The following is a 57671-nucleotide window of genomic DNA, read 5'->3' as shown; positions in this document are numbered from 1 at the left end:
CATGGTCGGAGTCAATTCACCGGTCTCCATCGTGAAGGCCTGCGGCAACAGAGTAAAACGCTTAACTTGTTCAAACTTTGCCAACTCTTTTTGCATATCTTTCAGCCGTTGCTCAAACAAACTGACAATATGGCTATGGCGCAACAGTTCTAATCTGTCATGGTATTTCAGGTTTATCGAATGAGCATATTCTTCCAGTGATTCGAAACACGGAACAATCAGCGCCGAAACAAATTTGCGGGTATCGGCAATAATAGCAATCTGCTCGATAAATCGATCCTGGCCCAAGGTGCCTTCAATCATCTGCGGCGCAATATATTTTCCACCGGAAGTTTTCATCAAATCTTTCAGCCGTTCAGTGATGAATAAATTCCCCTGAGGATCTAATGCGCCGGCATCACCTGTTTTGAGCCATCCATCTTCCGTAAAAGACTCCGCCGTCTCTTGGGGTTTATTGAAATAGCCGCGCATCACAATCGGACCGCGCACCTGAATTTCATTTTCAGCGCCCAGACGCACCTCGATCCCCGGTAATGGCTTACCGATAGAGCCAAAACGGAAATCTTTTTCTTCCCAACAAGAAACGGTGGCGCAGGTCTCTGTCATGCCATAGCCGTATTTGATATTGATACCAATTGCCTGGAAAAACAGAATGATATTATCATCCAGTCGAGCACCTGCGGCCGGTAAAAAGCGAACTTTCCCACCCAGAACACCGCGCAATTTACTCAAGACTAAACGATCTGCCAGCTTATACATCTGCTCAGAGAACCACGATGAGGTTTGCCCACTTTGCAAATTTTGGAATTTGCGCTCGCCACATCCTACCGCCCAGCGGAATAACATCCGGCGATGCCATTTCGCCAGAGCAACTTTGTCATTAATGGCACTAAACACTTTCTCGTAGAAACGGGGAACCGCACACATGACGGTCGGTTTTACTGCCTGCATCGCTGCGCGTACCCAATTAGTGTCACTGATATACACATTTTGCGCGCCAGTATGCATGACATAAAAACTCCAGGCCCGCTCAAACACATGGGACAGCGGCAAGAAGCTAAGAGAAGTATCGTCAGATGTCAGAGTCAAACGTTGGTCATGTAAGTAGAGCTGAGCCGCCATATTTCGGTACTCCAGCATCACACCTTTCGGTTCCCCCGTGGTACCTGAGGTATAGATCAAGGTGAATAAGTCACTTAAATCGCAACCGTCTATACGCGCGCTTAATAGATGCTGTTGTACGGCATCTGGTTGTTGTTCAAAATCAGCCAAATGTTGAGCATATTCGCAACCACGTAAATCAACACCAGGATCTAATACAACAATATGGCTAAGCTGCGGACACAGCGGCTTGAGTGTGATCGCAACGTCAAATTGTGCTTGTCCACCGACAAACAAAATACGCACATCAGCATCATTCACTACATAAGCCGCTTGAGCCGTTGTATTGGTGGCATACAACGGCACACTCACGCCACGAATCTGTAAAATAGCTAAATCCGCCAATGACCATGCCATGCTGTTATTAGCAAAAATCCCAATACGCTCTTGGATGGCAGCGCCCAAGGACAACAAAGCCGCAGAGATCCGCGTTACGTGCGCATCAATCTGCCGCCAGGTCAGCTGATTTTCGCCTTCTGGCGACCATTCACGAAAGGCGACTTTGTCGGTTCTCTGGCTTATTTGTTGGCGCAAACGGCGCACAAGGTGGTATTGATCTAATATTTGGGTCATAAACGTCGCAGCTCGCTGGGAAATCATTCGTTAAAGTGTACCGCCACTTTTTGCCTGTTAGCTTTCAGCTTACATGCGTTCACTTTTTTTCGCGCAGTCTACTCACTCTATAGGCTATGGCAAATAAAATTCGGCACAGAAGTGTGAGCTGAAATCGATTTTGACGAAAAATACAGCAGTCAGAGTCATGGAGAGGGAATTAAAGCGGATAAAAGTATTTGGCTGGATTAGATCATAATTAAACACCAGAAATAATGATGTTAAAGGTAACTGCGGTCCTTGCCTGCCACTGAGAATAAGACAACTCCAGCAGCAGGACTTAACGATAATAATTAAGAAGGAATACTAAGCTGGCTGAGTAGTTCTTTCATCCACTGATGTCCTTTATCTCTATCCGTTGATTCATGCCAGGTGAGGTAACATGGGCGACATGTTTCTTCCCAAGGTAAGGAAATCAGTTTCAGATTAAGCGCTTCACTGTATGTTTGAACCAACCAGCGAGGAGCAATGGCGACAAAACTAGTTTGAGATACAATATTCAGCACACTGTTCATATCAGTACTTTCATAAGCAATAGTTTTAGTGCTAATAGCTGATTCATAATAAAGTTGGCTGAAAGAACCCACTTTATCCAATGAGACAATCGCATGTAATTCAGAAAGGAGTTGTTCTTGCGTAATTGAATTATCAATACGTGGGTGATTTTTAGATACAGCTAAAACTAATTCATCATTGGATAATGAGACATGGTGAAAATCGGAACGTTCGAATTTGGTATAACCTATCACAAACTCTGTTTCTTGATAACGTAATTGATGCTCAATATTCTCATTAAGGTAAGATCTAACAATGAGCTGAACATTAGGTGCTAATTGATTAACTCGTTGTATAATTGGCGCTATCAACCTGATATCCAGAGGGCTACAAATAGATAGATTAAATAATCTCCCACTGTTTTTAGCTTCAAACCCCGCACCTGGCAACTCATTTTGTACTAATTGCAATGCTTGCCTAACAGGGCCAAAAAGCTGTCGCGCTCTGGCCGTTGGCTGAATACCTCGACCATAACGCACGAACAATTCATCATTAAACATCACTTTAAGACGAGCAACAGCATTACTTACCGCAGGCTGGGACATTCCCAGTGACTGTGCTGCGCGTGTGACATTATGCATTTGCATCACAGCATCGAAAACAGTTAATAGATTAAGGTCAACACTGCGTAAATGAACATCGTTACCTTCCTTTTTAGTGACTTGACTGTCGATTACTAAGTTGTGTTCAAACATGCTTAACTCCACTAAGCTTTATGCAGATGGCATGATTAATAAATAACCTCATAGATATTTGTCTCTCTTTCAAAATATCTTTGAACACTTATCATTAATGATACCAATATTCTCTTTAATACCTCAACGAGGTAGAATCGAGTCTCATCCTTGTATAAGTGCGAAAACATAAATCACACCTAATGCATTTGGTGATCAGTAAATATCCATAGGCATACATATAAACAATGAACACATGCAAAATATTTTGCATGGTGAATAAAACTAATCTACATTATCAATAACAAGACAACATCTTGTCAGCATTAAAATATAACCTTGACATGATCACATCACAAAATGAGAACATTAACAACTATGGCATTAATGAATAATAAATTCTCCACTTATAACTTATTAATCCTTAATTGATCTTAAAAAGACAATAATAGCGAGGAGTTTTGACATTGATCTAGTTATAATTAATATAAATAGTCATAAAATATAAGAGGCATGAACCAATTCAGATTATAAGATAAAATATAATACATATAAATATCTTACCTATATAAATAAAAAATAAGATCCCCTGCTGTTGGATTATTTGATTATTAACTTATTACGTTTAACACTTCTCTGCGCAGCTATTCCTTAACGCGGTTTTTAACATTCCATAGTCTGAGAGTAAATAGCCCATCCGTTCATAAAATCGTAAAGAGAACAATAATCCATAATCTTGGCGTTATACCAAACAAAGTAAAAAAAATATCTTGGATTTTTAGATGATAAAACTTAAAAGTTTAACTTTTAGGTTTTATATGTCGTTATAAGGAATTTAGAGTCCGTGTAACCAGTTGAACACGCCATTTTAAACAAATGTTGACACAACCATAGAATTCACGTATCAATTTATGCAACGCAATATTTTAACTAATGAGAAACTGAAAAATTATGTTCTACTCAACCCGTCTACTAAGCCTACTACTTAACGCATCTCCCTTGCGCGGTATGTTGGTGGACGGAAATCAGAACTGATTCAGTCATCAAGATTAACAAGCCCGCGCAAATGCGCGGGTTTTTTTTTACCCGCTAAGCGCAAAAGTAAACACGACAAGGAATAACCCATGAGCCAACAAGTCATTATTTTCGATACAACCTTGCGCGACGGTGAACAAGCATTGCAAGCCAGCCTGAGTGTAAAAGAGAAGCTGCAAATCGCGTTAGCACTGGAAAGGATGGGTGTTGATGTCATGGAAGTTGGGTTCCCGGTTTCCTCACCTGGCGATTTTGAATCCGTTCGTACTATCGCGCAGCAAGTAAAAAATAGCCGGGTTTGTGCTTTGGCCCGCTGTGTAGATAAAGATATAGATGTTGCCGCAGAAGCTTTGCGTATTGCCGAGGCATTCCGTATCCACGTGTTTTTGGCGACCTCTACCTTACATATTGAATCCAAGTTAAAGCGCTCGTTTGATGATGTGTTGGCGATGGCGGTACATTCAGTGAAACGCGCCCGCAACTATACCGATGACGTAGAATTCTCTTGCGAAGATGCAGGCCGTACCCCAATTGACAACTTGTGCCGTATCGTAGAAGCCGCAATCAATGCCGGTGCTACTACCATCAATATTCCTGATACCGTTGGCTACACCACACCATATCAATTCGGTGGCATCATCACTGACTTGTATCAGCGTGTACCGAATATTGATAAAGCCATTATCTCGGTCCATTGCCATGACGATTTGGGTATGTCGGTTGCTAACTCCATTACCGCAGTGCAAGCCGGGGCACGTCAGGTCGAAGGGACTATTAATGGTTTGGGTGAACGCGCAGGTAACTGTTCACTGGAAGAAGTGATCATGGCCATTAAAGTGCGCGAAAACATGTTGGGCGTACATACCAATATTAATCATCAAGAAATTTACCGTACCAGCCAATTGGTCAGTAAATTATGCAATATGCCAATACCTGCAAACAAAGCTATTGTCGGTAGCAATGCATTCGCTCACTCCTCCGGTATTCATCAGGATGGCGTGCTGAAAAATCGCGAAAACTACGAAATCATGACCCCACAATCCATCGGTTTGAAAGAAGTGCAGTTAAACCTGACTTCCCGCTCTGGTCGTGCCGCAGTGAAGCACCGGATGGAAGAAATGGGTTATCAGGACAAAGATTACAATCTGGATTCCTTGTATGACGCGTTCCTGAAGCTGGCGGATAAGAAAGGCCAAGTTTTTGATTACGATTTGGAAGCCCTGGCATTCATCAATAAGCAGCAGGAAGAGCCAGAGCATTACCGTTTGGACTATTTCAGTGTGCAGTCTGGTTCGAGTGTGATGGCGACCGCATCAGTGAAATTGGTTTGTGGTGAAGAAATCAAATCAGAAGCCGCCACCGGTAATGGCCCGGTTGACGCAGTGTATCAAGCCATCAACCGCATTACCGACTACCCCATTGAACTGGTGAAATATCAACTGTCTGCCAATGGTCAGGGTAAAGACGCATTAGGTCAGGTTGATATCGTGGTTGACCATAAAGGTCGCCGCTTCCACGGTGTGGGGCTGGCCACAGATATTGTCGAGTCATCTGCTAAGGCGTTGGTTCACGTATTAAATAACATCTGGCGCGCTCATCAGGTAGAAATCGAGAAGCAGCGTCTGCAACAAAATAATCAGGAAATGGTGTGAACATGACTAAGACTTATCATCTTGCCGTTTTACCCGGAGACGGTATTGGCCCTGAAGTAATGGCTCAGGCGAATAAAGTATTGGATGCTGTGCGCCAGCGTTTCGGTATCAAGATTTCAACCAGCGCTTATGATGTCGGCGGCGCAGCTATCGACCGTCATGGCAGCCCGTTACCGCCAGCAACAGTGAGTGGATGCGAACAAGCTGATGCCATCTTATTCGGCTCAGTGGGCGGCCCTAAATGGGAACATTTACCACCGGCGGAGCAACCGGAACGCGGTGCACTGTTACCGTTACGCAAACACTTTAAATTATTCAGTAACTTGCGCCCTGCACGTTTGTATCAGGGATTAGAAGATTTCTGCCCATTGCGCAGTGATATCGCGGCGAAAGGCTTCGATATTCTGTGTGTGCGCGAATTAACCGGCGGCATCTATTTCGGTCAACCCAAAGGTCGTGAAGGCCAGGGGATGCATGAACGAGCCTTTGATACCGAAGTTTATCATCGCTTTGAAATTGAACGTATTGCTCGTATTGCGTTTGAATCCGCTCGCAAACGCGGTGGCAAAGTTACTTCTATTGATAAAGCCAATGTGTTGCAGAGTTCCATCCTGTGGCGTGAAGTCGTTACCGCCATTGCGGCAGACTACCCGGATGTTGCGTTGTCCCATATGTATATTGATAACGCCACCATGCAGTTAATTAAAGATCCATCCCAGTTTGACGTCTTGCTGTGTTCTAACTTGTTTGGCGACATTTTGTCAGATGAGTGCGCCATGATTACCGGCTCTATGGGCATGTTGCCCTCGGCCAGTCTGAACGAACAAGGGTTTGGCTTATACGAACCCGCTGGCGGTTCTGCACCGGATATCGCGGGCAAAAACATTGCCAACCCCATCGCGCAAATTCTCTCTTTAGCCCTGTTGTTGCGCTTTAGTTTAGGTAAAGACGATGCGGCGGCGGCTATCGAAAACGCCATCAATCAAGCATTGGAACAAGGCTATCGCACCGCTGATTTGGCTGGTGATGGCAAAGCTATCGGCACCAACGAAATGGGCGATATCATCGCTAAGTTCGTGGCTGAGGGGGTTTAATATGAGCAAAACGTTATATCAAAACAAGACCTTATATCAAAAATTGTATGATGCACATATCGTTTACGAAGCGCCGAATGAAACCCCGCTGTTGTATATCGATCGCCACTTAGTGCATGAAGTCACATCGCCGCAGGCCTTTGATGGCTTGCGCGCCATGGGTCGCCCGGTGCGTCAACCGGGTAAAACCTTTGCCACCATGGATCACAACGTTTCGACACAAACCAAAGATATCAATGCTAGTGGTGAAATGGCCCGCATTCAGATGCAGGAGTTGATCAAGAACTGTGCTGAATTCGGCGTGTCTTTGTATGACTTGAATCACCCATTCCAAGGCATTGTCCATGTTATTGGCCCAGAGCAAGGAATGACATTGCCGGGAATGACGATTGTTTGTGGTGACTCCCATACCGCGACCCACGGTGCATTTGGCTCATTAGCATTTGGTATCGGTACCTCAGAAGTTGAACATGTGTTGGCCACTCAGACGCTGAAACAAGGTCGGGCCAAAACCATGAAAATCGAAGTCAATGGTGAGGTGGGCCCAGGCATTACCGCCAAAGATATCGTGTTAGCAATTATCGGCAAAACCGGCAGCGCCGGTGGTACTGGTCATGTAGTGGAATTCTGTGGCAGCGCGATTGAAGCGCTGAGCATGGAAGGCCGCATGACATTGTGCAATATGGCAATTGAAATGGGCGCCAAAGCCGGTTTAGTCGCACCGGACGACACCACTTTTAACTATCTGAAAGGCCGTCAATTCGCCCCGACGGGTAAGCAATGGGAACAAGGCGTGGCCTACTGGCGCACCTTGAAATCTGATGCTGACGCTAAATTTGATACTGTGGTGACCTTAGATGCCGCTGATATCGCGCCACAAGTGACCTGGGGTACCAATCCGGGTCAGGTGATTGCGGTTAATCAAATTATTCCGGCACCCGAGTCCTTTAGTGATCCTGTTGAGCGCGCTTCAGCCGAAAAAGCCTTGGCTTATATGGATTTACGCCCCGGTATCAAATTGACCGAAGTCGCGATTGATAAAGTCTTTATCGGTTCTTGCACTAACTCGCGTATTGAAGATTTACGTGCCGCAGCCGCAGTGGCGCAAGGGCGTAAAGTGGCTAGCGGTGTACAGGCGATTGTGGTGCCCGGCTCCGGCCCGGTGAAAGCACAAGCCGAAGCGGAAGGTTTGGATAAAATCTTTATCGAAGCCGGTTTTGAGTGGCGTTTACCCGGCTGCTCCATGTGTTTGGCGATGAATAACGACCGTCTGGAACCCGGCGAGCGCTGTGCATCCACCAGCAACCGTAACTTTGAAGGGCGTCAGGGCCGTGGGGGTCGCACCCATTTGGTTAGCCCGGCAATGGCAGCCGCAGCTGCGGTCAGCGGTCACTTTGCTGACGTCCGCGACTTATCTGCTGCCACCCACTAATCGGAGATACCACCATGACAAAATTGACTCAACACACTGGTTTTGCTCAACATAGGGGCCTGGTCGCTCCGTTGGATGCGGCGAATGTCGATACCGACGCAATTATCCCGAAACAGTTTCTGCAAAAAGTAACGCGCACTGGTTTTGGTCAGCACCTGTTTAACGACTGGCGTTTTCTGGACGATGCTGGCAAAGTCCCTAACCCGGAATTTGTACTGAATCAACCTCGCTATCAGGGTGCGACCATTTTATTAGCGCGCGAAAATTTCGGCTGCGGTTCATCACGTGAACATGCACCTTGGGCACTGACAGATTTCGGTTTTAAAGTGGTTATTGCTCCAAGCTTTGCTGATATTTTTTACGGCAATTCATTTAATAACCAATTATTACCGGTAACATTAAGTGAAGGTGATATTGATACTTTATTCCAGCTGGTTAAAGAGAATGAAGGTATCGAGTTTATTGTCGATTTAGAACACCAAACGGTGAATGCCGGTGGAAAAAGTTATTCTTTCGAAATTGATAGTTTCCGTCGTCATTGTATGATTAACGGTTTAGACAGTATTGGCCTGACATTGCAGCACGAAAACAATATTTCGGCCTACGAAAAACAACAGCCAGAATTCCTACGTTAATTATTTTTAGTTCATTTTGTGAGTATATTGTTGGTGTCAGGATGCCCCTGACCCAACAATTAAAATCGATAAAAATCCTAATCAAAAAAAATCATTCACCTTCACTTGCCATTGACAGTAAAACCCAAACCCCATATCAATCAGATTGTTATATAACAGCACTGTAACCCATTAGATTACATAAATATTAATGACTCTAATATAGTTTTAATTGATTGTAATTTGTGCTGAATATCACTTTTTATTTTTTAAACAACGCTATGCTGTTACTCACTATCCACACCTAGAGGCGCCTTATGACACGCATTGCATTGCGTTACCAAGCACGCATCTCCGGCGACAGCCGAGCCTGGTTTAATATTGATTACCGCCTTGCCAACGATTTCCCGCGTTAATTCCCCCATTGCTTATTCAGCTTAGGCTGAAAAAACTCATTTCTTTATTTTGTTGCCGTCATAGGTAATACGGATTGCTATTTTTAATTTTAGCCAATCCTATTAGCCACGGTATATCTATATCCAAAAAAAATGATATTTGGAGTAATAAGCCATGAAACGCATCCCTGAGCCCTTCCGCATTAAAATGGTCGAAAATATTCGGATGACCAATCGGGAAGATCGTGAGAAAGCACTGATTGAAGCGGGCTATAATCCATTCTTATTACCAAGTGAAGATGTATATATTGATTTACTGACTGACTCCGGCACCGGGGCAATGAGTGATCGTCAGTGGGCTGGCTTAATGATGGGTGATGAGGCCTACGCCGGTTCACGTAACTATTATCACCTGTGTGATCAGGTTAAAAAACTGATTGGCTACCCATTTACTATCCCAACACATCAGGGCCGTGGCGCTGAACAAATCCTGTTCCCTTGCCTGATTGCGAAAAAACAAAAAGCCGGTGGCGCCAAGAACCCGGTCTTTATTTCCAACTTCCATTTTGATACCACCGCCGCTCACGTTGAGATGAATGGCGCTAAAGCTATCAACGTCGTCACCCCGAAAGCCTTTGATACTGTGGCTTATTATGACTGGAAAGGTGACTTCGATTTAGACCAATTGAAAGCAACAATTGCCGAATATGGCGCTGACAACGTGGTGTCAATTATTACCACCGTCACTTGTAACAGCTCCGGTGGGCAGCCAATTTCAATGAGCAATATGCGCGAAGTGTATCGAATTGCTCAACAGCATGATATTCCGGTGGTCATCGACTCCGCCCGCTTCTGTGAAAATGCCTGGTTTATCAAACAACGCGAGCCAGGTTATGGCAACAAGTCGATCAAAGAGATCATTCTGGAAATGTATCAATACGGCGACATGCTCACCATGTCAGCCAAAAAAGACCCGATGGTGAATATTGGCGGTTTGTGCTGTTTCCGCACCGATGAAGACCTATTCAACGATGTTCGTATCCGTTGCGTGCCGATGGAAGGTTTTGTCACTTACGGTGGGTTGGCCGGCCGCGACATGGAAGCGCTGGCCATTGGGCTGGAGGAAGGGATGAATGAAGACTTCCTGACATACCGTATTGGGCAGGTAGAGTATCTTGGCGAGCGGCTGCGTGCTGGCGGTATTCCGATTCAATATCCTACCGGCGGTCATGCGGTATTTGTCGATGCCAAAATCCTGCTGCCTCATATTCCAGCCGAACAATTCCCGGCACAGGCTCTAAATAATGCGTTGTATCTGGAAGCAGGTATTCGCAGTGTGGAAATTGGATCATTGCTGCTAGGCCGTGATCCACAAACCGGTAAACAAAAACCATCGCCATTGGAATTGCTGCGCCTGACCATCCCGCGCCGAGTCTATACCAATGACCATATGGATTACATTGCCGATGCCCTGATTTCACTCAAATCACGTGCTGAAGAAATCAAAGGCTTAACCTTCACCTACGAACCCTCTGTTCTGCGCCACTTTGTTGCCCGATTAAAACCTATCGAATAAGCGGCAACCACCATACCAAGACCACGCCCCCTGCTGCTCTGGCAGGGGGAAAACAGCTACAAAATCGCTACCTCTATAAGTGGTAAAACCACACGAGGACACCCTACTATGGCCCAAACTACACTAGAAGATCAGGTCACAGCAGCAAAAATTAAAAACCCTTCCCTCCTCGGCGGTGCCATGATTATTGCAGGCACTATCGTCGGCGCAGGGATGTTTTCATTACCCGTTGTCATGTCAGGGATCTGGTTTTATTGGTCTATTGCAGTTCTGGTTTTTACCTGGTTTTGCATGCTTCACTCAGGATTAATGATCCTCGAAGCCAACCTCAACTATCATACCGGTGCCAGTTTTGACACCATCACCAAAGACTTACTGGGTAACGGCTGGAATGTGATAAATGGCCTGACCGTCACCTTTGTTCTCTACATTCTGGCCTACGCCTATATCTCTGCCAGTGGCTCGGTTATTCAGCATACGCTACGCGGAATGGGAATAGACTTCCCAGCCCGATTGGGCGGCCTGTTCTTTGCTTTATTCGTCGCTTTTATTGTTTGGCTCAGTACCACTGCGGTGAGCCGAATGACCACTATCGTGCTGGGTGCCAAGATACTCACTTTCTTTATGACATTCGGCGGGTTGTTAGGCCATGTCGAACCGGTGAAATTGTTTAATCTGAGTGACGCCAACCCAAGCTACCTGCCCTATCTGTTGATGACACTGCCATTTTGCCTGGCGTCATTCGGTTATCACGGTAATGTCCCCAGTTTGATGAAGTATTACGGTAAAAACCCACACCGTATCCGCAACTGCTTGCTATTTGGCACCTTGCTGGCACTGGCGCTATATATCATCTGGTTGGTCGGTACTATGGGGAATATTCCACGACCACAATTTCGCGAAATAGCTAGTCAGGGGGGCAATATTGATGTGCTGGTCAGTGCGTTAGGCGGGATATTAAAAAGCTCGTCAATGGACCTGCTGCTGACAGTATTCTCAAACTTCGCCGTCGCCAGTTCATTCCTGGGCGTCACTTTGGGCTTATTCGATTATCTAGCTGATTTATTTAAATTTAACGACAGTCGTTTGGGTCGGGCAAAAACAGCTGCCATCACCTTCCTGCCACCAATATTGGGTGGGTTGATTTATCCCGATGGTTTCATTTACGCCATCGGTTATGCCGGACTAGCCGCTACCGTCTGGGCCGCCATTGTTCCTGCGCTGCTGGCACGGGCCTCACGCAAACGCTTTGGTAGCCCGCTGTATCGCGTCTGGGGCGGTACCCCGATGATTGTATTGATTTTACTATTCGGGGCGATTAATGCCATCGCCCATATCCTGTCGAGTCTGAACTTGCTGCCCGTCTACTAAAACTCCACACAGCGCCCTGCGGGGCGCTAAGCTTCCCTCACTCGCGCACAAATAATAAGCGATAGAATGGCGAGGATCATCGCCATGACATACACCGAATTATGGCCCCAGGTTTCAGTTAATACTCCTTGCAATACCCCCGCCAGAATCACCCCAGTTGAAATACTGTTGGTAAATAGTGTGGTGGCAGCTCCCGCTCTGCCCGGCATTAAATCCTGAAAATAAAGCATCCCAATTCCGGCAACAATACCGATGAAAATGGCATTAAAAATCTGCAATAACATCAATGCTGTTTTAAATTTAAATAACACCAGCCCGGTATAAAACAGCACGCCAGCCAGCACGGCGAACAGCATAATTTTACGCTTACCAAAACGCCTGACCGAATAACCCGCCAGCAGCATAATAGGAATTTCCAGCCCAGCCGCCGTTCCCATCAATAAGCCGGCCAGCCGCTCCGGCAGCCCCAGATTAGCAGTGATATATAACGGCATATCAATGATGTACATGGTGTTGCATGTCCACATCAACATTGAGGCAATAAACAGCAGCAGGACATCTTTATCGGCAAACAGGCTACCCTGCGCAACCACAGGCGCATCCACCACCGGCTCGGCTCGCTTCACCGACGGCAAAATAAACCACACCACCAGCGCACTCAGCACAAAGATACCCGCTGCAATGCTGAACATCAGAGTAAAGCCATAATTCAGCGCCAGCATAAATGATAATGGCGGCCCGATAACCCACGCCAATGAAAGCTGCGCACGCATAATTGAGCTAAACATCACCACTTCGCGGGCTGAGCTATCGGCATATTCACGCGCCAGAGCGAAAATCTGTGGCATGGCGGTGTTAGCCACCGAGGCCAATAGCACACCGGCGGTGATCAAGGTGAGATAATCACGATTAAAAGCAAACAGCAGGCAGTTCCCCACCGCCATCAGATAGCAAACCATAATCAGCTTGCGGCGATCTCCCCGAGCATCCGAGCGCTTGGCCAATACAAAGCTGACGGTAATCCCCGCGATAGCATTCACGGTATAAAATAGCCCAACCCACAGCGGGCGCACTTTCACTTCGGTGCTTAAAAATAGACTTAAGGTGGGAGCCTGCAAAGCGCCTGCAATACCAGAAAGAAAAGCCACCACAAAGAACGCAAGAAAAACCGGGTTGATACGACGGGAAAAGGTTAATGCAGATTTCATTCCAGGCTCCAGCGCCAGAAACAGCGAGTGAACGCTATGCTACAGAAGCGCGCAGATTTATATAGAGAAAAATAGATAAGCCGCATAAATTTACCTCCAGATAATTGATGCCGTGAATATTGTTTCAGCACCAAAGACGCAAGATAAAAAAAGCCAGTGGCATAAACCACTGGCTGGTGAAAGACACCATTACTCAGAAATTTTTTGGAACTCAGGACTACAGCAAGACTCATTACTCAAAAAATAAGTTAAAACAGTCGATTACAAAGTGTGCTCAGTGCGGGCGATAATATCGTCCTGCGCATCCGGTGACAGTGCGGTGAAGAATGCCGAGTAACCCGCCACCCTAACCACTAAGTCGCGGTAACGATCCGGATGTTGCTTGGCCTCCAATAAAGTCTCCCGCGACACGATGTTATATTGCACATGCCACCCCAGATACTCCTCAAAGAAGGTGCGCAACATCATCATCAACTTTTCACGGTCACGCGGGTTATCTAATGTAGATGGATTCAATTTTTGATTGAGCAATACCCCGCCAAGAATAGAGGCGGTCGGTAATTTCGATAGCGAGTTAAACACCGCCGTTGGCCCCAGATGGTCGGTGCCAGAAGCCGGGCTTGCCCCTTCCGCCAATGGGCTGTGTGCTTTACGGCCATCCGGTGTTGCCATGGTCGCCGCGCCAAAGGGCACATTGGCAGAAATAGATGACGTGCCCGCATAATAAGTACCGCCAATTGGGCCGCGACCAAAGCGAGTATTGTGATATTGCTTCAGCTCATCAATGTAGGTCTGATAAGCGCGAACTAACAGTTGATCTACATCATCAACATCATTGCCATATTTCGGCGCTGAATTTATCAGGTGCTGACGCAGTTGCTCGCCATTCAAACCGGTAAAATCATTGGCTAATGCTGTAGCCAGCTGCTGTTGGCTGATAAGTTGTTGTTCAAATACTAATTTTCTCACCGCCGCCAGACTATTTCCCAAGTTGGCAATCCCGACTTGCAAACCAGAAACCCAGTCATAGCGCGCCCCGCCTTGCTTGATGCTTTTGCCACGCTCAATGCAATCATCTACCAGCGCAGAACAGACAATATCGTGGGCGTTCTCTTCCAATACCGTATCCACTACACACTCTATCTCGATAGATTTGCGGGTGTAGTAACGAATCTGCGCATCCCATTGCGTCATCACTTGAGAGAAATCGCTAAAGTTGCCCTTCGACAAACCTTGCTCTTGCGGCAAAAATACCTGCCCGGATGTTGCATCTCGGCCCTGCTCCAGCGCCGCCAACATCACTCTGGCAAAGTTAATGAAACTCATGCCAGTGCAGCGGTAACCCCACTTGCCGCCAACCGCCGTTTCAATACAACCAATTGCCGCGTAATCATAAGCATCCTGCGGCTCGACACCCAGTTTGATAAATTCGGGAATAACAATTTCGTCATTGTTAAACGCTGGCATACCAAAACCGCAGCGAATAACTTGCACGCAGGCATCCAGAAAATCATCACTGATACCGGCATGGTAACGAACACTCAAGTTTGGCTGAGTGGAGCGCAAGCGCCCGCATGACTCCAGTACCGCATAAGAAAGTGGATTCACGGCATCAATAGCTTTGCCCTGTACCAGCTTTTGCCCGCCGATAGTGACGTTTTGATAAAGTGGGCTGCCCGCTGAAGCTTTGGAGTGCGATCCGGAGCGGATTTTATTCACCTCCAGCAATTTCAGCCAACAGCTATGCAGCATTTCAATGGCTTGTTCGCGGCTAAGGGTGTTTTCCAGTTCAACATCGCGGCGATACCAGGGGTACAAATATTGGTCCAGGCGACCAAAGGAAACCGAGTGACCATTAGATTCAATCTGCAAAATCAACTGAATGAAATAGCACAATTGCAGCGCTTGCCAGAAAGTCTGCGGTGGCTGATGGGCAATCAACTCACAGTTTTCGGCGATAGTCTGTAGCTCTATCCGACGCCATTCGCGAGTTTCATCCAGTGCCATTTGCCGTGCTACTGCGGCGTAGCGCTCAATATGTTCGCTTAGAGCCGCCAGCGAAATATCAATCGCTTTCAGGAATTGTTCTTTATGCAGGTCACTCCAGTCCGTCAGTTGCAGCCGTTCACGGCGGCTGGCCACTTTACTGCGCAGGCCATCCATCCCTTTTCCCAGCAATAACGGGAAGTTAACCGCCAAATGTGCATCACCGGAAGTCATATTCCCCTCGGCTTTTATAATGCCGGTTGCCAGCAAGGCTTTTTGTTCGTCGGTGAACATACCATAGCAGCGATCCTGCACAGTTTGACCGCGCCACCACGGGCACAACCGGTGCAATACCGCTTTGTCTTCTTCACTGACGGAGAAACCTGCACCAGGGCGATCGGCCAGCTCGTCAATTTCACTCTCAATCCAGCTCACCGTGTATTCTGGAAAAATCGGCGCGGCCCGCAGTTGACTGGCCTGATTACCAATGATCAGCTCATCATTCTTAATCCAGATGGTGCGTTGCTGTAGGTGATGGGCCAGCGCTAACGCACGTCGAACAGGCAGCGGTTTGTCCTGATGCTGTTGATAAACCTCGGTATAGTGCACAGCCCGCTCAGTACAGACCGGCGGTTTTACAATATGAATCAGCGCGTTTTTATGCTGTTTTGTCCGTTCGCTTAAGGTTACCAAATCGAGAGTGGTCATTGCGTCATCCTCTTAAAATTGCGGTAAGACCCTTGTCACGGGCATAACTTTCCGCAAAGGCCAGCAGGTCAGGAGAATCTAAAGGTGTCTTGGCTGCCAGATACTCTTCCCCCAGCAGTGAATATTTGTTGATGCCCAGCGTGTGATAAGGCAAAAAGTGAATCTCTTTCACGCCAATCTCATCCGCAGCAAAATCGACAATGCCTTGTACCGAGCGGCGGTCAGCGTTGAAATCTGGGATTAAGGGCACCCTTACGGTGATATTGGTGCCTGCCGCTGCTAATTTACGAAAGTTATCCATCACCCTACTGACTGACCCGCCCGTCCACTGTTGAAAACGTTGCTCATCGGTGTGTTTCAAATCCGCCAGCATCAAATCAAGCCAAGGCAAAGAGGGGGCGATATAGCGCCAGGGCGTATGCAGGCAAGACTCAACTGCGGTATGGATTCCTTGCTGGTGACAGCGCTGCAATAATTCAGCCGCCACCGCTGGTTGCATAAAAGGCTCCCCACCAGACAACGTCACCCCGCCGCCACTGCGCCGATAAAAGGGTAAGTCGCGTAATAATGTCTCCATAGTGGCATCAATATCAATCGGGCTGCCGCACACCGTCAGGGCACCGCTCGGGCAGCGAACCGTCAACGCCTGAATATCGTTTTCTGCTAATTGCTGACGATGAATAACAATTTTATTATCAATACGTTGGATTGCTTGCGGACAAGTTTGCTGACACAAATCACAACCTGATAAACACAGGCGCGAATCAAATAACACCTCTGGCTGACGTGAGCGACTTTCTGGGTTTTGGCACCAGCGGCAGCTCAGTGAGCAGCCTTTGAGAAATACCACACTACGAATGCCAGGGCCGTCATGGGTGGAATAACGTTGTAAATTAAAAATCATCTTATCCCTCCCATTGGCTGTGATTGCACCGACATTGCCGCGTTAAGCTACTTTCATTGGCAACCAGTATCTGCGTAATATAGGGAAAGAAAAATTGATGAAATTTGTCGAGGAGTTCCTCTTTTATGTCTACCTCTCGCCTGCAACAACAGTTCATTCGCCTCTGGCAACGTTTTAGCGGTTTACCAACAGAAACCACCTTGCAGGAGCTGGCTGAAGTGCTGTGCTGTTCGCGTCGCCACGTACGTTCTTTGCTGGGCAGCATGCAACAAGAGGGGTGGCTTAGCTGGCAGGCGGAAGCGGGCCGAGGTAAGCGCTCACAATTGACCTTCCTCTATTCCGGTTTAGCCTTACAACAACAGCGGGCCGAGGAGTTACTGGAGCAAGAGAGTATTGATCAGTTGGTGCAGTTGGTCGGGGATAAAAAAGCGGTACGCCAAATGCTGCTATCCCAGTTAGGGCGCAGCTTTCGGCAAGGTAAACATATTCTGCGCGTGCTCTATTACCGCCCATTACAGAACCTACTGCCGGGCACAGCGCTACGCCGATCAGAAACCCATATGGTTCGGCAGATTTTTAATGGCCTGACGCGGATAAATGAGGAAAATGGGGAACTAGAACCAGACTTATCTCATCACTGGCAAGCCATAAGCCCATTGCATTGGCGCTTTTATTTGCGCCCAGCGATACATTTTCACCACGGCCGTGAGCTGGAAATGAATGATGTGATTACCAGCCTGACCCGATTAATCCCGCAACCCCTGTTTTCACATATCACGGCGGTGCGTTCACCCACGCCGTATGTCATTGATGTGCATCTTAGTGCCCCAGATAACTGGCTGCCGTGGCTGTTAGGCAGTGTGCACGCCATGATCTTGCCGCAAGAGTGGGAAAATCAACCCGACTTCCGTCGGCATCCTATCGGGACTGGCCCTTATTCTGTGATTCGGAATCACCAGAGCCAATTGAAAATTCAGGCTTTTGATAACTATTTCGGTTTTCGTGCACTGATTGATGAGGTCAATATCTGGGTACTACCAGAGCTGTCTGAAGAATTGGTTTATTCCGGCGTACAATTGCAGGCCGACGATACCAGCAAAAATGAACTGGAAAGTCGACTGGAAGAAGGCTGCTATTTTTTACTGTTTGACCAGCGCTCTCCCCTGACCCGCAATCCTGATATTCGCCGCTGGCTTTGTGAACTGATTACGCCCGTCGCTCTGCTCAGTCATGCTGATCCCTTTTATCAGCGCTATTGGTCACCGGCCTACGGCATGTTGCCGCGCTGGCATCATAACCGATTAAGAGTATTGGAAACGAAACCAGAAGGTTTGACCGAACTGACTCTCACCTTTTACAGTCACCATTCAGAGTTTGATGCCATCAGTCAGACACTAACAAAATTGCTAGCAGATCAAGGTGTTAATTTAAAAATATACGTGGTGGACTACACACAGTGGTATCAAGGGGATGCCCAGAGCGACATGTGGCTTGGCAGCGCTAACTTCTACCTGCCACTGGAATTTTCTCTGTTTGCCACTTTATATGAGCTGCCGCTACTGCAATATTGTCTGGATGAAGAATTACACCAAGACGTTGAATTATGGCGCAATAATACCTTACAGATGGCGGATTGGAGCCAACGACTGGTCAGCCACAATCAATTCCATCCCTTGTTCCATCACTGGCTAGAATTATACGGCCAACACAGTATGCGCGGTGTGCGTATGAATACACTCGGCTGGTTTGATTTCAAATCGGCCTGGTTTACACCGCCTGAGGCTTAAAACTTTATTCACTTTCCCTGTGGAGAATAATACCCTGCGGGGATGTTGATAATAACAACTTCAATTAATACATTGGACGGCACCATCTCCTTAACGATATAATACCAACTGACGCAGAATAAGGAGATAGCGCGGTGACAAATATCGAAATGGAGAAAGAACTGTTAGCTAACGGTTTTACGGAAAAAGAAGTCAATAGATTAAAGAAATTTCTGACCGCTGAGTATCCCAATGAAGGTGATACATTGGAATCACTCATTCTTGATTTAAAGAAAAGATTTATTCCTAGCTGCTTTTGCATTTTTTTAGTTTTACTACTATATCCACTCATCGTTACCAAGCCAGTTTTAATTGAACTATCCGTTTATCTGGTTATTGCGATATTTTCCTTTTTCTGTATAAACTTGATTACCCCAATGAAATTATCTTTTAAAGCATACAGATTTTTAAAAAATAAGAATAAAGGGGAGTAACTCCCCTTGAACTTCATTAGAAATGGCTTGCATCTTCACGATAATTTATATCTGAGATAATGCGTATTTTATTTCCTGCCCCAGCAAATTTTAGTAACAAAGCCCCCTGACTCATTTTGGTAATATTTCTATAATAATCGCTAGGGATATATCTAAACAATCGCAAAACATCAGGCTTTAAACTCAGGGCAACCACACCATACAGTGATGATGCCATATCCACAGCATGATAAGCCATCGAGCCTACTTTTGGCTCAAATCCCATAAACTTAGCGGTCGCTCTGTACCCTTTCTCCATCACGCCAGTGTATTCATCGTCGCCCAGCAGACGGAGAAAATTTTCAGCCCCTGTACTGGCACCACTTACGACTAAATGTGCCCCTGCTAATTTACCCAGCATAAAGCCAGATTTTACTATAAGCCCAAGACCTGTGCTCATCTGGAGGCCACTAGTGACAACACCAATGGCATTTATGGTATAACCAATTTCATTATTATATTTTTCCATATTAATTGTCATATAGACTTTTGCTCTATCCAGAGAAAGCATAGTGCCTTGCCTTTCTATATTGGCACACTCCTCTTTTATATTACTGATCGCAGCACGACACTCTGAATCGGTTTTTGCATTACGAATAATGTTTAGGTTGCCATCTGACAGTTGTTTTACTTCACTTTCAAATCTCGCTTTAAGGAAGAAATCCTTAATATGGCGGGAAGAAACAATTTTTGCTGTTTTCATTAAGTCGTTAGCCGCCGAATGAGCCAATGCAAGAAAGTAATTATTATCCCTTTCCCTTCTATTTAAGTAAATATCCATCAATATCATCCATAATTAAATTATCAAAAAGAGATAATATCTTATCTTTCAACCGGTATCACTGGACTGCCTACTCATAGAGGTCTATTTCAGCCTTTGCGTGGGTTTATCTCTCTATTTTAAGAATATACCCCGAGCGTTAATCTGATTTATTAATATCTTATGGGTATTTAATATTGGATAATTATTGACTGCATCTACTGACTCACAAATATCTTCTCGACCAACAATACCCTTTCCCCTACTCAAATTAATCTCTACAATAGCGACGTCTCAACGGGGTGCTAAATTGCGGAAAACGGCAAGTTAGCTGAGAGCAAACCCGTCGAACCTGATCCGGTTAACACCGGCGGAGGGATTTGAGAAAGATAACACCTGTACTCCCTATGGATACCGATGTTAGCTACCGCCTCAGATACCTTTGCCACCTTTATCCTTAAGGAGTGCAAAGTGTTTAAACGCCTTATTCCCTGCTTATTTTTACTGTCTGCGGCCGCTGTGGCTGCTGATAAGCCCACATTGACAGTGTATACCTATGACTCTTTTGCTGCCGATTGGGGGCCAGGGCCTGCCATTAAAAAAGCCTTTGAAGCCGAGTGCAATTGCCAACTTAAATTTGTCGCGCTGGAAGATGGCGTTTCACTACTAAACCGCTTGCGCATGGAAGGTAAAAACAGTCAGGCCGATGTCATTTTAGGTTTGGATAACAATTTAGTACAAGCGGCGGAACAAACCGGATTATTCGTGCCAAGTCAGGTAGATACCAGCAAACTGACTTTGCCGGAAAAATGGCAGAATAAGACCTTCGTCCCATACGACTATGGCTATTTTGCTTTTGTGTATGACAAAAACAAATTAAAAAACCCGCCTAAGAGTCTGCAAGAATTAGTCGACAGTAAAGAGCCGTGGAAGGTCATTTATCAAGACCCACGCACCAGCACACCTGGCCTCGGCTTAATGTTGTGGATGCAAAAAGTGTATGGCGATAAAGCCCCGCAAGCATGGCAGCAACTGGCGAAGAAAACCGTCACCGTGACCAAAGGCTGGAGCGAAGCCTACGGTTTGTTCCTGAAAGGTGAAGGGGATTTAGTGCTGAGTTACACCACCTCTCCGGCTTATCATCTGATTGAAGAGAAGAAAAGTCACTATGCCGCTGCCGATTTTAGCGAAGGCCACTATCTGCAAGTGGAAGTCGCCGGTGTAGTGGCATCCAGCAAACAACCAGAACTGGCGCAGCGCTTTATGCAATTTATGGTCACACCTGCATTCCAGAATCATATTCCGACCGGCAACTGGATGTATCCAGTGATCAAAATGGATTTACCTGCCGGATTTGACACCCTGACCGTGCCACAAAAAGCATTACAATTTGATGCTAAAGACGTGGCTGATAATCGTGGCAAATGGATCCAGGCATGGCAATCCGCCGTCAGCCGCTGATCCCCGCGTGGTTATGGCCGGGGCTACTGGCCGCTTTGCTGATAGTCGGTGTCGCTTTGCTGGCGTTCACGGCTATCTGGCGGCACGCCCCTGACACGGATTGGCAAAGCATCTGGCATGACAGCTATCTGTGGCATGTGATTCGCTTCACTTTCTGGCAGGCGTTTCTCTCCGCATTACTGTCAGTTATTCCGGCGATTTTTTTAGCGCGCGCCTTATACCGCCGCCGCTTTCCCGGCCGCCAACTGCTGTTGCGCTTATGCGCCATGACACTAGTGCTGCCGGTGTTGGTCGCCATCTTTGGTATTCTGACCGTTTATGGTCGCCAAGGTTGGTTGGCGGCGCTATTTGGCTGGTTGGGGATGGATTACCACTTCTCGCCTTATGGTCTACAGGGGATCTTGCTGGCGCATATTTTCTTTAATATGCCGCTGGCGACCCGTTTGCTATTGCAGTCATTGGAAAGCATTGCCGTTGAACAGCGCCAGTTAGCCGCACAACTGGGCATGAATGGCTGGCAGCATTTTCGCTGGGTTGAGTGGCCCTATCTACGCCGCCAGATCCTACCCACTGCCGCACTGATTTTTATGCTGTGTTTTGCCAGCTTCGCCACGGTGCTCTCGCTCGGCGGCGGGCCGCAAGCCACCACTATCGAACTGGCTATTTATCAAGCACTCAGTTATGACTATGATTTAGGGCGCGCGGCATTATTGGCACTGATCCAACTGGGCTGCTGCCTCGGATTGGTGGTACTGAGCCAGCGGCTAAGTTCAGTATTGGCAGTGGGCAATACTCATGGGCAAATCTGGCGCAGTCAGCAGGACAGCGCCTGGTCACGCATCAGCGATACCCTGTTAATCGGCGCGGCATTACTATTGATGGTGCCGCCATTACTGGCTGTCGTGATTGATGGCAGCAATAAAACGATATTGACCGTGCTCCAGCAATCGGCACTGTGGCACGCCTTCTTTACCTCACTGACCATCGCCATTGGCGCGGGGTTATTGTGTGTCACTCTAACCATGATGCTGTTATGGAGCAGTCGTGAACTGAAGCTGCGCCACCACACGGCTTACGGACAAGCCATGGACGTCAGCGGCATGGTGATTCTGGCGATGCCGGGTATCGTGTTGGCGACCGGCTTTTTCTTATTACTCAATGATACGTTGGGCTTGCCGCAATCCCCCTATGCACTGGTGATTTTAACCAATGCGCTGATGGCGGTGCCCTATGCTTTAAAAGTGCTGGATAACCCGATGCGGGATCTTGCCGAGCGCTATACACCGCTGTGTTTATCACTGGATATTCGCGGCTGGCACCGGTTGCGCCATATTGAACTCAGTGCATTGAAACGCCCTCTGGCTCAAGCACTGGCCTTCGCTACGGTACTTTCTCTTGGGGATTTTGGTGTGGTGGCGCTGTTTGGTAACGAGCACTTCCGTACCTTGCCATTTTATCTTTATCAGCAGATAGGGTCTTATCGCAGCGATGATGGCGCAGTAACTGCCCTGTTGCTGCTATTACTGTGTTTCCTGCTGTTTACACTTATTGAAAAATTGCCGAGCCGCCATGCTAAAGCTTGAGAAAATCACCTATCTGTACGACCACTTACCGATGCGCTTTGATCTGCGCATTCAACCGGGTGAACGAGTGGCTATTCTTGGCCCAAGTGGCGCAGGTAAAAGCACTCTGCTGAGTTTGATTGCGGGCTTTTTAGCGCCAGCCAGTGGCCGTATGCTGCTGAATAATCAAGATCACACCATCACTCCACCCGCCCAAAGGCCGGTATCGATGTTGTTTCAGGAAAATAATCTGTTCGCGCATTTAACTGTCGAACAGAATATTGGATTGGGATTGCATCCGGGGCTAAAGCTCAATCATGAGCAAAAGTTGCTGCTCGGCCTAATAGCACAACAAGTCGGATTGGAAGCGTGCCTCGACCGGCTACCGGCACAGCTTTCTGGCGGCCAACGCCAGCGGGCGGCGCTGGCACGTTGCTTAGTGCGTAGCCAACCTATCCTGTTGCTGGACGAGCCGTTTTCCGCATTAGACCCGGCACTGCGCAATGAAATGCTGCAATTGGTCAGTCAGGTGTGTACTAACCGCGATCTGACATTACTGATGGTGTCACACAATTTGGATGACGCCGCCCGCATTGCCGAGCGCACTTTATTGGTGGTCGATGGCCGCATTTACTACGACGGCCCCACTCAAGCACTGGTTAACGGCACCGCCCCCGAAGCCAGTGTGCTGGGCATTTTTAGCCAGCAATGACCTTCCACAACAAATGACGATAAATCGGCATAATGGGCTGCATATGCAACCAGATAAAGCTGGCAATGGCCACGATAATAGAAAGCACCGTCACCCAACGCAAGCGGGCCAAAGGCAACCATTTGCTCAAGCGATCCGGGCTGCGTTTGCCAAAACGCCACCAGCGCCATGACAACCAGCACGCCAGCCAAATCAGCATCACAACGATAAACAAGAGCCACTTAAACATGTAACTGTTGGCATTCGGCGGGATATCAATCGCTACGCCCGCGAGTATGCCGGGGAAGAAATAGAGCGGTGGCCAGGTCAGGCAACCAATCACATTCGGTAAGGCAAATTTTACCGGCGGTAGATTTAGCATCCCCGCGACCATCGGAACAATAGGCCGTGTCGGGCCAATAAAACGCCCCAGTAGCACGGTAGCCATACTGTGGTTATGCAATGCATGCTCAGTTTTCGCTAACAGCGATTTATGTTTTTTCAGAAAAGACCAACGGTGCAACGGCTCTTTGAAGCGGCGACCAATAAAGTATGAGAGCCAATCCCCCATCAAGCACCCTACCGTCGCGGCAGCCCAGGCGGTATAAAAACCCACTTCTCCACTGCCAATCAATGCGCCGACACTGGTCATCATGACCGTGCCGGGCAGTAACATACCCACCAGCGCCAACGATTCTAAAAAAGTGACTAACATGACGACAAATAGCGTGAAAGCCAGAGATTGCGTCAGTAAATGTAATAAATAGGCTTCCATAGATTTGTCCGTTGGTTAACACCCAAGGCTCAGGGGCAAGGATTGTCCGGCGTGCCGCGAAATGAGTCAATCAGCGAATTGTATGTATTATTAGTAAATCATCATTGAAATAGACAATTACTGTATAAATACCCATACTAAAGAAACATGATATCCCAGTGTGATTCATTCATTTCTCTATTATAGGACAGTCGCGTGGTGCAAACTCGTCAGGGCTTCCTGCTCACCCGCCACTGGCGCGACACGCAGGCAGGCACCGAAGTTGAATTCTGGTTAGCCACCGATGAAGGCCCGCAGCAAGTCAGGCTGCCGCCTCAACCCTCGGTAGCGTTTATCCCGGCAGAACAGCGGCAACGGGCTGAAACCGTGCTGCGTGATGAGCGCCGCTGGCAACTGCGACCTCTTGAACTGACCGATTTCCATCAGCGCCCGGTTCTGGGGCTATATTGCAACCAGCATCGTCAATTAATCCGCCTGGAAAAACTGCTCAAAGAAAGCGGAGTGAATGTCTACGAAGGTGATATTCGCCCGCCAGAGCGCTTTCTCATGGAGCGTTTTATTACCGCGCCAGTCTGGTTTAGCGGCGAAAACAATGGCAATGGCCCACTGCTCAATACCCAAATGAAGCCTGCCGATGACTATCGCCCGACACTAAAGCTGGTGTCGCTGGATATCGAAACCAGCGAACACGGCGAGCTTTATTGTATTGGTTTGGAAGGCTGCGGCCAGCGGCAGGTATACATGTTGGGGCCGCCCAATGGCAATCAGGCCGATGAAGCGGCGCTGGATTTCACTCTGGAATATGTCGCCAGCCGCCCGCTATTATTGGAAAAACTCAACCAATGGCTGGAACTGCACGATCCCGATGCCATTATCGGCTGGAATCTGGTGCAATTTGACTTGCGCGTGCTACAAAAGCACGCCGACCGCTATCAAATCCCACTGCGCTTTGGCCGTGGCGGCAACTTGCTGGAGTGGCGGGAGCACGGTTTTAAGCAGGGGCACTTTTTTGCTTCGGCCGCGGGTCGGTTAATCATTGATGGCATTGAAGCACTGAAATCCGCCACCTGGAATTTCCCGTCGTTTAGCCTGGAATCGGTGTCGCAAACCTTATTGGGCGAAGGTAAAGCCAGTGATAGCCCCTATCAGCGGATGGACGAAATCAATCAGCGCTTTGCCAATGATAAACCGGCTCTGGCGCACTATAACTTGAAAGATTGTGAACTGGTGACGCGGATTTTTGCCAAAACCGAATTACTCAGCTTCTTACTTGAGCGAGCAACGGTCACCGGGTTGGCCGCGGATCGCAGTGGCGGCTCAGTCGCGGCCTTCACCCACCTTTATATGCCACGCATGCACCGTATCGGCTATGTGGCGCCCAATTTGGGCGAGTTGCCGGAAGAGCACAGCCCTGGCGGCTTTGTAATGGATTCTCAGCCAGGATTGTATGACTCGGTACTAGTACTCGACTACAAAAGCTTGTATCCCTCAATTATCCGCACTTTCTTGATTGATCCGGTGGGATTGGTGGTGGGAATGTCCCAGCCTGATGAGCAACATGCTGTGCCCGGTTTTCGCGGGGCTTGGTTCTCGCGCGAAAAACACTGTCTACCGGCGATTGTTAACCAGATTTGGTTAGGACGAGAAGCAGCAAAACGTCAGCAAAACAAGCCATTATCCCAAGCCTTAAAGATAATCATGAATGCCTTTTATGGTGTTCTGGGTTCCAGCGGATGCCGTTTTTTCGACCCCAGATTGGCTTCGTCAATTACTATGCGCGGCCACGAAATTATGCGAAAAACCCGCGAATTAATTGAAGCACGGGGCTATCAGGTCATTTATGGCGATACCGACTCAACCTTTGTTTGGCTGAAAAACGCCCATAGTGAAGAACAGGCCTCCAATATCGGCAAAGAGCTGGTGCAGTATGTGAATCAATGGTGGCAAACCCATATCCGTGAAACCTTTGATCTGCCCTGTGCTCTTGAATTGGAGTTTGAAACCCACTATCGACGTTTTTTGATGCCCACCATCCGGGGTGCAGAACAAGGCAGCAAAAAGCGCTATGCCGGGTTGATTTCAACCCCTGCGGGTGACCAGATGATCTATAAGGGGCTGGAGACGGTACGCACGGATTGGACACCTCTGGCCCAGCAATTCCAGCGCGAACTGTATCTAAAGATCTTTCAGCAGCAACCTTATCAGGACTATGTACGGGATTATGTCGCCCGCACTCTCAATGGCGAACTAGACGAACAACTCATTTACCGTAAACGCCTGCGCCGCCGGCTGGATGACTACCAGCGTAATGTCCCGCCTCATGCCAGAGCTGCTCGTCTGGCGGATGAATTTAACCGCAAGCTTGGGCGGCCATTGCAATATCAAAATGGCGGCTGGATAAGCTATGTCATGACCACTGCTGGCCCCGAACCACTGGAAACCCGGCAATCCCCCATCGATTACGATCACTACCTGACGCGTCAGCTGCAGCCTGTGGCAGACGCTATACTTCCCTTCATGCATGATGACTTCACCACACTGATAACCGGTCAGATGGGGTTATTTTAATCGCAATTGAGCCGTTTTACAGGTGACGCAGCGCTCTGCTTCCATTACCATAGCGCCCTTGCCAAAATTCGCATCAATCATATTTACCAGACTTTTCTATTCATAACAGTCCAACAAAAAAATCGAGCCGATAATTTATGCCTTTTACACTTGGTCAACGCTGGATCAGCGATACAGAAAGCGAACTTGGATTGGGTACTGTCGTTGCCATTGACGTACGCATGGTCACCTTACTGTTTCCCGCAACCGGTGAAAACCGACTTTACGCCAGAAATGATTCTCCCATTACCCGTGTCATGTTTAATCCGGGCGATACCATCACTCACCACGAAGGCTGGCAGCTGAAAGTGGAAGAAGTGTCTGAGGAGAACGGGCTGATTACCTACATTGGTACTCGCCTGGATACCGAGGAAACCGGCGTTTCCATGCGTGAAGTTTTGCTCGATAGCAAACTGACTTTTAGCAAACCGCAAGATAGATTATTTGCTGGCCAGATCGATCGCATGGATCGGTTTGCCCTGCGTTTTCGCGCCCGCAAATACCAAAGTGAGCAGTTCCGCCTACCCTGGAGTGGTTTACGCGGCATCCGTGCCAGCTTGATCCCACACCAATTACATATCGCCTATGAAGTGGGTCAACGCCATGCGCCACGCGTCTTGCTGGCCGATGAAGTAGGATTGGGTAAAACGATTGAAGCGGGGATGATTATCCATCAGCAACTACTGTCAGGCCGTGCTGAACGTATCCTGATTGTGGTGCCGGAAAGCTTGCAACACCAGTGGCTGGTTGAAATGCTGCGCCGCTTCAATCTGCGCTTCTCATTGTTTGATGACAGCCGTTATTCCGAAGCCCTGCTCGACAGTACCAATCCGTTTGAAACGGAACAAATGGTCATTTGTTCGCTGGACTTTGTGCGCCGTAACAAACAGCGTCTGGAGCAATTAGCCGATGCCTCCTGGGACCTGCTGGTGGTGGATGAAGCACACCATCTGGCCTGGAGTGAGGAAGCACCGAGCCGCGAATATCAAGTTATTGAACAACTGGCCGAGCATATTCCCGGCGTCTTGCTGCTGACCGCAACACCAGAGCAACTGGGCCAGCAGAGCCACTTTGCTCGCTTGCGTCTGCTTGATCCTGACCGCTTCCACGATTACGAAGAATTTATTAATGAGCAGCAAAAATACCGCCCAATCGCCGATGCTGTCACCTTGCTGCTGGGTGGTGAGCGCTTAACTGACGATAAGCTGAATCTGCTCGGTGAGCTGATTAACGAGCAGGATATCGAGCCACTGCTGAAAGCGGCAAACAGCCAAACTGAAGATAGCGAAGCGGCACGTCAAGAGTTGGTGACTATGCTGATGGACAGACATGGCACCAGCCGTATCTTGTTCCGTAACACCCGTAATGGGGTGAAAGGCTTCCCACACCGTGTCTTGCATCAGATTAAGCTGCCACTGCCAACTCAATACCAAACGGCAATTAAAGTGTCAGGCATTATGGGGGCCAAGAAAAGCCTCGAAGCACGGGCTAAAGACATGCTTTATCCAGAGCAAATCTACCAAGAATTCGAAGGCGAAAACGCCACTTGGTGGAACTTTGACCCACGGGTTGAATGGCTGCTTAACTACCTGATTGCTAACCGCAATGAGAAAGTGCTGGTTATTTGTGCACAAGCCGCCACCGCATTGCAGCTTGAACAAGTGCTGCGCGAGCGCGAAGCTATCCGTGCCGCAGTATTCCATGAAGGTTTATCACTGATTGAACGTGACCGCGCGGCGGCCTATTTTGCCTCCGAAGAAGACGGCGCACAGGTATTATTGTGTTCAGAAATCGGCTCTGAAGGGCGTAACTTCCAGTTTGCCTGCCAACTGGTGATGTTCGATTTACCTTTTAATCCGGACTTGCTTGAGCAACGTATTGGTCGTCTGGATAGGATCGGCCAAAACCGTGAAATCCAGATAATGGTGCCGTATCTGGAAAATACCGCGCAGGCGATACTGGTGCGCTGGTATCACGAAGGTTTGGATGCTTTCGAGCACACCTGCCCGACGGGCCGCACTATTTATGACAGCGGCTATCAAGAATTGATTACTTATCTGGCAACGCCAAGTGAACAGGAAGGGCTGGATGAATTTATCCACACCTGTCGCCAGCAGCATGAAGGGCTGAAACTGCAATTGGAACAGGGCCGTGACCGCTTGCTGGAGATGCACTCCAACGGGGGCGAACATGGGCAAGAACTGGCAGAAATCATTGCGGATCAAGACAATGACGTCAATTTAGTCAGTTTTGCGCTGAACCTGTTCGATATTGTTGGGATCAACCAGGAAGATCGCAGCGACAATTTGATTGTGCTGACGCCATCTGACCATATGCTGGTGCCGGATTTCCCAGGATTACCACAGGATGGTTGCACGGTGACATTTGATCGCGAACAGGCGTTATCGCGCGAAGATGCTCAGTTTGTCAGTTGGGAACACCCGATCATCCGTAACGGTTTGGATCTGATCCTCTCCGGTGACACCGGAAGCTGTGCGGTTTCGCTGTTGAAAAATAAAGCATTGCCAGTAGGTACTCTGCTTGCTGAATTGGTCTATGTGGTTGAAGCGCAAGCGCCGAAACACTTGCAATTGACCCGCTTCTTACCCCCAACACCGGTACGGATGCTGATGGACAAGAACGGCACCAACCTGGCAGCACAAGTAGAATTTGAAAGCTTCAATCGTCAGTTGAATGCCGTCAATCGCCATACCTCCAGCAAACTGGTCAACGCGGTTCAGCAAGAAGTTCACGCAATGTTGCAACAAGCAGAAGCACTAGTTGAAGAACAGGCGCGTTTGCTGATTGAAGCAGCCAAGCATGAAGCGGACGATAAATTGAGTGCCGAGCTGGCACGTTTGGAAGCCCTGAAAGCGGTTAACCCCAATATTCGTGATGACGAAATAGAGACTCTGGAACATAACCGTAAAATGGTGCTGGAAAACCTTAATCAGGCGGGTTGGCGTTTGGATGCCATTCGTCTGGTGGTGGTGACACACCAGTAATTTATCAGAGTGGTATTCAAGCTACAGGATACCACTCTGGTCCATAACCACTGATTATCACAACTGTAATCAGCATCAATCTTCATCCGCCTCTAAGCCTGTATGACGTCGTTACCTGATAAACCTTACGCACCGACTTTCCTCGCTCTAATTTCGCTCGAATAATCTGGTCACATCCCCACTGAAAACTGAAGAACAAAATAATTTAGGCCATCATCTCGTTAGCCAAATTTAAATTAATAAAGCGAATTCATTATTAATGCCCTTTATTTTCAGAATTATGCCCGGTTAATATCTTAAATTAATTTGTTTTCAGATTTTATTTTAGCTTATTAAGCGAACAGAAAATTATAATAAGCTGATTTTAATAGCCATCTGATAATAATAAACAAACCTTAAATGAAATTTCATGTAGGAAAATTCCTACACAAAGTTCTCTTGTGTTCCGATATATAAAATATGTTACATGTTGTTTAATTGCCCATCAAATTTGTAGCTTAAGTTCACTCATGGTGTCACAAATGTATCTCTATGTGATTTGATCCAGCATCGCTGGATACAGTAATAAACTCGCTGTGATAAAAATACAGTATGTGTTTGTTTTATTAGTAAATAATTAAATCAATCATATTATCTCTTGTGTATAGGTGTTAATACCGATGAGCCTTAATATGACTGCTTTATCTATTATCAACAAATATCCACTCACAGACTTCAGTCACAACAACAATTTCACCATTTTTATGGCAGATCTCCCGTGCTTGATACACCGGAGCAATCCCGTTTAATTCATCAATACAAATAAGCGTATTTTTTATTTTTATTCATTATTGACTTATAGAGCATAGATAAGTATGAGCTTGCATCGCGTATCGTCACTACATCAAACCAAATCGTTAAATAAAACACGAATTTCTAAATCAGTAATTTGGGCAAATATAGTCATCCAGGCTATATTTCCGTTAAGTATTACTTTTACCCCTTCCGTAATGGCTGCTGAAACCGCTGCAGCCTCAGATGAGACCCAGCGTTCGGCCTCACAGGCTGAACAGTCTACCGCTGATGCCGCAACAAGGTTGGCATCAATATTGGCTGATGGTGATTCAGCCAAACAAGCGAGTTCTATTGCGCGTGGTACCGCCACCAGTGCCGGTAATGAAGCATTACAAAAGTGGTTTAATCAGTTTGGTAGTGCGAAAGTACAACTCAATCTGGATGAAAAGTTGAGCCTTAAAGGTAGCCAACTGGATGTGTTGTTACCACTGACCGATAGCCCAGATTTGCTTACCTTTACTCAGTTAGGTGGCCGTTATATTGATGACCGCGTGACATTAAACTTTGGCTTGGGCCAACGCCATTTCTTTGCCCAGCAAATGCTGGGCTACAACCTGTTTGTTGATCATGATGCCAGTTATAGCCATACCCGTATTGGCGTCGGTGCTGAATATGGTCGTGATTTTATTAATCTGGCAGCTAACGGCTACTTTGGTGTCAGTGGTTGGAAAAACTCACCAGACCTTGATAAGTATGATGAAAAAGTCGCAAACGGCTTTGATTTGCGCAGCGAAGCTTATTTGCCAACCTTGCCACAACTGGGTGGTAAGCTGATATATGAACAATATTTTGGTGATGAAGTTGGCTTGTTTGGCGTGGATAACCGTCAGAAAAACCCTCTTGCGGTCACTGTGGGTGTGAATTATACCCCAATTCCGTTAGTTACTGTGGGTGTTGACCATAAGATGGGACGCGCCGGGATGAATGACACTCGGTTTAATCTTGGTTTTAACTACACATTTGGCACCCCTCTGGCACATCAGCTCGACTCTGAGGCTGTCGCAATTAAACGTAGCCTAATTGGTAGCCGCTATAATCTGGTCGATCGTAATAATCAGATTGTTATGAAATACCGCAAACAGAATTTGGTTACCCTAGAGTTACCAGCTCGTATTAATGGTGCAGCAAGACAAACCATGCCTTTAGTGGCAAATGCCACGGCACAACAAGGTATTGATCGTATTGAATGGGAAGCCAGTACCTTGACGCTCGCCGGTGGGAAAATGACCGGCAGTGGCAATACTTGGCAGGTAACATTGCCAAGCTATCTGGCGGGCGGTGAGGGTAATAACACTTATCGTATTAGCGCTATTGCTTACGACACCCAAGGTAATGCTTCTCCCGTTGCTTACAGCGATATCGTGGTAGACAGCTATGGGGTGAATACTACCGCCTCTGGCCTGACTGCTTCACCAGAGTCTATGCCGGCCAATGCCACAGCAAGCAGCGTGATTGAACTTAATATTAAGGACAACAATAACCAGCCGATTACAGGTATTGTCGATGAACTCACATTCTCTCTGGAAGTAGCAGAATTACCTGACTCGAAGCGCGCCAGAGTTGCACGTGCCGCGCCATTGCCGAGTGTTGAATATTCGATAACGCAAATCAGCGAGTCAGCGCCTGGGGTTTATCAGGCCACACTCACAGCCGGCAGCAAACCACAACTGATTAATATCAGCGCTCAGATTAATGGTGTGCCATTGAGTGATGTGAAAACTAAAGTTGCCATGCTTGCCGATGAGAGTACTGCGACAATTCAAGATAGCAGTCTGCAAATTGTGACCAATGGTAGCATTGCCGATAACGCTACGGCGAACCAGGTGAAAGCGGTAGTTGTCGATGCTTATGGCAATAAATTGTCTGGTGTTGCAGTTAATTTCACCGTAGATACTGATGCTAATATTGTTGCGACTACAATCAGTGATAAACAAGGGATTGCAACGGCAACTATCACCAGTTCCAAAGCTAATAACTACACGGTTAAAGCCGAATTGAATGGTGAAACACAACAGGTTGATGTCAACTTTATCGCTGATGCTGGTAGCGCCACTCTGGATGGCAGTGCTGAACATAAACTGCAATTGGTTACTGACGGTCAGCCTGCCGATGGTAGTAGCACCAATATGGTAAAACTGACTGTGGTGGATAAGTTCGGTAACACCGTGCCTAATATCAATGTCGCTTTCAGTACCACGAGCGATGCAACAATCAGTGAATTTACCGCCACCGATGCTCAGGGTGTCGCCACCGCGAAGATACTCAGTACCAAGGCGGGTAACTATACTGTAACAGCAAAACTTAATGGTATGGACCAACAGGTAGAGGTGAACTTTATCGCTGATACGGCGACAGCCGTCATTACCGCAGATAACTTTACCGTGGAAGTGAATGATCAAACAGCAGGTAGCGGGACTAACCGGGTACAAGCCATCGTGCTGGATAAACAGGGAAATCCCGTCCCTAATATGACCGTGACTTTCGCAGCGACCAATGGTGTGACGGTAAAAACCGCGTCAGTCCAAACAGGTATTGATGGTAAAGCGGCAACCGACCTGACCATGACTAATGTAGGTGGTACCATCAGTACGGTAACAGCTGCGATGACTAACACCGCGGGTGTCAGCAGTTCTCATGATAAAGATGTGACGTTCTATCCTGATTTCTCTAAAGCAACACTGAATACCCCGGTGAATGCTTATAGCGGCTTCAGCGTTAACAGCGGTTTTCCAACTACCGGGTTTAAAAACGCCAACTTCCAATTGGCACCACACGGTAATGTTGCCAGTAATAGCGACTATGAATGGTCCAGCAGTGATACTAACATCAGTGTAAGCAGCTCAGGTTTGGTTAATCTTGATAATGACACGACGGGAACAGTAACAATCACTGCAACCTGGAAACAAGACAAGAGTAAAGTATTCACTTATCAGTTTACGTTAAACGCTTGGGTTGGCGACTATAATTCGACCACAGTGAGTTGGGCGGTAGCCAATAGTGCATGTGTTGCTCAAGGGCTGAGATTGCCAAGTGAGAATGAGCTGTCAACCGGTGGTACGGGACGTGGTATCGGTACTTTCTTTGGTGAATGGGGAAATCTGAATAGATACCCTGACTTCCCGTCAGCATCAATTATCTGGACGTCAACCAGTGGCAATGATTTCCATCCAGACACGGGGATATCACATGCTGGCGGTAACAGCAGTCTGGCTTATATGTGTGTCAGATAATCACACCATTAGCCTACCCCCATTGAGGGTTAGGCTACTGCGAAAAGACTAAGCGGTTACTAACTTTGTCAACACGAAAGCCAGCGGCTAACCCCGCTGGTTTTTTTGCAAGTTCACTATGAGCAGAATTCGTGATAGAAAAACGCTATTCTCCCTGAGTGATACCAAAAGAGCTTAAGTTCATCCCAACCCCATACGAATGTGCCATATTACCAGAGTTGGATATGCAGAAATCTGGCACCAGTGGTAGTATTATCTCGCATACTCATTTTTCCCTCAGTACCCCTCTTCTATTAGATATGGGTTAACACTAATCCCCCTCATAGCGCCGAGATAATAAGCACGTTTCGCTATAGGATCTGGTGAGTCTTTGGAGTTTATGGGACGATAAGATACATGAACATTTAATATATAACTCAAATGGTTATATTGATAAACCTCATAAATAACAGGTAGAAATAGATATATATGATAGTTTTGTATCAGGATCAGCACATCATGGCGGTCAATAAAGCCAGCGGTTTGCTGTCCGTTCCGGGCCGCGCGCCAGAGAATAAAGATAGCGTGATGACCCGTATTCAGGCCGATTTTCCGACGGCTGAATCTGTTCACCGGCTAGATATGGCGACCAGCGGCGTCATTGTGGTCGCGTTGACCAAAGCGGCTGAGCGCGAGCTAAAGCGGCAATTTCGTGAGCGTGAACCGAAAAAGTCTTATATTGCAAGGGTTTGGGGCCATTTAGCACAAGATGAAGGGTTGATTGATCTGCCGTTAATTTGTGACTGGCCGAATCGGCCAAAGCAGAAAGTGTGTTATGAAACGGGTAAACCCTCGCAAACGCTGTATCAGGTACTATCACGGGATGCTGACGGCAGTACGCGAGTTAAGTTATCCCCGATCACCGGCCGCTCACATCAGTTACGGGTTCATATGCTGGCGATAGGTCACCCTATTCTTGGTGATGGCTTCTATGCCCATCCCGAGGCTAAAGCAATGGCATCCCGGTTACAATTGCATGCACAGGAATTATGTATTACTCATCCGGAGTTTGGGACAGTGATGCATTTTAAATGCGAGCCAGAATTTTGATTCTTTCGTAGAAAATCGATTCAGGATCAAACCAGATCGGAACAGTGGCTCCGATCTGGCTTTAGCGTTCCTGACACAAGGACTCTTACTTGAATCCCTTTTCGCGCTTGATCAAATCATACGCGGCCTGGATCTCTTGGGCTTTTTGCTTAGCCATCTCCATCATTTCAGGCGGCAATCCCTTCGCCACCAACTTATCTGGATGATGTTCCCCCATGAGTTTACGGTAAGCACGTTTGATGGTAACACTATCATCAGTACTGCTTACCCCCAGCACCTTGCAGGCATCCTCTACTGTCGGGCCATTTGATGTTTGCTGGTAGCCACCTTGAGAGTATCCTCCCTGCTGACCATGCCAGGCACCACCGCCAAACTGACGCCCGCCCTCGATCATACTCAGGAACTGATCGAACTGACCGCGGGAGATCCCTAACTCTTCAGCAATGACATACAACACTTGCCGTTCATTAGGATGCAATGAGCCATCAGCAAATGCAGCCTGCAACTGGATTTCCAGAAACATCCGAATTAAATCAAAACGACCAAAGCAAACTCCGCGTAATTCCTGCAACCGTTCACGTAACGGGAACCCACTCTCTTTCCCCTCACGAAATGCTTGCTGTGCCGCTGTTCGAGCTTCGCCATGCAATTGCATTCTATCCATCAATTGGCTGGCGAGTTGAATATCAACCTCCGTTACCCGACCTTTAGCCTTGGTTAAATGTCCCATGACCTGAAAAGTGGTGCGGAAAAAAATTAATTGTCGTGTTTGTTGATCGGCAAAAAAGCCGCGACGCTTTGTGCTACGCGCCCTGTCGACCATATGGCCAACCAGCAACCCAAGTATCGCACCCCAGACTCCACCGGACAGAAATCCCAGTATTAGACCGAGCAGTTTTCCCCAATACTGCATATACTCCTCAATTCATCATGCCGTCAGTCAAAATTTGCATTATCATACTCGGCATTCAGCTCAGCGCCTAACAGCGAGACGTGTAAACGGCCGGATTTAACACTAGCGCAACTGTGATGAGTAATATAGTCTCAGACCGTTTGCCGGCATGATGCCCCCCGATGACGGAACACCAAAACCGCGTATGAAAAAAAGATTCCCAACACTGCTGGCCACATTGATATGGACGGCACTATATAGCCAGCACACTCTGGCTGACCTTGCCGAGCAATGTATGCTTGGCGTACCTACCTACGACCAACCTTTGGTCACAGGCGATCCAAATCAGCTGCCGGTTCGTATAAATGCAGATAAAACCGAAGCCAATTACCCGGACAATGCCCTGTTTACCGGCAATGTTATTGTCCAGCAAGGTAATAGCACGTTAACGGCCAATCAGGTGGAGCTGACACAGGTACAAAAACCCGGCGAAGCTATCCCGGTTCGTACCGTAACGGCCACTGGCGACGTTAACTACGACGATCCGCAAATCAAGCTGAAAGGCCCGAAAGGCTGGTCAAACTTGAATACCAAAGACACTGATATGGATAAAGGCAAATATCAGATGGTCGGTCGTCAAGGCCGTGGTGATGCGGATTTAATGAAATTACGTGGTCAGAACCGCTATACCATTTTAGAAAATGGGACATTCACCTCTTGCCTGCCGGGTGATAATAGCTGGAGTGTGGTTGGTTCAGAGGTTATTCATGACCGCGAAGAAGAAGTCGCAGAGATCTGGAACGCCCGCTTTAAAATCGGCAAAGTACCCGTGTTCTACAGCCCGTATATGCAATTACCGGTGGGTGATAAACGCCGATCTGGTTTCCTGATCCCTAATGCGAAATATACCAGTAATAACGGCTTGGAATTCATGCTGCCATATTACTGGAACATTGCGCCAAATTTCGATGCCACCATTACCCCTCATTACATGGAGCGGCGTGGTTTACAGTGGCAAAATGAGTTCCGTTATTTGTTGGCTCCCGGTTCCGGTACCATGGCATTGGATTGGCTGCCGAGTGACCGCTTATATCACGGCACTGATGGTACAGAAAAAGACCCCACTCGCTGGTTGTACTACTGGGGCCACTCTGGTGTGATGGATAAAGTTTGGCGTTTCAATGTCAACTACACCCGTGTCAGTGATCCAGATTACTTTACCGACTTAACATCGCAGTACGGCTCAACCACTGACGGCTATGCCACACAAATCTTCAGTGTCGGTTATGCTGACCAGAACTGGGACGCCACTCTGGCGTCTAAACAGTTCCAGGTGTTTACGACCGGTGGTAACAATAATGCTTACCGTGCCCAGCCACAACTGGACCTGAACTACTATAAAAATGATATTGGTCCGTTTGATCTGCATATCTATGGTCAAGCCGCTAAGTTCAGCAGTGTTAATCCGGAAAATCCGAAAGCTGATCGTTTCCATATCGAACCATCAGTTAGCCTGCCTTTGTCCAACGGATGGGGTAGCTTAAATACCGAAGCTAAATTACTGGCAACACATTACCAACAAGATATTCCCAATGGTTTTGCCAGTAATTATGCAAGCCAGAATAATGGTGCGACAGCTCCAGATTTAAAAGACTCGGTTAACCGTGTAATGCCGCAATTTAAAGTTGATGGCAAGGTGGTATTTGATCGGCCAATGGATTGGGCAAAAGACTTCACCCAGACATTGGAGCCGCGCGTACAGTATCTCTACGTTCCTTATCGGAATCAGGATGATATCTATATTTACGACACCACGTTGATGCAGTCGGACTACTCTGGTCTGTTCCGTGACCGTACTTATAGTGGTCTGGATCGTATAGCTTCAGCAAATCAAGTGTCGACCGGTTTAACTTCTCGCATTTATGATGATGAGCTGGTTGAACGTTTTAACGTTTCAGTGGGTCAAATCTATTACTTCAGCCGTTCGCGGACGGGTAATAGTGAAGCTATTGATAACAGTGATGATACTGGTAGCCTGGTTTGGGCAGGGGATACATTCTGGCGTATTAACGATCAACTGGGCCTGAAAGGCGGGGCACAGTATGATACCCGGTTGGGGAGTTTAACCCTCGGCAATGCGGTAATGGAGTATAGGAAAGACGCCGAGCGTATGATTCAATTGAATTATCGTTATGCCAGCCCTGAATATATTCAAGCGGCAGTACCAAACGTGAAAAGCCCGGGTTACCAACAGGGTATTTCTCAGATTGGTACCACCGCCAGTTGGCCGATTGCTGACCGCTGGGCATTGGTTGGGGCTTATTACTACGATACCAAAGCCAATCAGCCTGCCAGTCAATTGGTTGGCGTACAATACAATACTTGTTGTTGGGCCATTAACTTAGGTTATGAACGGAAAATCACTGGTTGGAACAACCAAAATGAAACCAGTAAGTATGACAACAAAGTCAGCTTTAACATCGAATTACGTGGTCTGAGCAGCGACCATAGCCTGGGTACTGCGCAAATGCTTGGCTCAGGTATACTGCCTTATCAAAGTGCATTCTGATACTGTGTAACACACTGAATACAGTGAATTTTAACCCGCAAAAGCGGATTACATAAATGGAAAAGGTATGAAGAACTGGAGAACGCTTATTCTCGGATTGGTTGTCTGTGCCAATACCGCGTTCGCAGCACCACAAGAAGTTGATAAAGTTGCCGCTGTGGTTGATAACGGCGTTGTTCTGCAAAGTGATGTCGACGGTCTGTTACAATCAGTGAAACTGAATGCACAGCAAGCTGGGCAACAAGTTCCGGATGATGCGACACTGCGTCATCAAATTCTTGAGCGCCTGATCATGGATAATATCCAATTGCAGATGGCCAAGAAGATGGGCATTACCATCAGTGACGAAGCGCTGGATAAAGCCATTGCTGATATTGCCGCGCAAAACCGTATGACGCCTGCTCAGATGCGTAGCCGCTTAGCCGCAGATGGCCTGAATTACGACACTTATCGTGAGCAAATCCGCAAAGAGATGCTGACGTCAGAAGTACGTAACAATGAAGTGCGCCGTCGCATTACGATTCTGCCGCAAGAAGTTGAGTCGTTAGCCAAACAAATTGGCAACCAAACCAGCGGTGACGCCGAGCTGAACCTCAGCCATATACTGATCCCATTACCAGAAAATCCGTCTCAACAACAAGTTGATCAGGCAGAAGATTTGGCGAAAAAATTGGTATCAGACATTAAAGGCGGAGCTGACTTTGGTAAATTGGCTATCGCAAACTCTGCCGACTCTCAGGCGCTGAAAGGCGGCCAGATGGGTTGGGGTAAATTACAGGAATTACCTTCTCTGTTTGCTGAAAGACTGCAATCAGCGAACAAAGGCGATGTTGTTGGTCCAATCCGTTCAGGTGTTGGCTTCCACATTCTGAAAGTGAATGATATTCGTGGCGCTGATAAGTCTGTTTCAGTTACCGAAGTTCACGCGCGCCACATCTTGCTGAAACCCTCACCGGTCATGACCGATGATCAGGCTCGTGCTAAGTTAACGGCTGCGGCTGCGGATATTAAGAGCGGCAAAGCCAACTTTGCTACGATTGCTAAAGAGATCTCCCAAGATCCAGGCTCTGCCGTGCAAGGCGGTGATTTGGGTTGGGCTTCGCCAGACATTTATGATCCTGCATTCCGTGATGCACTGATGAAGCTGCAAAAAGGCGAAATCAGCGCACCCGTTCATTCCTCTTTCGGCTGGCATTTAATTCAGGTTGTTGATACCCGTCAGGTAGACAAAACTGATGCAGCACAGAAAGATCGGGCGTACCGTATGCTCTTTAGCCGTAAGTTTGCAGAAGAAGCTCAAACCTGGATGCAAGAGCAACGTGCCGCAGCTTATGTGAAAATTCTTGATGGTAGTGATGCAAAACCATAATAAACGTATTGTTATCACCCCCGGCGAACCTGCCGGGGTTGGGCCAGATTTAGTCATCGCCCTGGCGCAACAGGATTGGCCTGTTGAACTCGTGGTGTGTGCCGATCCGGCTTTGCTACTTGCCCGCGCCAGCCAACTAAACCTGCCATTGCAGCTACGTGAATATCAGCAAGATAAACCCGCATTGGCACAACTTGCTGGCACTCTGACTATTTTGCCGGTGAAAATAGCGACTGAGGTGATACCAGGCCAGCTTGATGTCAAAAACAGCCACTATGTAGTGGAAACACTAGCTAAAGCCTGTGATGGTGCCATCAGTGGCGAATTTGCTGCATTAGTTACTGGCCCAGTACAAAAAAGCATTATCAATGATGCAGGTATCCCTTTTATTGGGCACACCGAATTCTTCGCTGACCGCAGCCACTGCTCACGGGTGGTGATGATGTTGGCTACAGAAGAGCTACGTGTAGCGCTGGCGACCACTCACTTACCTTTGCTGGCAGTGCCTGGGGCAATAACACAAGCCAGTTTGCATGAAGTGATTTCCATTCTTGATAATGACCTGAAAACCAAATTTGGTATTAGCCAACCACAGATTTATGTGTGTGGACTGAATCCTCATGCGGGCGAAGGGGGTCATATGGGCCATGAAGAGATCGATACGATAATTCCCGCGCTAGATGCATTGCGTCAGCAAGGAATAAACCTTATCGGCCCACTCCCGGCAGATACACTATTTCAGCCCAAATATCTGCAACATGCAGATGCCGTTCTGGCCATGTATCATGACCAAGGGCTACCAGTACTGAAATATCAAGGGTTTGGTCGGGCCGTTAATATCACTCTCGGTTTACCTTTTATCCGCACTTCTGTGGATCACGGTACCGCTTTAGAACTCGCCGCAACCGGTACTGCCGATGTTGGTAGTTTCATTACGGCATTAAATTTAGCCATTAAAATGATAAATAACAGCAATGAATAATAGAGTCCACCAAGGGCATTTTGCCCGCAAACGCTTTGGACAAAACTTTTTAAACGATCAGTTTGTCATCGACAGCATTGTCTCCGCTATCCATCCGGTTCCAGGTGAAGCGGTAGTTGAGATTGGCCCCGGTTTAGGTGCATTAACTGAACCCGTAGCAGCTCGCATGGATCATATGACGGTCATTGAGTTGGACCGCGACTTAGCTGCTCGTCTGGCCAGCCATCCTCAACTGAAAGATAAGCTCACTATCCATCAAGAAGATGCGATGAAAATCAATTTTTCTGAATTGGCCGAGATTGCTGGGCAGCCATTACGGGTATTTGGTAACCTGCCATACAACATCTCTACCCCACTGATGTTCCATCTTTTCAGCTATACTTCTGCTATTCGTGACATGCATTTCATGTTGCAAAAAGAGGTGGTTAATCGCTTGGTTGCCGGGCCTAACAGTAAAGCTTATGGTCGTTTGACAGTCATGGCGCAATATTATTGCAACGTCATCCCTGTGTTGGAAGTACCGCCAACTGCCTTTACTCCAGCCCCAAAAGTGGATTCAGCTGTAGTGCGTCTAATCCCGCATGTGAATACACCGAATCCGGTCGGTGATGTGCGTATGCTTAGCCGTATTACGACACAAGCTTTCAACCAACGCCGGAAAACCGTGCGTAACAGCTTGGGTGATCTATTCACACCAGAGCAGCTAATCGAATTAGGTATTGACCCGATACTACGGGCAGAGAATATTTCGGTAGCGCAATACTGTAAGCTGGCTAACTGGCTTTCAGCTCAATCGACACCGCAAGAATAAGCAGGAGCACATTATGATTGAACAGCCCCGCGTTTGTGTACAGGTGCAAAGTATCTATGTGGAAACCCAGTCGATACCAGACGAGGAACGTTTCGTCTTTGCCTATACCGTGACGATTCGTAATCTGGGCCGTTCAAATGTGCAACTTATGGGCCGCTATTGGTTAATTACTAATAGTAATGGCCGGCAGACAGAAGTTCAGGGCGAAGGAGTTATCGGTGAACAGCCGTTGATCCTGCCAGGTAACGAGTTCCAATACACCAGCGGGGCTGTGCTAGAAACGCCGCTGGGTACCATGGAAGGGCATTATGAGATGGTTGATCACCTTGGTCAGGCGTTCCGTACTGTGATTCCGGTGTTCCGCTTAGCGATCCCAACACTAATCCATTAATCCTGACCTCAACTATGTCTACTTATCTTATTGGCGATGTTCACGGCTGCCTTGACGAGTTGCTTGCGCTATTAGCGCAAGTGGACTTTGATCCGCAACACGATACCTTGTGGTTGACTGGCGATTTAGTTGCTCGCGGCCCCGCTTCACTGGATGTATTACGTTATGTCCGTTCATTAGGGTCAGCCGTTCGTATGGTTCTGGGTAACCATGACCTACACTTATTGGCAGTTTACGCTGGCATTAGCCGTAACAAACCTAAAGACCGCATCACACCACTGCTTGAAGCCCCTGATGCTGACGAGCTGATTAATTGGTTACGCCGCCAACCAGTTTTGCAGGTTGATGACAAACTAAAATTAATTATGGCTCACGCCGGTATCACCCCTCAGTGGGATATCGAAACGGCCCAGATGTGTGCCCGTGAAGTAGAATCTGTCTTGAGCAGTGACAGCTATCCACTCTTTCTGGACGCAATGTACGGTGATATGCCCAATAACTGGTCACCCGAGTTGACGGGGCTAGCACGCTTACGTTTTAGCACTAATGCATTGACCCGCATGCGTTTTTGCTTCCCAAATGGGCAACTGGATATGATCTGTAAGGACACACCAGAAAATGCTCCTGCCCCACTTAAACCTTGGTTTGAGCTACCACGGCTGGTCAGCCCTGAGTATTCGATTATCTTTGGCCACTGGGCATCATTGGAAGGGAAAGGTGTACCAGAAGGAATTTATGGGCTGGATACTGGATGTTGCTGGGGAGGCAATTTAACCCTGCTTCGTTGGGAAGATAAACGTTATTTCACACAACCCGCTTTCAAAGTTGAAGCTGAAATAACCAATGCTGACGAAATAGCCGCAGCAGCAAAAGATCCCTCTAGTTACTTGTAAGATATAAATAATTAGATAATGAAAATTAAAAAAGCCTGCTGATAAACAGGCTTTTTCTCATTTCAGATTACAGCTGCAATTAGCGACGTTCAAGGATCTCGAAACAATAGCTGTGTGAATTAGCCTCGTCTGCATCATGGAACTCACTAAAGGTGCTTTCCCACTCATCTGGCTCATAATCTGGGAAATGGGTATCGCCCCCAACTTCTGCATCAATGTGAGTAAGATACATACGGTTAGCGCGGTCTAAGAATTGCTTATAAACACGGCCCCCACCCATCACCATCACTTCTTCGGCATCACCTGCCAAAGCGAGTGCGTCGTCAATAGAGGTTGCCCACGTTACCCGGTCATCCGTTCCCGGTTGGCTACTGATAACAATATTCAACCGCCCCGGCAAAGGGCGACCAATAGATTCGAATGTCTTGCGACCCATAATTACCGGTTTATTTAGCGTGTTACGTTTGAACCAGGCTAAATCGGCTGGTAAGTGCCATGGCATGGCGTTTTCCATACCAATAACGCGATCCGCTGCTAATGCAGCAATCAGGCTGATAATCATTGTTAAACCCTGTAGGCTGCGAGAGCCAGTACCGAAAAATTGCTCACACTATACGTAAAGCCTAATCCAGCGTCGATAGCGATAAGCAGGCTAATTACACATATAAGACTGCTCTTAGCCCACTACAAAAACAGAGACAGAAAAAAACCTTATACACCAGGACGTTTGCGATATAACCATAATCCTGGCAAGGATAAACCAATCGATAACGAACCAACAATAAATGACGCCTTTAAGAAATTGGTTACCATAGTGGACATCAAAACTTCGCTATAACCCAAATGAGAAATCTCAACAACCGATATCATTGCGGTATAGGCAGAAATCCCAGGAAACATGGGTATAACGGCTGCTACAGTGAAGACTTTTGGATGAGCCAACAACCAGCGCGACCAATTGATCCCAATCATTCCGATCATAATTGAAGCTAATAATGAAGCCGGTTCAATATCCATACCAAAATGGATCATCAACATGCGCGAACCATGCCCCAGTGCGCCCAGTAATGCGCAATAACGTAATGCCCGCACCGGCACATTAAATACCATCGCGAAACCCAGTGCTGGAATAGCCGCCAATACCATATCTTGCAATAATGCCCAGAGTAAACTCATCACCACCCCCGCAGTCCCCACGTCGCCATCGCAAATATCACCCCAATACAGGTTGATAACGTGAGTAAACTGGCCATTGCCCAGCGAGCCAGCCCCGTATTAACGTGGCCCTTGAACATATCGGCGACCGCATTGATCAACGGGAATCCGGGCACTAACAGCAACACGCTAGCCGCCATTGCCACACTCGATGCCTGTTGGAAAAATGGTAAACGCATTAATAGCCCGGAGACCGATGTCGCGACAAAAGCCGTGATACAGAAGTTAATTAGCGGATTCATATGCCGGGCGGTTAAACTTTGGCGCACAAACATCGCCAGCCCACTGGCTAAAAAAGTGATGGAAAACGCATCCCAACCGCCACCATTTAGCTTGCTAAAACAACCACATGATAAGGCGACCATCACCACTACCAGCCAGCGCGGGTAACGTAGCGGTTTAATATTTTCAAGGCGTTTTTCTACATCTTTTACATCCAACAAATGGTGCTCCGCCATGATCACAATATGCTGCACCTCTGTCACAACATGCATATTGATACCACGGTCAGTATTCTTGCGCGTGGAAGTTAGGCAATTCCCCTCGCTAATGGTGGTTAATACGACGGCATTGGCTGAGATAGAACTTTCAACACTGTCCATCCCCAAGGCGATACCAAGGCGCGCGGATAATTGCTCAACCAGCATACTTTCTGCACCGTGTTGCAGCAGCAACAGCGCACATTTGATACACAACCGTGTAATTTCCCGCTGCTTCTGATTTGGTATCTCACCGCTTATCACATTATCCAAGCTCATATTCGTGCATCACTGTCCATCAAAAGAGTAAAAGATAAATGCTCAATGCCATCTGACTGACAACTCAGCCCCTTGGGCAAATAAGAATAATGCAGGGAACTCTCGGTAGCGCTATTATCGTCAAAATGCCCCACTCTCACTCGGTAATCCTTATGCTAGAAACCTCTTTATTCGTCGCGACTATTGCTACATTGGGGATGATCTCCCCCGGCCCCGATTTCTTTTTAGTCATTAAAAACGCTGCCCGCTATCGCCGCTCCGCAGCAATGATGACAGCGCTCGGCGTAATTTTGGGTGTCGCTACACATATGTCTTATTGTGTTGCTGGCCTGGCGGTCGTTATCACCACCACCCCATGGCTGTTCAATTTTCTGAAATATGCCGGAGCCTGCTACTTGATCTGGATTGGTATCCAGGCACTGCTATCGCGCGGAGAAAGTAAGTTCAGCATCGATAACGCGGCACAATCCCCCATCACATTGAAAGCCGCCTTCTTGCAGGGATACCTATGCAATCTATTGAATCCCAAAGCAACTCTCTTCTTCCTCGCCGTTTTCACACAAATATTACAGATTAACTCCGGCGTGGGTGAAAAACTGTGGTACGCCTCAATCATCTGGGTACTGGCCGTTATTTGGTGGCCTTTGCTGGTGATTCTGATTCAAAGTGCGCCAGTCCGCCGTGGTTTGGCAAAAGCACAAAAAGTTGTCGATAAATTGCTGGGCGGCCTGTTAATCGGCCTGGGTATTAAAGTGGCACTAAGCTAGCAACACCAGCATTGAACTGCCCCAGAGCCTACTATCTACAATTCAGTGACAGCTAACATTGGTGAAGATCAATGTTGTTTATGAACAATATTATTGTTTATGAATAATACTGTTCTTGTGGTTAAAAGCCGCAGTTCACTAAATAGCGAGCATAAAAAAGGGCGATGTCTCCATCGCCCTGCTATTTATGCCGAAGATTAACCTTTCATCTTCTTAATCTTGGCATGCATTTCTTGTACTGAAATCACTTGCTCGGTTGGGTCAGCATTCAGTGCCATCGCCGTGGCGAAGCCGCCGTTCAAGGTGGTGTCATAATGCACCTTATATTGCAGAGCACTGCGACGGATCAGTTTAGAATCTTCAATCGCCTGACGCCCGGCTGTGGTATTCACGATATAAGTGTATTCACCATTCTTGATTCGGTCCTGAATGTGTGGACGACCTTCATGCACCTTGTTGACCAGACGTGGATTTATTCCAGCCTCGCCCAACACCACCGCGGTACCGTGAGTGGCATCCAGTTCAAAGCCCTGTTTCAGCAACTTGGCCGCTAAATCAACAACCCGATGCTTATCACCCTCGCGCACGGATAACAGTGCACGGCCACTCTTTTTCATACCAGACTGACTGCCCAGCATAGCTTTAGAGAAAGCTTCGGCGAAGGTACGGCCAACCCCCATTACTTCACCGGTAGAGCGCATTTCTGGCCCTAAAATCGGGTCAACACCGGGGAATTTGTTGAATGGCAACACCACTTCTTTTACCGAATAATAAGGCGGAATAATCTCTTCCAGAACACCTTGCTGTGCCAGTGTCTGCCCTACCATCACGCGCGCGGCAATTTTTGCCAGCGGCATGCCGGTTGCTTTAGAAACAAATGGCACTGTACGAGCTGCTCGTGGGTTGACTTCAATCAGGTAAACTTCGTTATTTTTTACCGCAAACTGTACGTTCATCAAGCCGCGGACACAAAGTTCAAAGGCCAATTTTTCCACTTGCTGGCGCATCACATCCTGAATTTCCTTGCTCAGGGTGTAAGCCGGCAATGAACATGCTGAGTCACCGGAATGAACCCCTGCTTGCTCAATGTGCTCCATAATGCCGCCAATTAACACGCGCTCGCCATCACAAATAGCATCTACATCCACTTCTACCGCATCATCAAGGAAGCGGTCGAGCAATACTGGCGCATCATTTGACACACTTACCGCATTTTGGAAGTAACGGCGCAGGTCAACTTCGTCATAAACGATTTCCATGGCGCGGCCGCCCAACACATAAGATGGGCGAACCACCAGCGGATAACCCAAACCTGCTGCTTTTTCAACTGCTTGCTCGATAGTCGCTACTGTAGCGTTAGCCGGTTGTTTCAAGCCCAGACGGTTTACTGCCTGCTGGAAACGCTCGCGGTCTTCGGCACGGTCAATAGCATCCGGGCTGGTACCGATAATCGGCACACCGGCAGCTTCCAATTCACGCGCTAATTTCAATGGTGTTTGACCGCCGTATTGCACGATTACACCTTGCGGTTTCTCGATACGGACGATTTCCAGCACGTCTTCCAGTGTCACCGATTCAAAATAGAGGCGGTCAGAGGTGTCGTAGTCAGTAGAAACCGTTTCAGGGTTACAGTTCACCATGATGGTTTCATAACCGTCTTCACGCAGTGCCAGTGACGCATGTACACAGCAATAGTCGAATTCAATCCCTTGACCGATACGGTTCGGGCCGCCACCCAGCACCATAATTTTCGGGCGATCGCTGGTTGGATTGGATTCGCACTCTTCCTCGTAAGTCGAATACATGTAGGCGGTGTCGGTTGAGAATTCGGCCGCACAGGTATCTACACGTTTATAAACCGGGTGCAAACCATACTTGTAACGCAACTTGCGCACTTCACTTTCAGCCGCACCGACCAACTTCGCCAGGCGAGCATCGGCAAAACCTTTGCGTTTCAAGTGACGCATGAACTCTGCGGTCAAGCCATTGATACCAAGTTCTGCTACGTTCTCTTCCAGACGCACCAGCTCTTCAATCTGAACCAGGAACCAGCGGTCGACGTTGGTCAGGTTAAAGACACCATCAACAGACATACCGGCACGAAATGCATCGGCGATATACCAAATTCGGTCAGAACCTGCTTCTTTCAATTCACGGCGAATTTTAGTCAGGGCTTCTGGATCATCAAGGCTGACTTTAGGGTCAAAACCGGTCGCACCCACTTCCAAACCGCGCAGTGCTTTTTGCAATGATTCCTGCTGAGTACGACCAATGGCCATCACTTCACCCACAGATTTCATCTGGGTTGTCAGGCGGTCATTACTACCGGCGAATTTTTCGAAGTTAAAGCGAGGGATTTTAGTGACGACATAGTCGATAGATGGCTCGAAGGAAGCCGGAGTGCGGCCACCAGTGATGTCATTCATCAATTCATCAAGCGTGTAACCCACTGCCAGCTTGGCAGCAATCTTGGCAATTGGGAAGCCAGTGGCTTTAGATGCCAAAGCGGAAGAGCGAGATACGCGTGGGTTCATTTCAATGACGATCAAACGACCATTTTTCGGATTAACCGAGAACTGCACGTTGGAGCCGCCAGTCTCTACGCCGATTTCACGCAGCACTGCCATCGAGGCATTACGCATGATTTGATATTCTTTATCAGTCAGAGTCTGCGCCGGTGCCACAGTGATGGAGTCGCCGGTATGAATACCCATGGCATCGAAGTTCTCGATGGAGCAGACAATGATACAGTTGTCGTTTTTATCGCGAACAACTTCCATCTCATACTCTTTCCAACCAATCAGTGACTCGTCAATCAGCAACTCTTTGGTTGGCGATAAATCCAGACCGCGCTCGCAAATTTCTTCAAACTCTTCGCGGTTATACGCGATACCGCCACCGGTGCCCCCCATGGTAAAGGATGGGCGGATAATGCACGGGAAACCTACATCAGCCGCAACGGCGAGGGCTTCTTCCATATTGTGCGCGATACCTGAACGAGCGGTATCCAGACCAATTTTTTTCATCGCGATATCAAAGCGACGGCGGTCTTCAGCTTTATCGATAGCATCAGCGGTGGCACCAATCATGGTGACACCGAATTCAGCCAGCACTCCTTGACGCTCCAATTCTAGTGCACAGTTCAGTGCGGTTTGGCCGCCCATAGTTGGCAATACTGCGTCTGGGCGCTCTTTTTCAATGATTTTGCGCACAACTTCCCAGTGAATCGGCTCGATATAAGTTGCATCAGCCATTTCCGGGTCAGTCATGATTGTGGCAGGGTTAGAGTTTACCAAGATAACGCGGTAACCCTCTTCACGCAGCGCTTTACAAGCCTGGGCACCGGAGTAGTCAAACTCACAAGCCTGGCCGATAACGATTGGGCCTGCGCCCAGAATCAGGATGCTTTTTATATCTGTACGTTTTGGCATGGTTTGGCGCTCCTGATTATTTATTAGTATGGCTAGCGGCTGTCGCGCGATAAGCTTCAATCAGCTCGATAAAGTGATCAAACAGCGGAGCGGCATCGTGCGGCCCAGGGCTGGCTTCAGGGTGACCCTGGAAGCTGAAAGCTGCTTTATCGGTACGGTGAATCCCTTGCAGGGAGCCATCGAATAAAGAAACGTGGGTAGTGCGTAGGTTGGACGGCAATGTGGTTTCATCGACGGCGAAACCATGGTTCTGCGCAGTGATCATCACGCAATTGGCATCCAAATCTTTCACTGGGTGGTTGCCGCCATGATGACCAAATTTCATTTTTACGGTTTTCGCACCGCTAGCCAGAGCCAGCAGTTGATGGCCTAAACAGATACCAAATACCGGAATATCAGTTTCCAGGAAGCGTTTAATCGCCGCGATAGCATAATCGCATGGCTCTGGGTCACCTGGGCCGTTGGATAAGAAAATGCCATCTGGATTTAACTTCAGGACGTCTTCAGCCGGGGTCTGCGCCGGAACAATGGTCAGGCGGCAACCACGGTCAACTAGCATGCGCAGAATATTGCGTTTTACACCGTAGTCGTACGCCACAACATGGAATGGCAGATCTTCAGGTTGTTTCGCTGCCGGTAAGTCGCCTTCCAGAGCCCAGCTGCCTTGCAGCCATTGATACACTTCTTTGGTGGTCACTTCTTTAGCCAGATCCATCCCTTTCAAGCCCGGGAATGCTTTTGCTTTTTCCAGCGCCAGCGCAGCATCTGATAAGTCACCCACAATAATACAGCCGTTTTGCGCGCCCTTCTCACGCAGCAACCGTGTCAGCTTACGTGTATCGATATCTGCAATCGCTACAATATTGTGGCGCTTGAGATACTCAGATAAGCCTTCTTCATTACGGTAATTGCTGGCAATCAATGGCAGGTCGCGAATAACAAGACCTTGGGCGTGTACTGCGGAGGATTCTTCATCGGAGGCATTGGTGCCGACATTGCCGATATGAGGATAAGTAAGAGTGACGATCTGGCGGGAGTAGGAAGGATCAGTAAGGATTTCTTGATAACCGGTCATCGACGTATTGAAGACCACTTCCCCCACTGCCGTACCTTCTGCCCCGATGGCCCGACCGTGAAATTGGGTTCCGTCTTCGAGAACCAATAGCGCTGACTTAATCAAAACATCCTCCAAGGAATAAACAGTCACATTATTTGCATATTAATTCATATCTAGCGACCTAAATCAATGCAAAAACCGCCCTCAAAGCTAATTTTTGGCAAATTGGGCGCATTTTAATGATGAGTGACGCTCTTGTCTAGCCAAAGTGCCATTTTTTCTCTGTTTTTTACCGTTCTCATTAAAATGAGACGATTATAGCGGCAAAAACACATGCTAACTTAGCATAGTAAACGGTTGCGAGAGTATGTGACTGAAAAAAATCGTTCTGAAGTGATGAAAACGAGTACTAATAGATAATGAGGACACTAAAAGATAAAAAACCAAGATGAAACATAATAAAAACGACATTACGTATAAAAAAAAGAATAAAACATGTAATTATATAAACAAATAAAAAAGGACAATAAAATATTGCCCTGTTATCATATGATTATGATAAAAACAACCACATCACGGGTTGTGCTTTACACCTTTAAAGTTCATTCAAACTCAGTACATCTCGCATATCAAACATGCCATTATCATGATTAGAGAGCCATATGGCAGATTTAACGGCACCATTTGCAAAAGTCATGCGGCTAGTGGCTTTATGGGTGATTTCAACCCGTTCGCCAATGTCGGCAAACATGGCGGTGTGCTCCCCGACAATATCGCCAGCACGCACTGTCGCAAAACCAATAGTGCCTGGTTTGCGTTCTCCGGTATGGCCTTCGCGGGTATAAACTGCGCAATCTTTCAGTGACCGTCCTAAGGATTCAGCAATAGCCTCACCCATCGCTAACGCGGTCCCTGACGGCGCATCAACTTTAAAGCGGTGATGCGCTTCAATAATTTCGATATCAGTGTAATCGCCCATCACTTTGGCGGCTTTTTCAAGCAGCTTAAGTACCACATTGACCCCAACACTAAAGTTTGCAGCGAAGACAATACCAATCTCTGCTGATGCGGCGCTGATGGCGGCTTTACCGGCATCATCAAAACCGGTGGTTCCAATCACCATTGCCTTATGATGTGCGCGGCAAATGGCTAAATGTTCCAGAGTGCCCTCTGGTCGAGTAAAGTCGATCAACACATCAAAATGATCAGTTACTTTAGATAAATCATCACTTACGGCGATATTTAGCAAACCGGTTCCGGCCAGTTCACCCGCATCACTTCCCACCAGAGTGGACCCCGCGCGCTCTACTGCGGCACCCAGCACAACACCTTTAGTTTGCGTGATTGCCTGAATAAGCTGTCGACCCATACGGCCGCCTGCACCGACAACGGCGATGCGAATTGTTGAATTAGTCATGAGTTCTCCCAATATTGTGTCATCTACCCTGACAAGGGTTCAGATTAGCCGCCCGTCATGGACTCTGCCAGCCTATTTAATCTGTATTAGAAAAAAATGATATACGTCTGCTTTTATCAGTGAAACCACTTAATTCCTTACATAACATTAATTAACCTGCGTTCTCATCATTTTCATAGTTACCCCTGCGCTTAACCCAGATGGCCTTATCTCCATAGTACGCCATTTGATATTGTGCAGTTATTTCGCATATTCATGCAGTTATGCCGAAATACAGCCATAAAAAAGCAGCCACCAGGGCTGCTTGATATGAGTTATGAGATGCATATCTGAGATCAATCGATCTGCTTAACCTCAACGCGTAACTCTTTTGGGACTTCGAATACGATACTTTCTTCGCGGCCACGAAGCTCAACCGACCCACCCGCACCAAGCGCTTGTAAGCGGGCAATCACTTGCTGTACCAAAATATCGGGTGCAGAGGCTCCTGCGGTCACGCCAATGCATTGCGCATTCTGTAACCATGACTCTTGGATATCAGCTGCCGAATCAATCAGATAAGCAGGTTTACCCATACGTTGCGCGAGTTCAGCTAACCGGTTTGAGTTAGATGAGTTTTTCGATCCCACCACCAATACGACATCTGCATCATTCGCCAAATTCCGCACCGCTTCCTGGCGGTTAGTTGTGGCGTAGCAGATATCATCTTTACGTGGGCCGACAATCTTCGGGAAACGCCGGTGTAAAGCATCAATAACAGCGGAAGTATCATCAACTGACAAAGTGGTCTGAGTCATAAAGCAGAGGTTATTCTCATCTTTAACATTCAGTTTCCAAACATCATCAGGCGACTCGACCAAATACATTCCCCCTTTCGGGTTGTTGTATTGCCCCATCGTGCCTTCAACTTCCGGATGGCCAGCATGACCAATCAGGATAGCTTCTTTCCCTTTGCGGCTAGCGCGCGCAACTTCCATATGGACTTTAGTGACCAAGGGACAAGTTGCGTCAAACAGCATCGTCAATTCACGGGCACGGGCTTCGGCTCGCACCGCTTGTGACACACCATGGGCCGAGAAAATCAAAATGGAGCCATCTGGCACCTCAGCGATATCCTCGATAAAAATAGCCCCGCGCTCGCGCAGGCTATCAACCACATAGCGGTTATGTACCACTTCATGACGTACATAGATTGGCGCGCCATACATCTCAATCGCGCGTTCAACAATACTGATAGCCCGATCAACTCCGGCACAAAAGCCGCGTGGATTAGCCAGCAATATCTGCATGCATTGCCTCCTGTTGGGGGTCTATCTCCAGCACTTCAATGTCAAAGCTGACGATATGCCCTGCCAACGGGTGATTAAAATCAACAGTAATCGACTCTTCTGCGACTTCCCGCACCACGCCCGGCATTTCACTGCCATCACGAGTGGTAAACAGCATAATCGTCCCCGCATCCGGCACACCGGTTTGTGCAAAATCACGTTGCGTAAAATACTGAATTAAATCAGGGCTTTCTAAACCGAATGCATCTTCAGGTTGTAAGCTGAAAGCGTGTTTGTCACCCACTTTCAAGCCAATCAACTGCTGCTCCAGCGCATCGGAAAGGCTGTTATCGCCTAACCGAAAGAGCGCGGGTTTACCGTGAATATGAGTTGATTCTGCCGTTGAACCATCTTCCAGTTTCAGAGTGAAATGCACCAATACAGCACTCTTGTCTTGGATAAAATGGTCTTGTACCCGCTCTGACATATCACTCACCTTTATTCATCGCCGTTTTTTCAGCCGGGCTTATAAAGCCTTCAAATATGACCAATGCAGCACCGATACAAATTGCTGTATCGGCGATGTTAAATGTCGGGAAATGCCAGTTATTGACGTGGAAATCAATAAAGTCGATCACCGCGCCATGCACCATACGATCAAATAAGTTACCTAATGCCCCACCGATAATCAGAGCATAAGCGCAATTGAGCAAACGCTGCTTGGCAGTAGAACGATACATCAGCACCATTAATAGAACTGAAATACCGATAGCTATCCCGGCAAAGAACCAACGCTGCCAGCCACTTTTATCCGCGAGGAAGCTAAATGCTGCGCCAAAGTTCTGCGCGTAGGTCAGGTTGAAAAAAGGAATCAGTGGCACAGACTCATACAGCGCAAAGTGGGTCATAACCCACTGTTTGCTACTGAGATCGACAATCACCACCAGCACAGCCAGCCATAACCAGCGCAATCCGGTCGAACAAATAGGTTTACTCATTAGGCGTACTTACGCTCTTCACCGTCGCCGGCAACGTTAGTGACACAGCGGCCGCACAGTTCAGCATGTTCCGCTACCAAACCGATGTCTTGAGTGTAGTGCCAGCAACGCGGACACTTCTCACCATCAGCTTTATTAAAGGTAATTTTCAGCCCAGAGATCAGCTCGCTTTGCAGCGCATCATCACCGGCATCAGCATAATCTGCAACTTTGGCCGCTGACGTCAGCAACACAAAACGCAGCTCATCTTGCAAGCTATTCAGACGGGCAGCCAGCTCCGGTGTGGCAAACAGTGTCACTGCAGCTTCTAACGAACCGCCGATACGTTTATCACTACGCGCTTGCTCCAGCACCTTGTTGACTTCGCCACGCACTTTTAACAGCTCAGCCCAGAAAGTATCGTTCATACTTTCATCACCCGCCAACCCGAACAGACCGTCATACCACTCTTCCGTGAAGACATACTGTGGACGCTCACCCGGCATTTCGTTCCAGATTTCGTCTGCGGTAAAGGACATGATAGGAGCCATCCAGCGCACCAAAGCTTCGGCAATATGGAACAGTGCTGTCTGACAGCTACGACGCGCAACGCTATCGCCTTTCGCGGTGTACTGGCGGTCTTTAATGATATCGAGGTAGAACGATCCCATTTCAACCGAGCAGAACTGCATCAGGCGCTGCACTACCAAGTGGAAATCATAGTTTTCGTACGCTTCCATAATCTCGGCTTGCGCAGCTTGCGCACGGCCTACAGCCCAGCGGTCTACTACTACCATCTCTTCTGGTTTCACCTGATGCAACGCCGGATCAAATCCATTCAGGTTAGCCAGCAAGAAGCGCGCAGTGTTACGAATACGGCGATAAGAGTCAGCTGAGCGTTTCAGAATTTCATCAGAAACAGCGATTTCACCGGTGTAATCGGTTGATGCCACCCACAGGCGCAGGATGTCGCCACCCAATTTATTCATCACATCTTGCGGGCTGATAGTATTACCGATGGATTTGGACATTTTACGCCCCTGACCATCCACGGTGAAACCATGAGTCAGTACCTGACGATAAGGTGCTTTACCCTTCATCGCAGTCGCAATCATCAGTGAGGACATAAACCAGCCGCGGTGTTGGTCAGAACCTTCCAGATACATATCTGGGCTATGGCCACCAAACTCAGGGCGAGCATCGACTACAGAAGAGTGGGTTGAACCGGAGTCAAACCATACGTCCAGAGTGTCTGGAACTTTAACGTAATCAGCTGCATCAGCACCCAGAATCTCGGCCGGATCCAGATCCCACCAGGCTTGAATGCCGTCTTGCTCTACACGCTTAGCAACTTCTTCCATCAACTCAGTGCTACGTGGATGAAGCGCTTCAGTCTCTTTATGCACAAACAGAGACATTGGTACGCCCCAAGTACGCTGGCGCGAGATACACCAATCTGGGCGGTTTGCTACCATGGTTTCGATACGCGCCTGACCCCAATCAGGGATCCACTGCACACCTTTGATCTCTTCCAACGACTGCTTACGCAGACCTTTTTGATCCATGCTGATGAACCATTGCGGGGTAGCTCGGAAGATGATGGGTGTTTTATGACGCCAGCAACATGGATAGCTGTGAACCAGTTTTTCAACTTTCAGCAATGCGCCTTTTTCGCGCAGCAACTCAACAATCACATCATTGGCTTTAAAAACAAACAGGCCATCCAGTGTTGGGTAAGTCCCCGCCAAATAGCAGCCGTTCGGGCCAACCGGGTTAGCCACTTCCAAACCATATTTCTGGCCGATAACAAAGTCATCCGGGCCGTGGCCTGGTGCGGTATGAACTGCGCCAGTACCGGCATCCAGTGTGACATGGTCGCCCAAGATTGCTGGAACATCGAAGCCCATAAACGGGTGATTGAAGCGCAGCAGTTCCAGATCAGAACCTTTGCAGCTACCCAATACCGTCCACTCAGCAATGCCAGCGCGCTTCATGACGCTCTCAACCAGATCTTCTGCCAGAATCAGGCATTCGCCTTCAACCTGCACCAACTGATAGTTGTATTCAGCATTCAGTGAAATTGCACGGTTCGCAGGTAAGGTCCACGGCGTGGTGGTCCAAATAACCAGTGAAATCGGGCCATTAGCATTTGCTGCACCGAATTTAGCGCTCACTGCCGCCACATCGACCGCGTTAAAACGCACATCAATGGAAGGCGAGGTTTTGTCGTAATATTCGACTTCAGCTTCAGCCAGTGACGAACCGCAATCAGTACACCAGTGCACTGGCTTAGCACCTTTGTGCAAGTGACCGTTATCAATGATTTTGCTTAACGCACGAATGATATTGGCTTCGGTTTTGAAATCCATCGTTAGGTAAGGATGGTCCCAATCGCCCAACACACCCAAGCGGATGAAATCTTTCTTTTGGCCTTCAACTTGCTCCGCTGCGTATTTACGGCAAGCAGCACGGAACTCCGCGGCACTGACTTTTTCGCCCGGCTTCCCAATTAATTGTTCAACTTTTAACTCGATCGGCAGGCCGTGGCAGTCCCAACCTGGAATATAAGGTGAGTCGTAGCCGGACATTCCTTTCGCTTTAACAATAATATCTTTGAGAATTTTGTTAACAGAGTGACCAATGTGAATGTTGCCGTTCGCATAAGGAGGGCCGTCGTGCAAAATAAAGGTCTTTTTACCCTTTTTGGCTGTACGAATAATCCCGTACAGATCCTGCTCATACCAACGTTTCAGCATGTCAGGTTCACGCTTAGCCAGATCGCCGCGCATCGGGAACCCTGTTTCAGGCAAATTCAGGGTATTCTTGTAGTCACTCATTAGATTCTCGGTTCCGTTTCGGCTAGAAATATTAAACCGGTGTCTTTAGCCCGAAAAATGTTCGGGCCGTCACCACATCATTGGCGATTTGCTGCTTCAACGCATCGAGAGAAGCAAAACGCTGTTCGTTGCGCAGTTTTGCGCGGAGCACCACATCAATATGGCGCCCATAAAGATCCATAGTTACATCAAGCAGATGAACCTCTAGCTGCTGGCGAACACCAGCAACGGTAGGCCGAGTGCCAATATTGGCAACACCGGGCAATGACTTTGGACCCAAGCCATAGACCTCAACCGCATACACTCCTTTTACTGGAGCAACTAAACGTTTTAACGGCAAATTCGCCGTGGGGAAACCTATCGTCCGCCCCAGTTCGTCACCGTGAACCACTCGGCCGGAAATACTGTATGGGTGACCAAGCAGTGTCTCAGCCAGCACCAAATCGTCGTCATAAAGCGCCTGACGAATCGCCGTGCTGCTAATACGCAATCCACCATCACAAAAGCTATCTGTGCTGATAACATCAAAACCAAATTCAGCACCCGCTTGTTGTAACAGTTGAAAATCCCCCTGACGCCCTGCGCCGAAGCGGAAATCATCACCAACAGTTAAAAACTTAACACCCAACTTCTCTACCAGCAACTGGGCAACAAAAGCTTGCGCAGTATTAGCTGCAAAACGCGGATCAAATTTAACGCACAATAGATAGTCAACACCGGCTTTCGCCAAATATCTGGCTTTATCGC

The 57671-nt window shown here is 47.7% G+C and carries 42 protein-coding genes and 1 riboswitch (2 of these 43 cut by a window edge); of the genes, 23 read left to right on the top strand and 19 right to left on the bottom strand.

Going from position 1 to position 57671, the window contains the following annotated elements:
• A protein-coding gene (locus QSV56_RS04630) for a long-chain fatty acid--CoA ligase (RefSeq protein ID WP_046051600.1) crosses the window boundary here: on the bottom strand, positions 1–1734 show its 5' portion. The gene continues 66 nt to the left of window position 1, outside the view; only the first 1734 of its 1800 coding nucleotides appear in the window; its start codon is at positions 1732–1734; its stop codon lies beyond the left edge, outside the window.
• A 332-nt stretch (positions 1735–2066) separates the two neighbouring features.
• Positions 2067–3023, bottom strand: coding sequence for a transcriptional regulator LeuO (gene leuO / locus QSV56_RS04625; RefSeq protein ID WP_046051601.1), 957 nt, complete (start codon positions 3021–3023; stop codon positions 2067–2069).
• Between the two features lie 1103 nt (positions 3024–4126).
• On the opposite strand from leuO, the gene leuA reads away from it, so the two are divergent.
• The 7 genes from leuA to mtr all read left to right on the top strand — a co-directional run bounded on the left by leuA (position 4127) and on the right by mtr (position 12171).
• A complete protein-coding gene (leuA, locus tag QSV56_RS04620; RefSeq protein ID WP_005167047.1) occupies positions 4127–5689 on the top strand; it encodes a 2-isopropylmalate synthase in 1563 nt (520 codons plus the stop codon).
• A 2-nt stretch (positions 5690–5691) separates the two neighbouring features.
• On the top strand, positions 5692–6783 hold the full coding sequence (gene leuB, locus QSV56_RS04615; RefSeq protein ID WP_301210984.1) for a 3-isopropylmalate dehydrogenase: 1092 nt from the start codon (positions 5692–5694) through the stop codon (positions 6781–6783).
• A 1-nt stretch (position 6784) separates the two neighbouring features.
• Positions 6785–8215, top strand: coding sequence for a 3-isopropylmalate dehydratase large subunit (gene leuC, locus QSV56_RS04610; RefSeq protein ID WP_046051602.1), 1431 nt, complete (start codon positions 6785–6787; stop codon positions 8213–8215).
• Between the two features lie 14 nt (positions 8216–8229).
• The gene (gene leuD, locus QSV56_RS04605) at positions 8230–8850 is read left to right on the top strand and encodes a 3-isopropylmalate dehydratase small subunit (RefSeq protein WP_219650012.1); all 621 of its coding nucleotides are present in this window, start codon (positions 8230–8232) and stop codon (positions 8848–8850) included.
• 296 nt (positions 8851–9146) lie between these two features.
• Complete coding sequence (gene tnaC, locus QSV56_RS04600) at positions 9147–9245, top strand: tryptophanase leader peptide (RefSeq protein WP_005156906.1); 99 nt, start codon at positions 9147–9149, stop codon at positions 9243–9245.
• Between the two features lie 154 nt (positions 9246–9399).
• Positions 9400–10800 carry a tryptophanase gene (gene tnaA, locus QSV56_RS04595; protein WP_301210976.1) on the top strand — a complete coding sequence of 467 codons (1401 nt, stop codon included), beginning with the start codon at positions 9400–9402 and terminating at the stop codon, positions 10798–10800.
• Between the two features lie 108 nt (positions 10801–10908).
• Positions 10909–12171 carry a tryptophan permease gene (mtr, locus tag QSV56_RS04590; RefSeq protein WP_046051603.1) on the top strand — a complete coding sequence of 421 codons (1263 nt, stop codon included), beginning with the start codon at positions 10909–10911 and terminating at the stop codon, positions 12169–12171.
• A 26-nt stretch (positions 12172–12197) separates the two neighbouring features.
• Here the strand turns inward: mtr and QSV56_RS04585 are convergent, their stop codons facing one another.
• The 3 genes from QSV56_RS04585 to QSV56_RS04575 all read right to left on the bottom strand — a co-directional run bounded on the left by QSV56_RS04585 (position 12198) and on the right by QSV56_RS04575 (position 16977).
• Complete coding sequence (locus tag QSV56_RS04585; protein ID WP_019080523.1) at positions 12198–13379, bottom strand: sugar efflux transporter; 1182 nt, start codon at positions 13377–13379, stop codon at positions 12198–12200.
• Positions 13380–13640: 261 nt separating this feature from the next.
• A complete protein-coding gene (locus tag QSV56_RS04580; protein ID WP_301210971.1) occupies positions 13641–16073 on the bottom strand; it encodes a formate C-acetyltransferase/glycerol dehydratase family glycyl radical enzyme in 2433 nt (810 codons plus the stop codon).
• 4 nt (positions 16074–16077) lie between these two features.
• Positions 16078–16977: a glycyl-radical enzyme activating protein gene (locus QSV56_RS04575; protein ID WP_019080526.1), complete on the bottom strand. Its 900-nt coding sequence runs from the start codon at positions 16975–16977 to the stop codon at positions 16078–16080.
• A gap of 125 nt (positions 16978–17102) precedes the next feature.
• Here QSV56_RS04575 and sgrR point away from each other — a divergent pair, with 125 nt between their 5' ends.
• Together sgrR and QSV56_RS04565 are read left to right on the top strand one after the other, a co-directional pair.
• Positions 17103–18764 carry an HTH-type transcriptional regulator SgrR gene (sgrR, locus tag QSV56_RS04570; protein WP_046695449.1) on the top strand — a complete coding sequence of 554 codons (1662 nt, stop codon included), beginning with the start codon at positions 17103–17105 and terminating at the stop codon, positions 18762–18764.
• A 149-nt stretch (positions 18765–18913) separates the two neighbouring features.
• Positions 18914–19237 carry a hypothetical protein gene (locus tag QSV56_RS04565; protein WP_338651177.1) on the top strand — a complete coding sequence of 108 codons (324 nt, stop codon included), beginning with the start codon at positions 18914–18916 and terminating at the stop codon, positions 19235–19237.
• A 16-nt stretch (positions 19238–19253) separates the two neighbouring features.
• On the opposite strand, the gene QSV56_RS04560 is transcribed toward QSV56_RS04565, so the two are convergent.
• A complete protein-coding gene (locus QSV56_RS04560; protein WP_019080529.1) occupies positions 19254–20057 on the bottom strand; it encodes a DUF4225 domain-containing protein in 804 nt (267 codons plus the stop codon).
• A gap of 267 nt (positions 20058–20324) precedes the next feature.
• Positions 20325–20433, top strand: a riboswitch (TPP riboswitch).
• A gap of 74 nt (positions 20434–20507) precedes the next feature.
• On the opposite strand from QSV56_RS04560, the gene thiB reads away from it, so the two are divergent.
• From thiB to thiQ, 3 genes are read left to right on the top strand one after another with little or no spacing between them, the layout of a single operon-like run.
• Positions 20508–21497, top strand: a complete 990-nt coding sequence (thiB, locus tag QSV56_RS04555) for a thiamine ABC transporter substrate binding subunit (protein ID WP_050132124.1) — start codon at positions 20508–20510, stop codon at positions 21495–21497.
• Positions 21473–23080, top strand: a complete 1608-nt coding sequence (gene thiP / locus QSV56_RS04550) for a thiamine/thiamine pyrophosphate ABC transporter permease ThiP (RefSeq protein ID WP_046695450.1) — start codon at positions 21473–21475, stop codon at positions 23078–23080. The genes thiB and thiP overlap by 25 nt, the downstream gene beginning before the upstream one ends.
• Positions 23067–23771 (top strand): thiamine ABC transporter ATP-binding protein ThiQ, encoded by a 705-nt coding sequence (gene thiQ / locus QSV56_RS04545; RefSeq protein WP_046051608.1) that lies wholly within the window; start codon positions 23067–23069, stop codon positions 23769–23771. Before thiP ends, thiQ begins: the two co-directional genes overlap by 14 nt.
• Here the strand turns inward: thiQ and QSV56_RS04540 are convergent.
• Positions 23758–24525 carry a DedA family protein gene (locus QSV56_RS04540; protein WP_019083988.1) on the bottom strand — a complete coding sequence of 256 codons (768 nt, stop codon included), beginning with the start codon at positions 24523–24525 and terminating at the stop codon, positions 23758–23760. The two genes, thiQ and QSV56_RS04540, sit on opposite strands and share 14 nt — an antisense overlap.
• A gap of 195 nt (positions 24526–24720) precedes the next feature.
• Here QSV56_RS04540 and QSV56_RS04535 point away from each other — a divergent pair, with 195 nt between their 5' ends.
• From QSV56_RS04535 to rluA, 4 genes are all read left to right on the top strand, one after another.
• Positions 24721–27093 (top strand): DNA polymerase II, encoded by a 2373-nt coding sequence (locus QSV56_RS04535; protein ID WP_263816276.1) that lies wholly within the window; start codon positions 24721–24723, stop codon positions 27091–27093.
• Between the two features lie 137 nt (positions 27094–27230).
• On the top strand, positions 27231–30137 hold the full coding sequence (gene rapA / locus QSV56_RS04530; RefSeq protein WP_046051610.1) for an RNA polymerase-associated protein RapA: 2907 nt from the start codon (positions 27231–27233) through the stop codon (positions 30135–30137).
• Between the two features lie 989 nt (positions 30138–31126).
• A complete protein-coding gene (locus QSV56_RS04525; RefSeq protein WP_046695727.1) occupies positions 31127–34201 on the top strand; it encodes an inverse autotransporter beta-barrel domain-containing protein in 3075 nt (1024 codons plus the stop codon).
• 468 nt (positions 34202–34669) lie between these two features.
• On the top strand, positions 34670–35290 hold the full coding sequence (gene rluA, locus QSV56_RS04520) for a bifunctional tRNA pseudouridine(32) synthase/23S rRNA pseudouridine(746) synthase RluA (RefSeq protein WP_301210954.1): 621 nt from the start codon (positions 34670–34672) through the stop codon (positions 35288–35290).
• A gap of 85 nt (positions 35291–35375) precedes the next feature.
• Here the strand turns inward: rluA and djlA are convergent, their stop codons facing one another.
• The gene (djlA, locus tag QSV56_RS04515) at positions 35376–36203 is read right to left on the bottom strand and encodes a co-chaperone DjlA (protein WP_050321771.1); all 828 of its coding nucleotides are present in this window, start codon (positions 36201–36203) and stop codon (positions 35376–35378) included.
• Positions 36204–36387: 184 nt separating this feature from the next.
• Between djlA and lptD the strand changes: the two genes are divergently transcribed.
• From lptD to apaH, 6 genes are all read left to right on the top strand, one after another.
• Positions 36388–38751: an LPS assembly protein LptD gene (gene lptD, locus QSV56_RS04510; RefSeq protein ID WP_026017962.1), complete on the top strand. Its 2364-nt coding sequence runs from the start codon at positions 36388–36390 to the stop codon at positions 38749–38751.
• A 67-nt stretch (positions 38752–38818) separates the two neighbouring features.
• Positions 38819–40120, top strand: coding sequence for a peptidylprolyl isomerase SurA (gene surA / locus QSV56_RS04505; protein ID WP_019080540.1), 1302 nt, complete (start codon positions 38819–38821; stop codon positions 40118–40120).
• On the top strand, positions 40107–41102 hold the full coding sequence (pdxA, locus tag QSV56_RS04500; RefSeq protein ID WP_026018314.1) for a 4-hydroxythreonine-4-phosphate dehydrogenase PdxA: 996 nt from the start codon (positions 40107–40109) through the stop codon (positions 41100–41102). Before surA ends, pdxA begins: the two co-directional genes overlap by 14 nt.
• Positions 41095–41913 (top strand): 16S rRNA (adenine(1518)-N(6)/adenine(1519)-N(6))-dimethyltransferase RsmA, encoded by an 819-nt coding sequence (gene rsmA / locus QSV56_RS04495; RefSeq protein ID WP_019083993.1) that lies wholly within the window; start codon positions 41095–41097, stop codon positions 41911–41913. The genes pdxA and rsmA overlap by 8 nt, the downstream gene beginning before the upstream one ends.
• Before the next feature lie 13 nt (positions 41914–41926).
• Positions 41927–42304, top strand: coding sequence for a Co2+/Mg2+ efflux protein ApaG (gene apaG, locus QSV56_RS04490; RefSeq protein WP_005156966.1), 378 nt, complete (start codon positions 41927–41929; stop codon positions 42302–42304).
• Between the two features lie 14 nt (positions 42305–42318).
• Complete coding sequence (gene apaH / locus QSV56_RS04485) at positions 42319–43197, top strand: bis(5'-nucleosyl)-tetraphosphatase (symmetrical) ApaH (RefSeq protein ID WP_019080543.1); 879 nt, start codon at positions 42319–42321, stop codon at positions 43195–43197.
• Positions 43198–43276: 79 nt separating this feature from the next.
• Here apaH and folA read toward each other — a convergent pair whose 3' ends face one another.
• The 3 genes from folA to QSV56_RS04470 all read right to left on the bottom strand — a co-directional run bounded on the left by folA (position 43277) and on the right by QSV56_RS04470 (position 45170).
• Positions 43277–43759 (bottom strand): type 3 dihydrofolate reductase, encoded by a 483-nt coding sequence (gene folA, locus QSV56_RS04480; protein WP_019080544.1) that lies wholly within the window; start codon positions 43757–43759, stop codon positions 43277–43279.
• 149 nt (positions 43760–43908) lie between these two features.
• Entirely contained in the window at positions 43909–44373 is a 465-nt protein-coding gene (locus tag QSV56_RS04475; RefSeq protein ID WP_005180751.1) for a threonine/serine exporter, read from the bottom strand.
• Positions 44373–45170 carry a threonine/serine exporter ThrE family protein gene (locus tag QSV56_RS04470; RefSeq protein ID WP_005166994.1) on the bottom strand — a complete coding sequence of 266 codons (798 nt, stop codon included), beginning with the start codon at positions 45168–45170 and terminating at the stop codon, positions 44373–44375. Before QSV56_RS04470 ends, QSV56_RS04475 begins: the two co-directional genes overlap by 1 nt.
• Before the next feature lie 152 nt (positions 45171–45322).
• On the opposite strand from QSV56_RS04470, the gene QSV56_RS04465 reads away from it, so the two are divergent.
• The gene (locus tag QSV56_RS04465; protein ID WP_046695452.1) at positions 45323–45937 is read left to right on the top strand and encodes a LysE family transporter; all 615 of its coding nucleotides are present in this window, start codon (positions 45323–45325) and stop codon (positions 45935–45937) included.
• A 197-nt stretch (positions 45938–46134) separates the two neighbouring features.
• Here QSV56_RS04465 and carB read toward each other — a convergent pair whose 3' ends face one another.
• From carB to ribF, 8 genes are all read right to left on the bottom strand, one after another.
• Positions 46135–49368, bottom strand: a complete 3234-nt coding sequence (gene carB, locus QSV56_RS04460) for a carbamoyl-phosphate synthase large subunit (RefSeq protein WP_019083996.1) — start codon at positions 49366–49368, stop codon at positions 46135–46137.
• Between the two features lie 16 nt (positions 49369–49384).
• The gene (gene carA / locus QSV56_RS04455) at positions 49385–50548 is read right to left on the bottom strand and encodes a glutamine-hydrolyzing carbamoyl-phosphate synthase small subunit (protein ID WP_050132087.1); all 1164 of its coding nucleotides are present in this window, start codon (positions 50546–50548) and stop codon (positions 49385–49387) included.
• 472 nt (positions 50549–51020) lie between these two features.
• Entirely contained in the window at positions 51021–51842 is an 822-nt protein-coding gene (gene dapB / locus QSV56_RS04450) for a 4-hydroxy-tetrahydrodipicolinate reductase (RefSeq protein WP_046051613.1), read from the bottom strand.
• 335 nt (positions 51843–52177) lie between these two features.
• The gene (ispH, locus tag QSV56_RS04445) at positions 52178–53131 is read right to left on the bottom strand and encodes a 4-hydroxy-3-methylbut-2-enyl diphosphate reductase (protein WP_019080551.1); all 954 of its coding nucleotides are present in this window, start codon (positions 53129–53131) and stop codon (positions 52178–52180) included.
• Positions 53112–53597, bottom strand: coding sequence for an FKBP-type peptidyl-prolyl cis-trans isomerase (gene fkpB / locus QSV56_RS04440; protein WP_019080552.1), 486 nt, complete (start codon positions 53595–53597; stop codon positions 53112–53114). The genes ispH and fkpB overlap by 20 nt, the downstream gene beginning before the upstream one ends.
• A gap of 1 nt (position 53598) precedes the next feature.
• On the bottom strand, positions 53599–54108 hold the full coding sequence (lspA, locus tag QSV56_RS04435) for a signal peptidase II (protein WP_005157006.1): 510 nt from the start codon (positions 54106–54108) through the stop codon (positions 53599–53601).
• The gene (ileS, locus tag QSV56_RS04430) at positions 54108–56924 is read right to left on the bottom strand and encodes an isoleucine--tRNA ligase (protein WP_019080553.1); all 2817 of its coding nucleotides are present in this window, start codon (positions 56922–56924) and stop codon (positions 54108–54110) included. Before ileS ends, lspA begins: the two co-directional genes overlap by 1 nt.
• A 31-nt stretch (positions 56925–56955) precedes the next feature.
• Positions 56956–57671, bottom strand: partial view of a bifunctional riboflavin kinase/FAD synthetase gene (ribF, locus tag QSV56_RS04425; protein WP_019080554.1) — the 3' portion only. Its footprint extends 223 nt past the window's final position; only the last 716 of its 939 coding nucleotides appear in the window; the start codon falls outside the window, past its right edge; the stop codon is at positions 56956–56958.

It is taken from the genome of Yersinia sp. 22-579, assembly GCF_030433455.1.
Lineage (GTDB): Bacteria > Pseudomonadota > Gammaproteobacteria > Enterobacterales > Enterobacteriaceae > Yersinia > Yersinia enterocolitica.
This window is presented reverse-complemented; position numbering and strand designations above follow the sequence as displayed.

Excerpts from the sequence above, each read along its gene's own strand:
- ispH (WP_019080551.1), bottom strand. The coding sequence starts at position 53,131 with ATGCAGATATTGCTGGCTAATCCACGCGGCTTTTGTGCCGGAGTTGAT.
- QSV56_RS04475 (WP_005180751.1), bottom strand. The coding sequence starts at position 44,373 with ATGAGTTTACTCTGGGCATTATTGCAAGATATGGTATTGGCGGCTATT.
- sgrR (WP_046695449.1), top strand. The coding sequence starts at position 17,103 with ATGTCTACCTCTCGCCTGCAACAACAGTTCATTCGCCTCTGGCAACGT.
- mtr (WP_046051603.1), top strand. The coding sequence starts at position 10,909 with ATGGCCCAAACTACACTAGAAGATCAGGTCACAGCAGCAAAAATTAAA.
- leuA (WP_005167047.1), top strand. The coding sequence starts at position 4,127 with ATGAGCCAACAAGTCATTATTTTCGATACAACCTTGCGCGACGGTGAA.
- rsmA (WP_019083993.1), top strand. The coding sequence starts at position 41,095 with ATGAATAATAGAGTCCACCAAGGGCATTTTGCCCGCAAACGCTTTGGA.
- pdxA (WP_026018314.1), top strand. The coding sequence starts at position 40,107 with ATGCAAAACCATAATAAACGTATTGTTATCACCCCCGGCGAACCTGCC.
- leuO (WP_046051601.1), bottom strand. The coding sequence starts at position 3,023 with ATGTTTGAACACAACTTAGTAATCGACAGTCAAGTCACTAAAAAGGAA.
- rapA (WP_046051610.1), top strand. The coding sequence starts at position 27,231 with ATGCCTTTTACACTTGGTCAACGCTGGATCAGCGATACAGAAAGCGAA.
- folA (WP_019080544.1), bottom strand. The coding sequence starts at position 43,759 with ATGATTATCAGCCTGATTGCTGCATTAGCAGCGGATCGCGTTATTGGT.
- djlA (WP_050321771.1), bottom strand. The coding sequence starts at position 36,203 with ATGCAGTATTGGGGAAAACTGCTCGGTCTAATACTGGGATTTCTGTCC.
- carB (WP_019083996.1), bottom strand. The coding sequence starts at position 49,368 with ATGCCAAAACGTACAGATATAAAAAGCATCCTGATTCTGGGCGCAGGC.
- QSV56_RS04585 (WP_019080523.1), bottom strand. The coding sequence starts at position 13,379 with ATGAAATCTGCATTAACCTTTTCCCGTCGTATCAACCCGGTTTTTCTT.
- tnaC (WP_005156906.1), top strand. The coding sequence starts at position 9,147 with ATGACACGCATTGCATTGCGTTACCAAGCACGCATCTCCGGCGACAGC.
- QSV56_RS04560 (WP_019080529.1), bottom strand. The coding sequence starts at position 20,057 with ATGGATATTTACTTAAATAGAAGGGAAAGGGATAATAATTACTTTCTT.
- QSV56_RS04465 (WP_046695452.1), top strand. The coding sequence starts at position 45,323 with ATGCTAGAAACCTCTTTATTCGTCGCGACTATTGCTACATTGGGGATG.
- QSV56_RS04470 (WP_005166994.1), bottom strand. The coding sequence starts at position 45,170 with ATGAGCTTGGATAATGTGATAAGCGGTGAGATACCAAATCAGAAGCAG.
- QSV56_RS04565 (WP_338651177.1), top strand. The coding sequence starts at position 18,914 with ATGGAGAAAGAACTGTTAGCTAACGGTTTTACGGAAAAAGAAGTCAAT.
- QSV56_RS04575 (WP_019080526.1), bottom strand. The coding sequence starts at position 16,977 with ATGATTTTTAATTTACAACGTTATTCCACCCATGACGGCCCTGGCATT.
- tnaA (WP_301210976.1), top strand. The coding sequence starts at position 9,400 with ATGAAACGCATCCCTGAGCCCTTCCGCATTAAAATGGTCGAAAATATT.
- ileS (WP_019080553.1), bottom strand. The coding sequence starts at position 56,924 with ATGAGTGACTACAAGAATACCCTGAATTTGCCTGAAACAGGGTTCCCG.
- rluA (WP_301210954.1), top strand. The coding sequence starts at position 34,670 with ATGATAGTTTTGTATCAGGATCAGCACATCATGGCGGTCAATAAAGCC.
- surA (WP_019080540.1), top strand. The coding sequence starts at position 38,819 with ATGAAGAACTGGAGAACGCTTATTCTCGGATTGGTTGTCTGTGCCAAT.
- leuD (WP_219650012.1), top strand. The coding sequence starts at position 8,230 with ATGACAAAATTGACTCAACACACTGGTTTTGCTCAACATAGGGGCCTG.
- lptD (WP_026017962.1), top strand. The coding sequence starts at position 36,388 with ATGAAAAAAAGATTCCCAACACTGCTGGCCACATTGATATGGACGGCA.
- leuB (WP_301210984.1), top strand. The coding sequence starts at position 5,692 with ATGACTAAGACTTATCATCTTGCCGTTTTACCCGGAGACGGTATTGGC.
- QSV56_RS04525 (WP_046695727.1), top strand. The coding sequence starts at position 31,127 with ATGGCTGCTGAAACCGCTGCAGCCTCAGATGAGACCCAGCGTTCGGCC.
- apaH (WP_019080543.1), top strand. The coding sequence starts at position 42,319 with ATGTCTACTTATCTTATTGGCGATGTTCACGGCTGCCTTGACGAGTTG.
- QSV56_RS04580 (WP_301210971.1), bottom strand. The coding sequence starts at position 16,073 with ATGACCACTCTCGATTTGGTAACCTTAAGCGAACGGACAAAACAGCAT.
- leuC (WP_046051602.1), top strand. The coding sequence starts at position 6,785 with ATGAGCAAAACGTTATATCAAAACAAGACCTTATATCAAAAATTGTAT.
- lspA (WP_005157006.1), bottom strand. The coding sequence starts at position 54,108 with ATGAGTAAACCTATTTGTTCGACCGGATTGCGCTGGTTATGGCTGGCT.
- fkpB (WP_019080552.1), bottom strand. The coding sequence starts at position 53,597 with ATGTCAGAGCGGGTACAAGACCATTTTATCCAAGACAAGAGTGCTGTA.
- apaG (WP_005156966.1), top strand. The coding sequence starts at position 41,927 with ATGATTGAACAGCCCCGCGTTTGTGTACAGGTGCAAAGTATCTATGTG.
- QSV56_RS04540 (WP_019083988.1), bottom strand. The coding sequence starts at position 24,525 with ATGGAAGCCTATTTATTACATTTACTGACGCAATCTCTGGCTTTCACG.
- thiP (WP_046695450.1), top strand. The coding sequence starts at position 21,473 with ATGGCAATCCGCCGTCAGCCGCTGATCCCCGCGTGGTTATGGCCGGGG.
- dapB (WP_046051613.1), bottom strand. The coding sequence starts at position 51,842 with ATGACTAATTCAACAATTCGCATCGCCGTTGTCGGTGCAGGCGGCCGT.
- thiQ (WP_046051608.1), top strand. The coding sequence starts at position 23,067 with ATGCTAAAGCTTGAGAAAATCACCTATCTGTACGACCACTTACCGATG.